This is a genomic window from Actinoplanes aureus (assembly GCF_015704865.1).
Taxonomy (GTDB): Bacteria; Actinomycetota; Actinomycetes; order Mycobacteriales; family Micromonosporaceae; genus Actinoplanes; species Actinoplanes aureus.
In genome coordinates this window covers 1-56,304 of sequence record NZ_JADQTO010000007.1, presented here as the reverse complement: position 1 = coordinate 56,304, position 56,304 = coordinate 1, and the positions used below count along the sequence as shown (strand labels likewise).

Annotated in this window: 50 protein-coding genes and 3 tRNA genes (1 of these 53 only partly in view); 28 read left to right on the top strand and 25 right to left on the bottom strand. The window is 69.8% G+C overall.

The window, feature by feature from the left end:
* The 4 genes in view from I4J89_RS16380 to I4J89_RS16365 are tightly spaced (at most 58 nt apart) and all read right to left on the bottom strand, a layout consistent with a single transcriptional unit that may run on beyond the window.
* Positions 1-91 carry the beginning of a hypothetical protein gene (locus I4J89_RS16380; RefSeq protein WP_196414841.1) on the bottom strand. The gene continues 881 nt to the left of window position 1, outside the view, so only the first 91 of its 972 coding nucleotides appear in the window; its start codon is at positions 89-91; the stop codon falls past the left edge of the window.
* Entirely contained in the window at positions 88-813 is a 726-nt protein-coding gene (locus tag I4J89_RS16375; protein WP_196414840.1) for a DsbA family protein, read from the bottom strand. Before I4J89_RS16375 ends, I4J89_RS16380 begins: the two co-directional genes overlap by 4 nt.
* Positions 810-1,304, bottom strand: a complete 495-nt coding sequence (locus I4J89_RS16370; RefSeq protein ID WP_196414839.1) for a MauE/DoxX family redox-associated membrane protein — start codon at positions 1,302-1,304, stop codon at positions 810-812. The genes I4J89_RS16375 and I4J89_RS16370 overlap by 4 nt, the downstream gene beginning before the upstream one ends.
* A 58-nt stretch (positions 1,305-1,362) precedes the next feature.
* On the bottom strand, positions 1,363-1,902 hold the full coding sequence (locus tag I4J89_RS16365; protein WP_309238348.1) for a sigma-70 family RNA polymerase sigma factor: 540 nt from the start codon (positions 1,900-1,902) through the stop codon (positions 1,363-1,365).
* 85 nt (positions 1,903-1,987) lie between these two features.
* Between I4J89_RS16365 and I4J89_RS16360 the strand changes: the two genes are divergently transcribed.
* The 7 genes from I4J89_RS16360 to I4J89_RS16330 all read left to right on the top strand — a co-directional run bounded on the left by I4J89_RS16360 (position 1,988) and on the right by I4J89_RS16330 (position 11,318).
* On the top strand, positions 1,988-3,649 hold the full coding sequence (locus I4J89_RS16360) for a copper resistance CopC/CopD family protein (RefSeq protein ID WP_196414838.1): 1,662 nt from the start codon (positions 1,988-1,990) through the stop codon (positions 3,647-3,649).
* A gap of 139 nt (positions 3,650-3,788) precedes the next feature.
* Positions 3,789-7,610, top strand: coding sequence for a hypothetical protein (locus I4J89_RS16355; RefSeq protein WP_196414837.1), 3,822 nt, complete (start codon positions 3,789-3,791; stop codon positions 7,608-7,610).
* A 111-nt stretch (positions 7,611-7,721) separates the two neighbouring features.
* Positions 7,722-8,840, top strand: a complete 1,119-nt coding sequence (locus tag I4J89_RS16350) for a winged helix DNA-binding domain-containing protein (RefSeq protein ID WP_196414836.1) — start codon at positions 7,722-7,724, stop codon at positions 8,838-8,840.
* 228 nt (positions 8,841-9,068) lie between these two features.
* Positions 9,069-9,665 carry an oligoribonuclease gene (gene orn, locus I4J89_RS16345; RefSeq protein ID WP_196414835.1) on the top strand — a complete coding sequence of 199 codons (597 nt, stop codon included), beginning with the start codon at positions 9,069-9,071 and terminating at the stop codon, positions 9,663-9,665.
* Positions 9,666-9,739: 74 nt separating this feature from the next.
* Positions 9,740-9,815: transfer RNA gene (locus I4J89_RS16340), tRNA-His, on the top strand.
* A gap of 236 nt (positions 9,816-10,051) precedes the next feature.
* Complete coding sequence (locus tag I4J89_RS16335) at positions 10,052-10,564, top strand: SigE family RNA polymerase sigma factor (RefSeq protein WP_196414834.1); 513 nt, start codon at positions 10,052-10,054, stop codon at positions 10,562-10,564.
* Positions 10,557-11,318 (top strand): hypothetical protein, encoded by a 762-nt coding sequence (locus I4J89_RS16330; protein WP_196414833.1) that lies wholly within the window; start codon positions 10,557-10,559, stop codon positions 11,316-11,318. The genes I4J89_RS16335 and I4J89_RS16330 overlap by 8 nt, the downstream gene beginning before the upstream one ends.
* Before the next feature lie 2 nt (positions 11,319-11,320).
* Here the strand turns inward: I4J89_RS16330 and I4J89_RS16325 are convergent, their stop codons facing one another.
* The 3 genes from I4J89_RS16325 to I4J89_RS16315 form a co-directional block, all read right to left on the bottom strand.
* Positions 11,321-11,707, bottom strand: a complete 387-nt coding sequence (locus I4J89_RS16325) for a hypothetical protein (RefSeq protein ID WP_196414832.1) — start codon at positions 11,705-11,707, stop codon at positions 11,321-11,323.
* Positions 11,708-11,776: 69 nt separating this feature from the next.
* Complete coding sequence (locus tag I4J89_RS16320) at positions 11,777-13,030, bottom strand: L,D-transpeptidase (protein WP_196414831.1); 1,254 nt, start codon at positions 13,028-13,030, stop codon at positions 11,777-11,779.
* 152 nt (positions 13,031-13,182) lie between these two features.
* Positions 13,183-14,439 (bottom strand): L,D-transpeptidase, encoded by a 1,257-nt coding sequence (locus I4J89_RS16315; protein WP_196414830.1) that lies wholly within the window; start codon positions 14,437-14,439, stop codon positions 13,183-13,185.
* A 139-nt stretch (positions 14,440-14,578) separates the two neighbouring features.
* Between I4J89_RS16315 and I4J89_RS16310 the strand changes: the two genes are divergently transcribed.
* Positions 14,579-14,651, top strand: a tRNA-Lys gene (locus tag I4J89_RS16310).
* A 47-nt stretch (positions 14,652-14,698) separates the two neighbouring features.
* Here I4J89_RS16310 and I4J89_RS16305 read toward each other — a convergent pair.
* From I4J89_RS16305 to I4J89_RS16290, 4 genes are read right to left on the bottom strand one after another with little or no spacing between them, the layout of a single operon-like run.
* Positions 14,699-15,283 carry a DUF6346 domain-containing protein gene (locus I4J89_RS16305; RefSeq protein WP_196414829.1) on the bottom strand — a complete coding sequence of 195 codons (585 nt, stop codon included), beginning with the start codon at positions 15,281-15,283 and terminating at the stop codon, positions 14,699-14,701.
* A 14-nt stretch (positions 15,284-15,297) separates the two neighbouring features.
* Complete coding sequence (locus I4J89_RS16300) at positions 15,298-16,308, bottom strand: hypothetical protein (protein WP_196414828.1); 1,011 nt, start codon at positions 16,306-16,308, stop codon at positions 15,298-15,300.
* Between the two features lie 2 nt (positions 16,309-16,310).
* Positions 16,311-16,616 (bottom strand): type VII secretion target, encoded by a 306-nt coding sequence (locus tag I4J89_RS16295; protein ID WP_196414827.1) that lies wholly within the window; start codon positions 16,614-16,616, stop codon positions 16,311-16,313.
* On the bottom strand, positions 16,613-16,990 hold the full coding sequence (locus I4J89_RS16290) for a YbaB/EbfC family nucleoid-associated protein (protein ID WP_196414826.1): 378 nt from the start codon (positions 16,988-16,990) through the stop codon (positions 16,613-16,615). Before I4J89_RS16290 ends, I4J89_RS16295 begins: the two co-directional genes overlap by 4 nt.
* Positions 16,991-17,241: 251 nt before the next feature.
* Here I4J89_RS16290 and I4J89_RS51950 point away from each other — a divergent pair, with 251 nt between their 5' ends.
* The 3 genes from I4J89_RS51950 to I4J89_RS16275 all read left to right on the top strand — a co-directional run bounded on the left by I4J89_RS51950 (position 17,242) and on the right by I4J89_RS16275 (position 20,390).
* Positions 17,242-19,161, top strand: a complete 1,920-nt coding sequence (locus tag I4J89_RS51950; RefSeq protein ID WP_196414825.1) for an endo-1,4-beta-xylanase — start codon at positions 17,242-17,244, stop codon at positions 19,159-19,161.
* A 110-nt stretch (positions 19,162-19,271) separates the two neighbouring features.
* On the top strand, positions 19,272-20,258 hold the full coding sequence (locus I4J89_RS16280) for an SEC-C metal-binding domain-containing protein (protein WP_196414824.1): 987 nt from the start codon (positions 19,272-19,274) through the stop codon (positions 20,256-20,258).
* A gap of 59 nt (positions 20,259-20,317) precedes the next feature.
* Positions 20,318-20,390, top strand: a tRNA-Lys gene (locus I4J89_RS16275).
* 366 nt (positions 20,391-20,756) lie between these two features.
* On the opposite strand, the gene I4J89_RS16270 is transcribed toward I4J89_RS16275, so the two are convergent.
* Complete coding sequence (locus tag I4J89_RS16270; protein WP_196414823.1) at positions 20,757-21,401, bottom strand: DUF4190 domain-containing protein; 645 nt, start codon at positions 21,399-21,401, stop codon at positions 20,757-20,759.
* Positions 21,402-21,615: 214 nt separating this feature from the next.
* Here I4J89_RS16270 and I4J89_RS16265 point away from each other — a divergent pair, with 214 nt between their 5' ends.
* Positions 21,616-22,230 carry an NADPH-dependent FMN reductase gene (locus I4J89_RS16265; protein WP_196414822.1) on the top strand — a complete coding sequence of 205 codons (615 nt, stop codon included), beginning with the start codon at positions 21,616-21,618 and terminating at the stop codon, positions 22,228-22,230.
* On the opposite strand, the gene I4J89_RS16260 is transcribed toward I4J89_RS16265, so the two are convergent.
* Positions 22,223-23,698 (bottom strand): sulfatase family protein, encoded by a 1,476-nt coding sequence (locus I4J89_RS16260; RefSeq protein WP_309238363.1) that lies wholly within the window; start codon positions 23,696-23,698, stop codon positions 22,223-22,225. The genes I4J89_RS16265 and I4J89_RS16260 overlap by 8 nt on opposite strands.
* Before the next feature lie 419 nt (positions 23,699-24,117).
* Between I4J89_RS16260 and I4J89_RS16255 the strand changes: the two genes are divergently transcribed.
* On the top strand, positions 24,118-25,317 hold the full coding sequence (locus tag I4J89_RS16255) for a cytochrome P450 family protein (RefSeq protein ID WP_196414820.1): 1,200 nt from the start codon (positions 24,118-24,120) through the stop codon (positions 25,315-25,317).
* A 50-nt stretch (positions 25,318-25,367) separates the two neighbouring features.
* On the opposite strand, the gene I4J89_RS16250 is transcribed toward I4J89_RS16255, so the two are convergent.
* The gene (locus I4J89_RS16250; RefSeq protein WP_230859045.1) at positions 25,368-26,099 is read right to left on the bottom strand and encodes a DUF305 domain-containing protein; all 732 of its coding nucleotides are present in this window, start codon (positions 26,097-26,099) and stop codon (positions 25,368-25,370) included.
* A gap of 70 nt (positions 26,100-26,169) precedes the next feature.
* On the opposite strand from I4J89_RS16250, the gene I4J89_RS16245 reads away from it, so the two are divergent.
* The 3 genes from I4J89_RS16245 (at position 26,170) to I4J89_RS16235 (ending at position 28,886) form a co-directional block, all read left to right on the top strand.
* Positions 26,170-27,600 (top strand): LVIVD repeat-containing protein, encoded by a 1,431-nt coding sequence (locus I4J89_RS16245; RefSeq protein WP_196414819.1) that lies wholly within the window; start codon positions 26,170-26,172, stop codon positions 27,598-27,600.
* 108 nt (positions 27,601-27,708) lie between these two features.
* Positions 27,709-28,014 (top strand): hypothetical protein, encoded by a 306-nt coding sequence (locus I4J89_RS16240; RefSeq protein ID WP_196414818.1) that lies wholly within the window; start codon positions 27,709-27,711, stop codon positions 28,012-28,014.
* 101 nt (positions 28,015-28,115) lie between these two features.
* A complete protein-coding gene (locus I4J89_RS16235) occupies positions 28,116-28,886 on the top strand; it encodes a hypothetical protein (protein WP_196414817.1) in 771 nt (256 codons plus the stop codon).
* A gap of 32 nt (positions 28,887-28,918) precedes the next feature.
* Here the strand turns inward: I4J89_RS16235 and I4J89_RS16230 are convergent, their stop codons facing one another.
* From I4J89_RS16230 to I4J89_RS16220, 3 genes are all read right to left on the bottom strand, one after another.
* The gene (locus tag I4J89_RS16230) at positions 28,919-29,197 is read right to left on the bottom strand and encodes a hypothetical protein (RefSeq protein WP_196414816.1); all 279 of its coding nucleotides are present in this window, start codon (positions 29,195-29,197) and stop codon (positions 28,919-28,921) included.
* A gap of 401 nt (positions 29,198-29,598) precedes the next feature.
* Positions 29,599-29,811, bottom strand: coding sequence for a DUF397 domain-containing protein (locus tag I4J89_RS16225; RefSeq protein WP_196415165.1), 213 nt, complete (start codon positions 29,809-29,811; stop codon positions 29,599-29,601).
* Between the two features lie 37 nt (positions 29,812-29,848).
* Positions 29,849-30,697 carry a helix-turn-helix domain-containing protein gene (locus tag I4J89_RS16220; RefSeq protein WP_196414815.1) on the bottom strand — a complete coding sequence of 283 codons (849 nt, stop codon included), beginning with the start codon at positions 30,695-30,697 and terminating at the stop codon, positions 29,849-29,851.
* 247 nt (positions 30,698-30,944) lie between these two features.
* On the opposite strand from I4J89_RS16220, the gene I4J89_RS16215 reads away from it, so the two are divergent.
* The 3 genes from I4J89_RS16215 to I4J89_RS16205 are packed head-to-tail and all read left to right on the top strand — an operon-like array spanning position 30,945 to position 33,823.
* Entirely contained in the window at positions 30,945-31,586 is a 642-nt protein-coding gene (locus I4J89_RS16215; protein ID WP_196414814.1) for a GOLPH3/VPS74 family protein, read from the top strand.
* A gap of 35 nt (positions 31,587-31,621) precedes the next feature.
* A complete protein-coding gene (locus tag I4J89_RS16210; RefSeq protein ID WP_230859044.1) occupies positions 31,622-33,184 on the top strand; it encodes an APC family permease in 1,563 nt (520 codons plus the stop codon).
* A gap of 24 nt (positions 33,185-33,208) precedes the next feature.
* Positions 33,209-33,823, top strand: a complete 615-nt coding sequence (locus tag I4J89_RS16205) for a GNAT family N-acetyltransferase (protein ID WP_196414812.1) — start codon at positions 33,209-33,211, stop codon at positions 33,821-33,823.
* 19 nt (positions 33,824-33,842) lie between these two features.
* Here the strand turns inward: I4J89_RS16205 and I4J89_RS16200 are convergent, their stop codons facing one another.
* Positions 33,843-34,397, bottom strand: a complete 555-nt coding sequence (locus I4J89_RS16200; RefSeq protein ID WP_196414811.1) for a hypothetical protein — start codon at positions 34,395-34,397, stop codon at positions 33,843-33,845.
* A 578-nt stretch (positions 34,398-34,975) separates the two neighbouring features.
* Here I4J89_RS16200 and I4J89_RS16195 point away from each other — a divergent pair.
* Positions 34,976-36,670 (top strand): cellulase family glycosylhydrolase, encoded by a 1,695-nt coding sequence (locus tag I4J89_RS16195; RefSeq protein ID WP_196414810.1) that lies wholly within the window; start codon positions 34,976-34,978, stop codon positions 36,668-36,670.
* 133 nt (positions 36,671-36,803) lie between these two features.
* Here I4J89_RS16195 and I4J89_RS16190 read toward each other — a convergent pair whose 3' ends face one another.
* The 3 genes from I4J89_RS16190 to I4J89_RS16180 all read right to left on the bottom strand — a co-directional run bounded on the left by I4J89_RS16190 (position 36,804) and on the right by I4J89_RS16180 (position 41,714).
* Positions 36,804-37,436 carry a LysE family translocator gene (locus tag I4J89_RS16190; RefSeq protein ID WP_309238347.1) on the bottom strand — a complete coding sequence of 211 codons (633 nt, stop codon included), beginning with the start codon at positions 37,434-37,436 and terminating at the stop codon, positions 36,804-36,806.
* A gap of 83 nt (positions 37,437-37,519) precedes the next feature.
* Positions 37,520-40,354 carry a glycoside hydrolase family 3 C-terminal domain-containing protein gene (locus I4J89_RS16185; RefSeq protein WP_309238346.1) on the bottom strand — a complete coding sequence of 945 codons (2,835 nt, stop codon included), beginning with the start codon at positions 40,352-40,354 and terminating at the stop codon, positions 37,520-37,522.
* A gap of 190 nt (positions 40,355-40,544) precedes the next feature.
* On the bottom strand, positions 40,545-41,714 hold the full coding sequence (locus I4J89_RS16180) for an ROK family protein (protein WP_309238345.1): 1,170 nt from the start codon (positions 41,712-41,714) through the stop codon (positions 40,545-40,547).
* Between the two features lie 172 nt (positions 41,715-41,886).
* Here I4J89_RS16180 and I4J89_RS16175 point away from each other — a divergent pair, with 172 nt between their 5' ends.
* The 3 genes from I4J89_RS16175 to I4J89_RS16165 are packed head-to-tail and all read left to right on the top strand — an operon-like array spanning position 41,887 to position 45,472.
* The gene (locus I4J89_RS16175) at positions 41,887-43,545 is read left to right on the top strand and encodes an extracellular solute-binding protein (RefSeq protein WP_196414807.1); all 1,659 of its coding nucleotides are present in this window, start codon (positions 41,887-41,889) and stop codon (positions 43,543-43,545) included.
* Complete coding sequence (locus I4J89_RS16170; RefSeq protein WP_196414806.1) at positions 43,542-44,540, top strand: ABC transporter permease; 999 nt, start codon at positions 43,542-43,544, stop codon at positions 44,538-44,540. Before I4J89_RS16175 ends, I4J89_RS16170 begins: the two co-directional genes overlap by 4 nt.
* Entirely contained in the window at positions 44,537-45,472 is a 936-nt protein-coding gene (locus tag I4J89_RS16165) for a carbohydrate ABC transporter permease (protein ID WP_196414805.1), read from the top strand. The genes I4J89_RS16170 and I4J89_RS16165 overlap by 4 nt, the downstream gene beginning before the upstream one ends.
* Positions 45,473-45,621: 149 nt before the next feature.
* Here I4J89_RS16165 and I4J89_RS16160 read toward each other — a convergent pair whose 3' ends face one another.
* Positions 45,622-47,736 (bottom strand): glycosyl hydrolase family 95 catalytic domain-containing protein, encoded by a 2,115-nt coding sequence (locus tag I4J89_RS16160; RefSeq protein ID WP_196414804.1) that lies wholly within the window; start codon positions 47,734-47,736, stop codon positions 45,622-45,624.
* Positions 47,737-47,781: 45 nt separating this feature from the next.
* Between I4J89_RS16160 and I4J89_RS16155 the strand changes: the two genes are divergently transcribed.
* On the top strand, positions 47,782-49,767 hold the full coding sequence (locus I4J89_RS16155) for a beta-galactosidase (protein WP_196414803.1): 1,986 nt from the start codon (positions 47,782-47,784) through the stop codon (positions 49,765-49,767).
* Here I4J89_RS16155 and ftrA read toward each other — a convergent pair.
* Positions 49,759-50,730: a transcriptional regulator FtrA gene (gene ftrA, locus I4J89_RS16150; protein WP_196414802.1), complete on the bottom strand. Its 972-nt coding sequence runs from the start codon at positions 50,728-50,730 to the stop codon at positions 49,759-49,761. The genes I4J89_RS16155 and ftrA overlap by 9 nt on opposite strands.
* A 70-nt stretch (positions 50,731-50,800) precedes the next feature.
* Here ftrA and I4J89_RS16145 point away from each other — a divergent pair, with 70 nt between their 5' ends.
* Complete coding sequence (locus I4J89_RS16145; protein ID WP_196414801.1) at positions 50,801-51,232, top strand: rhodanese-like domain-containing protein; 432 nt, start codon at positions 50,801-50,803, stop codon at positions 51,230-51,232.
* Here the strand turns inward: I4J89_RS16145 and I4J89_RS16140 are convergent.
* Positions 51,229-52,470 carry a D-arabinono-1,4-lactone oxidase gene (locus I4J89_RS16140; RefSeq protein ID WP_196414800.1) on the bottom strand — a complete coding sequence of 414 codons (1,242 nt, stop codon included), beginning with the start codon at positions 52,468-52,470 and terminating at the stop codon, positions 51,229-51,231. The two genes, I4J89_RS16145 and I4J89_RS16140, sit on opposite strands and share 4 nt — an antisense overlap.
* Before the next feature lie 386 nt (positions 52,471-52,856).
* On the opposite strand from I4J89_RS16140, the gene I4J89_RS16135 reads away from it, so the two are divergent.
* Both I4J89_RS16135 and I4J89_RS16130 read left to right on the top strand, forming a co-directional pair.
* Complete coding sequence (locus tag I4J89_RS16135) at positions 52,857-53,813, top strand: MHYT domain-containing protein (RefSeq protein WP_196414799.1); 957 nt, start codon at positions 52,857-52,859, stop codon at positions 53,811-53,813.
* A gap of 160 nt (positions 53,814-53,973) precedes the next feature.
* Complete coding sequence (locus I4J89_RS16130) at positions 53,974-54,960, top strand: 3-oxoacyl-ACP synthase III family protein (protein WP_196414798.1); 987 nt, start codon at positions 53,974-53,976, stop codon at positions 54,958-54,960.
* A gap of 50 nt (positions 54,961-55,010) precedes the next feature.
* Here the strand turns inward: I4J89_RS16130 and I4J89_RS16125 are convergent, their stop codons facing one another.
* On the bottom strand, positions 55,011-55,361 hold the full coding sequence (locus tag I4J89_RS16125; protein WP_196414797.1) for a PRC-barrel domain-containing protein: 351 nt from the start codon (positions 55,359-55,361) through the stop codon (positions 55,011-55,013).
* A gap of 221 nt (positions 55,362-55,582) precedes the next feature.
* On the opposite strand from I4J89_RS16125, the gene I4J89_RS16120 reads away from it, so the two are divergent.
* Positions 55,583-56,275 (top strand): hypothetical protein, encoded by a 693-nt coding sequence (locus I4J89_RS16120; protein ID WP_196414796.1) that lies wholly within the window; start codon positions 55,583-55,585, stop codon positions 56,273-56,275.
* Positions 56,276-56,304: the final 29 nt, after the last annotated feature.

The window sequence follows — 56,304 nt, the reverse complement described above, 5'->3', positions numbered from 1 at the left end:
CCCCCTCGGTGTCACCGGCGTGCGCGAACGCGGGAGTGGCCGGTGCGAGAACCGCACCGGCCACTGCCAGGAGCAGGGCGAGTCGCCTCACCCGGCCGCCTTCTCGACCGCCTGGGTGAGTTGCTCCGGGCTGGGTGTCTCGAGCTGCTCGCCGTTGACCGTGATCGTCGGCGTGCCGGTGAAGTTTCGTTCGGAGAACTTCTCGGTGGCCTGGGCCGCCCATGACCGGTAGCTGCCGTTGTTCACCGCGTCGGCGAAAGTGTCGCTGGTCAGGCCGACGGACTTGCCGAGTTCGATCAGCTTCTCGTCGCTGAGGCCATCGCTGCCCTCGGCGGGCTGGTTGGCGAAGAGCACCTCGTGGTACTCGGTGAACTTGCCCTCCTGGGCGGCGGCGGCCGACGCCGCGGCGGAGCGGGTGGAGTACTCGGTGCCGTTGGAGAACCGGTCGAGGATCGCCACCGGGTGGTATCGCACGGTGACCTTGCCGGCGTCGACGAGCTGCTTCAGCGTCGCGCTCGAGGCCTGCTCGAAGCTGTTGCAGGCCGGGCACATGAAGTCCTCGTAGATGTCCACGGTGACCGGGCCCGACCCGACCGCGAAGGCGGTGCCGTCGTCGACCGCCGCGGTGGGCGTGGTGACCTTGCCATCGTCCTGGTCGGCCATCATGTTCCAGCCGACCAGTCCGGCGATGAACAGAACCACGACCACGGCGACCGAGGTCCAGATCGTCACGGTGCGGCGCCGCTCGGCGGCCCGCTGATGCTCGACGATCTGCCGTGCTTTCGTGGACCGGTCTCGTTTCCCCTTGCTCATCGCGCATCCCCCATGAGTAGACCGTCGAGTGAGAACCGGGTGTGCGGTCGCCACACCAGGATCCCGGCTAGTGCCAGAAACCCGAGATCACGAAGGATGTCCAAGCCGTACGCCGCCTCTTTGCCCTCGGCCAGCGCGCCGCCGGCGCTGAAACAGCCGCAGTCGATCTGCAGGCCGCGGGCCCACGCCGAGACGATCCCGGCGATGAAGACCACCATCAGCAGCGCGGAGATCGCGGCGGTGAGGCGGGTCGCCAGGCCGATCAGCAGGAGCAGACCGAGAGCGATCTCCAGAAAGGGCTGGATCGCACCGACCACCTTGGCCGCGTCGTACGACATCAGCTGGTAGGCGTTCACCGCGCGGGCGGAGGCGGCGAGATCGCCGACCTTGAGCCCACCGGCGATCAACCAGACGGCGGCCAGGCCGAGCCGGGCCACAGTGGAGATCCACGGCCAGGCGGCCGCCGAGCGGACACTCCGCAGGGTTTCCATGGTCACGCCCCGTTAGACGGTTCTCCCCGCTTTCGAGTTCCCGGCGATTCTGTCCTCGTCAGCTGGCCTGTGCGCGGGACACCGCCGTGATCAGCTCGTCGCGGGCCCGGGCCACCCGGGAGCGGATGGTGCCGACCGGGACGTCCTCGACCTCGGCGGCCTCCGCGTACGAGAGGCCGAGCACCTGGGTCAGCGTGAAGGCGGTGCGACGCTCGTCACTGAGCCGGCTCAACAGGTCGGCGCTGGTCAGCCGGTGCGCGGGATCGGGAGCGGGCAGCTCGGTGACGGCCTGAGCGGCGAGCCGGGCGTCGAGGCGGCGCCGGCGCACCACGGAGCGCAGGTGGTCGGCGCAGGTCCGGCGGGCGATGCCGAGCAGCCACGTCCGTACGCTGGACCGGGCGGCGAAGCTGTGCAGTGCCCGGAACGCCCGCAGGTAGGTCTCCTGAGTGAGGTCGTCCGCGGCGCCCGGATCCACCAGTGCGGCCGTGAACCGCCAGACCTCCGCCTGGGTGGCTCGCACGAACGCCGCCTGCGCCGCCGGATCGCCCGCACGGGCGGCCAGAGCCAGCGCGGTGGTCTCGTCCGTCTCTTCGGTCACGGGCGGAATGGTACGCGCATCGGCGACGCCGGACGCGATCTGGAACCATGCAAGGACTCCGGGCGACTACCGTCCATGACCGGAAATGGAGCGACTGGTGACTGACCGACGCCGAGTCCTGGCTGTCCTGGCCGGGTTGCTGCTCGGGCTCTTCGGCACGCTGCTGGCCGCCGCGCCGGCCAGTGCCCACGCCGCCCTGGTCGGCAGCGACCCGGGTAACGGCACGATCGTCCCGGACGCCCCGAACAAGGTGACCCTCACGTTCAGCGAGTCGGTCCAGCTGCTCTCCGACAAGATCCGGGTGATCAGTCCCGACGGTTCCCGCGCCGACCAGGGCGAACCCTCGGTCACCGGCACGCAGGTGACGATTCCGCTGCGTACCGGCGCGGGCCGCGGCACGTACCTGGTCAGCTACCGGGTGATCTCCGCGGACAGCCACCCGGTGGCCGGCACGATCACCTTCTCGGTGGGCGCGGCCTCGACGCCGCCTTCGGCGGCCGAGGAAGAGGTGCGGGTCGATCCAGTGGTCCGCACACTCATTCCGATCGCCAAATACCTGGGGTACGCCGGACTGGTGCTCCTGGTCGGCCCGGTGCTGGTCCTCGCCCTGCTCTGGCCGCAGCGGCTGGACCGGCGCGGGCCGGGCCGGCTGATCTGGACCGGTATCGGGCTGGTGGCCGGCAGCACCCTGCTCGGTCTCTGGTTGCAGGCCCCGTACACGCTCGGCACCGGCCTCTTCGACGTCGGGCTGGGCGACGTGCGCGACGTGCTGGGCAGCACGTTCGGCGCGGTGATGCTGGTCCGGCTCGGCGTGGTGATCGCGGCCGCGTTCCTGTTGCGACCGCTGCTGGTCGGTACCGGCGGCGGCGAGTCGAAACTCGACCTGGCCCTGCTCGGCGTGCTCGGCGTGGCGGCGCTGGCCACCTGGCCGCTGACCGGGCACCCGACCGCCTCCCCGGTGGCCGGGGTCTCGGTGGTGATCGACGCGCTGCACCTGGCCGCCGTCGCGGTGTGGCTCGGCGGTCTGGTCATGTTGTTCGGCTTCCTGCTGCCCCGGGCGAACGGCCGGGAACTCGGCGCGATCCTGCCGATCTGGTCCCGCTGGGCGGCGGCCGCGGTCGGCGCCCTGATCTTCGCCGGTGTGGTGCAGGCGCTGATCGAGGTGTCGACGCTGGACGGCCTGATCAACACCACCTACGGCCGGCTGATCCTGGTCAAGGTCGGGCTGGCCGCCGTGGTGCTCGGGGTGGCGGCGTACTCGCGCAAGCTGGTCAAGTCCCGCGCCGCCGAGGAGTCGCCCGGGCCACTGCGCCGGATCGTGCTCGCCGAGCTGGCGATCACCGCGGTGGTGCTCGGCGTCACGTCGGTGCTGGTGCAGATCGCGCCGCCGCGTACCGCCGAGGCGGCCGAGACCGCGGCCACCACCACGACCGTCACCCAGACGTTGACCTCGAACAAGATGTCGCTGCAGGTGGACATCTTCCCGGCCAAGGTGGGCAACAACTCGATCCACCTGTACGCGTACACCCCGGACAACAAGCCGTTGCCGGTCATCGAGTGGAAGGCGACCGCGACGCTGGCCGCGAAGGGGATCGAGCCGATCGAGATCCCGCTGCTGCGGATCACCGATTTCCACGCCATCGGTGACATCGCGCTGCCGGCCGCCGGCGAGTGGACCTTCAAGTTCACCGCCCGGACCACCGAGATCGACCAATCGACGTTGACCATGACGGCGAACATCTCCTGACCCTCCCCGTGAACGGCCCGGCCCCGGTGGGCCGGGCCGTTGCCATATCTATCGGGGGCCGCCGTGCCTGTTTGACCACTTTGGGGTTATTTGAATCTGTATGGTCCCCGCAGTACGGCCCGGGAAGGGGGAGAGACAGATGCGGGTGTTCCGCACGATCCTCGGCATGCTGTTACTGACCATCGGACTGCCCGCGCTGCTGGCCGGTGGCGGACTGTGGGCGCTCATGCAGCACCGCGACCCCGGTGGCGCGTTCAGCGGCCAGATCCGCCAGCTCGCGGTCCCGGGGTACGCCCTCGTGGTCCCCGACGTCGACCGGCTGCTGCGCGACGACGCGCCGTTCACCCGGGTCGGCGCCACCCGGCTGCGGCTCTCCGCGGTCACCCTGAACGGCCCCGCATTCGTCGGTCTGGCACCCGCCCGTGACATCGAGCGCTACCTGGCCGGCGTCCCGCACACCCGGGTCAACGCCGTCGACATCGGCACCGGGGCACTCCCGCTGACCGTCGGCCGCGTCGACGGGCGTACCCGGCCGGCCGGCATGCCCGGCCGGCAGCCGTTCTGGACGACGGCCGGGCAGGGCCAGCTCAGCTGGACACCCGGTGAGCTCACCGGCGGCCCGTACAGCCTGGTCGTGATGAACCCGGCCGCCCAGCCGATCAACAAGGTCGCCTCGGCCGCCGAGGTGTGGCCCAGCTGGCTCAACTCCAGCACCTGGGGCCTGCTCACCCTCGGCACCCTGCTGGTGATGGCCAGCGTGACCGTGCTGGCCTGGCCGGGTCGCCGGCGCGAGGTGGTCTACGTCGTCGAACCCAGCCAGGTGCCCGACTTGATGCAGGCCATCGGGGCGCCGCTGCCGCTGTCCGGCGGCGGGCGGCAGGGTGGGGCACACCGGCCGCGTACGCTCGCCGACTCCCGCCCCAGCCGCCCGCCCGCGCTGCCGCAGTTCTCCTGGCCGCCCCAGCCCGCCGGCAAGAACACGCCCGAGCTGCCGCCCGGCGGAGGCGCCGCCCCGGCAGCCGCACCGATCGCCCTCACCTCCGCGCCCGCCGGCACAACCGTGACCCTAGCCGACGCCCCCGCTGCGGCACCGCCCGCCGAAGTGGCGCCGCCGATCGCCCACGTCCTCCCGGCCGGAGCGTTCACCCCCGCACCCGGCCAACCGCTGAACCTGCTCGGCGACACACCCGCCCTCGCCGGCATGCACCCCGGCCCGCTGCCGGCCAGCCGCAACGAACGGCGGCGCAGCCCGGCCCCCACCGACCTGCCGGAATTCCGCGCCACCGCGGTCGGCGCCTGGGTCGCGGCAACCGCCCCGGAACGGGCCCGCCAGACCGAGGCCCGAGCAGCGGCCCGGCTCGCCGAGGCGGCCGCCCGTAAGTCGGCGGCGAACACGCCGCCGGTCCAGGGCGGCGGCCGCGACACCAAGCCGGCCGGGATGCCGATCGCGGGCCCGAGGAAGCGGGTCACCGGCGAGCAGCGCACGGGCGAGGCCACACCCACCGAGCCCACTCCCGCCGCCACGTCGGCGGATGCCGCGAGCGACCGGGCCGGCAAGGCCGGGCCTCAATCCGCGAAGCCGGCCTCCGTTGCCGGGTCGGTGGATGCGGCGAGCGTCCAGGCCGGGAAGCCCGGGCCTCAGTCTGCGAAGCCAGGCTCCACTGTTGCGTCGGCGGATGCGGCGAATGACCGGACCGGGAAGCCCAAGCCTCAATCCACTTCTGATGGCGCGTCGGCGGATGCCGCCGATGGCCAGGCCGGGGAGCTTGCGGGCGGGAATGCGGATGAGGCTGCGGGCCCTCAGGCTGGGAAGCCCGAGACCAGGTCCATAAAGCCCGCGTCCGGTGGCATGTCCGCGGATGCCGCTGATGGCGAGGCCGCAAAGCCTGCGACCGGGACTCCGGGTGAGGCTGCGGGCGCTGGCGGAAAGCTTGCGGGTGAGGCCGCAGATTCTCGGCCAGGTAAGTCGGCGGCTGCCGGAGGCGGCCGACCGGAGAAGTCAGTCGGCGCGGCCAAGGGCCAGGCCGGCAAGCCGGCGGCTGCTGAACACGTGGCCGGTCCGGTGAGCGGGCCGGTTGAAAAGCCCGCGCAGGGGGCGGCCCAAAAGGCGGGCGGCCAGGCAGGAAAGGCCGCGCGGCTCACGGAGGGCCAGCTTGAGCCGGCTGTCGCTGGCTCGCCGGTGGGCTCCGAAGCCGATGGGCGGCGAGACGTTGCTGGTGAGAGCCGTCCCGAGTCCTCGGGGCCGGCGGGAAAGCAGCGTGGGCCAGCCGATGAGAGCGGGGCAATGCCGGACGGACGACCTAAGCCCGGCGACGTCGTTGCTGAGCTCCGCCCGGAGGGTCGCGGGGGCGCGGGCGCGCCGACCGGGGCCCGGCCGAGCCCGCGTCCGCAGGTGACGACCCAGCCGAGCGCGGGCGTGTCGCGCATTGCGATGCACACCGGTCCGGCGGCCACCGATTGGACCGCTACCGGCTTGACCCGGCTCGGCACCGGCCGGACCGGATCGGCGAAACCGCAGCCGCAGAACCCGCCCGCAGTACCGCGACCCGTGGCAGGCCCGACCCAGCCGTCAACAGCTTCCGCGCGGCCGGCGGCGCCAGCCGCCCAGCCCCCGGCTGCTTCCCCCCAGCCGGGGGCCGTCGCCGAGCGATCCAACACAGCCACCAAGTCCGCGGTGACTACCGATCAGCCGACGGCATCCGCTGCTCCCGCCGCCGTGAACGTCCGGCCGGAGGAGTCCGGGCCGCAGACCGAGCAAGCGGGCACTCCAACCGATGCCGCTGTCGAGACCGCCGCTTCCGGCGTCGAGCAGCCGCCGGTCTGGCCGCCGGTCAACCCGGCCGGACGCACCGGACAGGACGCCGTCTCGGCCGGCGAACCCACGTCCACCGACAAGACGGCCGGGCAGCCAAGCTCGGACGGCAGGGATCCGGCGAAGCCCGCCTCAATGGCCAGGCCGAGGTCCGCCGACCTGGGCGCCGCGCCGGCGGGTTCGAAGGGCGGGGATTCAGCAAAGTCGGTGGCGGCGAAGTCGGCCGCCGAATCCGTGTCCGCGGGCAAAGCGGGCGCGCAGGGGCGGGCCTCGATGCACGCCGCGGAGTCCGGGCGTCCGCCTGCTGGTAACCCGGCATCCGGGGACGCTGCCGCCCAGCCGGCGTCGGCAGGTTCCGACGCGCATCCCGCCGGGATGACGGCTACGAGCGCGCAGCCTCCGCGCGCGTCGATGCACTCGGTGGAGTTGGACGGGCCGGCACGGACGGTGCCGGGCCAGAGCAAGCCCGGCGATGCCGGCCGCTCGGGGAACGGCCGAAAGGCGACCGGGCGTGCCGATCAGGCCGATCACCCGCTGTCCCGTGCTCAGAACCGGATCGCTGGGAAGACGTCGCGGCCGAGTCCGATGGCCCGGCGGGCCCCTGCGGCCTGGATCAAAGCGGCCGAGACCATGGCCGCACGGGCAGCTCAGACAACCGACGAGCCGACTGACGCGCAGCTGGCCGCGAAGCCGGTGGATGCGCCGTTGGCCGCGATGCCTGTGGACGTGCGGGTGGGCGCGGACGGGCAGTCGGCCGCGCGGGTTGCCGCAGACGGGCAGACCACCGCGCAACTCGCCGGGAAGCCAGCGAACGCTCAGGTAGCGGCAGACGCACAGCCAGCCACGCAACCGGCGGAAACGCCGGCACCGATCGCGGCCACGCCGGACTCCCTGCGAGCGGCCCGGGGCAGCGTGCCGCGCCCCAAGGCGCCGGCGTCCGAGGTGCCGCCGCGGGTCACAAAGGAGAACAGGGCGGCAGGCCGGAAGGACAGGGCGGCCGAATCGGGGGCGACGGCCAACCGGGCGCTCAGCTACCGGGAGGAGGCGGCGGAACTGCTGGCAGGCACCAATGAGCGCCGCCGCCGGCGTACCGTTGCGGGCCGTCCGGCCGAGCGTGACCGCCCGCAGGGCGAGCCTGACGGCAATTGACCGAGCATCGCGCAGCGGCCCACCCGATTTCGGGTGGGCCGCTCTCGTTTCTCCGCCGCGAGCGGGGATTGTGGACGGAAACTGACCGCTATCCCGCCTAGCGTGGTCGCCATGAGAGTCCTCACGACGCGCCAGCTGAACCGGACCTACCTGCACCGGCAACTGCTCTCCGAACGGGTGCCGCGCCGGGCCGCGGACGTGGTCGGGCATCTGGTCGCGTTGCAGGGGCAGGAGGCCGACTCGCCCTACCTGAGCCTCTGGTCGCGGATGGCCGGGTTCCGGCACGACGATCTGACCTCGCTGCTGCACGACGGGGGAGTGGTGCGCAGCGCGCTGCTGCGAGGCACCCAGCACCTGAGCACCGGTGACGACTACCTGTGGCTCCGGCCCACCCTCCAGCCGGCCCTGGAGCGGCTCGCCGGGCGCGGCGGGCGGCTGAACGGCGTGGACCCGGCCGAGTTCGAGGCTGTCGCCCGGGGGATCCTGGCGGACGGGCCGATGACCCGGCCGGAGCTGTCCCGGCGGTTGATCGAGCGGTTTCCCGGTCACGACGCGCAGTCGCTGACGTACGTCGTACACCTGCGGTTGTCTCTGCTGCACCCACCGCCGGCCGGAACGTGGCGGCATCGCGGCCGTGTGCTCTGCGTGCCGGCCGAGGCCCGGCTCGGGCGGCCGATGGCCGCCGCGAGCCCGGAGGCGCTGGTGATGCGCTACCTGGCGGCGTTCGGCCCGGCGTCGGTCAAGGATCTTCAGGTCTTTGCGGGCATGACCCGCCTGGGCGCGCTCTTCGCGGAAATGCGCCCGCTGCTGCGGGTCTTCCGCGACGAGAACGGGACCGATCTGTACGACCTACCGGACGCCCCTATCGCCGACGCCGACGACCCGGCACCGGTGGTGTTCCTGCCCGAGTTCGACAACGCCGTCCTCGGGCACGCCGACCGGGCCCGGATCATCCATCCGGGCGACCGCCCGATCGTCATGCCGGGCTGGTCGATCGTGCGTCCGACCGTCCTGGTCGACGGTTTCGTGGCGGCGACCTGGTCGATGAAGGGCGCGACGCTGACCGTGGCACCGTTCCGGCCGCTCGGTGCGGCGGCGCGCGCGGCGGTCGAGGAGGAAGGTGCCCGGTTGGTCGAGTTCGTGGCGCCGGATGCCGCCGGGGAGGCCGAGATCCGCTGGACCGACGGCTCGACCGTGGGCGCCGACTTCGACCGATCTTGGCGGCCGTGAAGCCGGGAGTTCCGGGTGCGGACGTTGAAAGGGCCCTCCGTGCTGCCGACACGGAGGGCCCTTTACCGGGGGGAACGGAGTAACCGAAGGGGGGCTTCGTCCGTTAAGTACACTTTACCCCGCAACCGGCCAAGTGGGAAGACCCGGCCACAAAGCGGACAAACGGCTCGAAGGCGGGCCGTGACCGGCCGTACGCGTCAAACAGCGGCCCGCCACCCGGCGTAGGCTGTGCCCGTGGCGGATCTTCTGGTGTGGATCGACTGTGAGATGACCGGTCTCGACCTGGGCAAGGACAAGCTCATCGAGGTCGCGGCCCTGGTCACCGATCCGGAACTCAACGTGCTCGGCGAGGGCATCGACCTGGTCATTCACGCCGACGACGCGGCGCTCGACGCGATGCCGCCGGTGGTGCGCGACATGCACGGCAAGTCCGGCCTGACCGACGAGGTCCGCCGCTCGACCGTCACCATGGCCGAGGCGGAGGAGGCCGTCCTGGCCTACATCCGGGAGTACGTGCCGAACCCGCGCACCGCTCCGCTCTGCGGTAACTCGATCGCGACCGACCGCGGCTTCCTCGCCCGGGACATGCCGGCGCTCGACGCCCACCTGCACTACCGGATGATCGACGTGTCCTCGATCAAGGAGCTGTGCCGCCGGTGGTACCCGCGGGTCTACTTCGGCCAGCCGGCCAAGGGCCTGTCGCACCGGGCGCTCGCCGACATCCGGGAGAGCATCCGCGAGCTGGAGTACTACCGGCGCACGGTCTTCGTGCCGCTGCCCGGGCCGGACGTCGAGGCGGCCCGAGCGGTCGCCGCCGAGTTGTAGGTAACCCGCTCGACGGGCTACCCGGGGCTGTCGCTATGATTGTCCGGCACCGTGGGAACGGCTCCGCGGTCATGGTGGTCGTAGCTCAGTTGGTAGAGCACCGGGTTGTGGTCCCGGGGGTCGCGGGTTCGAGTCCCGTCGATCACCCCATGTGAGAGGCTCCGTCATCCGGCGGGGCCTTTTCTCGTGGTATCGCTCCCAAATTTCTCGCAAGTGGGCAACCTTTCCGGCTCGCCGGGCCACTGGGGTGTGGATCAACCTTCGTCCCCCGGGAGACCCTGATGCTCGCGAAGCGCATTGTCGTGCCGTTCTCGGCGCTGCCAGCCGATGCCACGGAGACCACCGCAGACTCCGTGCGGCTCTCCTGACGGTCGGGACCAGCCGCGTTGTCCGAAGCCGAATACGCCTTCCAGCGGTTCTTCGACGACCATCACGCCGACCTGTCCCGGCTCGCCTACCTGGTGACCGGCGACTCGCAGGCTGCCGACGACCTGGCGGCGGACGCGTTCGTGGAGGTGTGGCGGTACTGGGAACGAGTGCAGGCGGCACAGAGCCCGGTCGCGTACGCCCGCGGCATCGTGACCAACCTGGCCCGTCAATGGATCAAGCGGCAGAGCCGGGAACGGGCCGGTCTGCTGCGACTGGGTCTGCTACGCCGCGAGCGCGGCGAGAGCGACACCCCCGCGATCCTCGACGTGCGTGCGGCGCTGCGGCGACTTCCGCTGCGGCGTCGCGAGTGCGTCATTCTCCGGTACGCGTTCGACGTGCCGGAACGAGAGGTCGCCACGATCCTCGGCATCTCGGTCGGTGCCGTGAAGAGCCACACCTCACGCGGTGCCACCCAGTTGAGTGAGTACCTGCGCGGCATGCCGCTGACGACGGGAGGTCACCATGGCTGAGCGTCACTACCCCGAGCTGGGTGCGGTGCTGCGTGAGGAGGCCGAGCGGCACGTCCCGGACCGGGCGGCGATGCTCACCCGTATCGCGCACCGGCGCAGTCGACGGGCGTTCGCCGCACTGCGCCCGGTCGCCGCCGCGGCCTCGGTCGTGGCGACCGTGGTGGCGGGCTTCGCCGGGATCAGGCTGACCGGCGACCGCTCCGGCGGGGCGGAGCCGCCTGCCGCCGCCTCGATGGCTCCCACCACGGAGGCCCTCTCACCGGCACCGACCGTCGCCCCTTCGAGCACACCGGACGACGTCACAGCGCCCACCCGGCCCAATCGGACCACGTCCACCACCACCACGCCGCCGATTCGGTGGCAACCGGTCTCCGGCTTCCTCCGCTCGGCCGCGGTCCTCGACAGCCACTCGAACGACACCTGGGCGCAGGGCAACCTCACCCTGACCACCGCCGAGACCATCACGACGCTCGACCTGGTGATCAGCGTGGCGCGTACCGCGGGGGTCAGGGACACCGGGAAGTGGACCTCGGTACCGACCGAGATGATCACCATGACGGTCGCCGAGGAGAAGGGTGCGCTGATCTACCGGTACACGCTGAACGAGGGACGCACCCTGGCCCCGGGCGAGTACGTCTTCGCGGCGCAGTACCAGCACGCCGCCGGAAAGCGCGACCCCGGCGGCGACACCTACGGTGCGATCGCCCGGGCCGGCGAGAAGAGAGCCGAGGTCATCGGGGTCTTCCAGGGCTGAGGTCAGGGCACCGACTCCAGGCCGCTGTCGCCGCACGTCCGGGACATGTCCGCGGCGGCGATGCTCACCGCGGCGATGGCGTCCGGCTCCGCGGCGCTGCCGCGGGCGGCAACCGCTTGGGCGTACGCGTCCGCCAGTGCCGTCGCCGCGTCGGCCACCGGAGCGTCGGCGGTGGCCGAGGAAGCGGCGATCCGGTCCACGACGCCGGGATCCATCAGGGTCGCGTCGCGCAGGGCCGCCGCCACCTCGAGGCAGGTGATCAGCCCGGGCGGATCGTCGACAGGCGACGGGCCGGTGCTCCCGCTCGAACTCGACTCCGGGGTGGCCGGGGATGAGCAGCCGCCCAGCACGAGAGCCAGGACAGCAGCAATGCGAACGAATCGCGCCATACCAGTCAGGCTACGGAAAAGACAGCGGGCCCGGTCGCCAGACCGAGCCCGCGTCGTGCCGGGTGGAGATCAGTGCAGCGCGCTGCCCTTCTTGTACTCCGCCCAGCTCATGTTCCAGTCGGTCCAGCCGTTACCGTTCTTCAACTTCTCCTCGGTACCGGTGACCGTGATCACGTCGCCCATCAGCGTGCGGTCGAAGAGCCACTTGCCCATCGCCATCGACACGTTGACGCAGCCGTGCGAGACGTTGCTCCGGCCCTGCACACCCTCGGACCACGGAGCCGCGTGGATGAACTGCCCGCTCCAGGTGATCCGCTGCGCGTAGTCGATCTCGGTGCGGTAGCCCTCCTCGGGGCCCAGCTCATCCAGCGTGTCGAAGACGGTGTGTTCCTTCTTCTCGATCACGACCATGGTGCCGCTGGAGGACGGGGTCTTCGGCTTGCCCAGGCTCACCGGGATGGTCTTGATGACCTTGCCGTCCTGCTTGACCGTCATCTTCTTGGTCTTGTTCGAGACGGTCATGATCATCGAGCGGCCGATCTTCATGTCGACGGTCAGATCGGACCTGCCGTACCACCCGTCGCCCATCTTCACGCCCTTGAGCTGCACCTTGTAGAAGACCTTGGAGCCGGCCTTCCAGTACGTCTGCGGCCGGTAGTGCACCTCGGTCGGGCTGGTCCAGTGCCAGACGCCCTCCTGTGCCGGAGTGGCGGTGACCACCATCTTGCGCTCGACGTCGGCCCGGTACTTCTCCGGGATGGCCCGCCCGAACCGCATGATCAGCGGCATACCCACGCCGACGGTCTGCCCGTCGGCGAGGAAGCTCGTCACCCGTACCAGGTTCGCCGGCTTCTTCATCACGGTGAACGAGCTGGTGGTGGTGTTGTTCTTGCCCTCGGCCTCGGGCGTGGTGACGGTGACCGTGTACTTCTTGCCCCACTCCATCGACTCGGTCGGACGCCAGAGGTTCTCGTCCTTGTCGACGGCGCCCTTGACCTCGTCGCCCTTGGCGTCGGTCACCTTGACGGTGGTGTTCTCCGGGTCTTCGCTGTTGAACTTCACGTCGGACCAGGCCTCGACGCCGGTCGCGTCGGCCGCGGGGGAGGTCACCGCGACCGTGCTCAGCGTCGGCTCCGGCGACGGCGCCTCGGAGGCGGCGGCACCGTTTCCGCCACCCTGCCACGACGGCGAGTCGTCACCGCCGCTGCACGCGGCGGTCAGCAGAAGAGTGCCCGCCAGCAGTGTGACCACGGCCGCGCGCCATCCGCGGCGTCCGGCACGGCCGGCCGGAGCGGCCAGCTCCACCGACCGAATTCCATCCATCTCCATGGTCTCCTCACGGCTTCGTACTACCCGGCGCCCAATAGTGCTCCAAAAACGCGTGTTGACCAATCCCGGATTTGTGCCGTACCGAATCTCGTGCCATCGATGTACCCCGGGAGGGTCATCGAACCACCCGGAGGTGACGTCCGTCCTCAGCCCAGGCCGTCAGGAACCTTCAGAGCGCTGCCCTCGGCGAACTTTTCCCAGCTCACGTCCCATGGCGTCCACCCGTTGCCGTAGTCGAGCTTGTCCTCCGTCCCCTTCACGGTGACCGGGTCACCGATCAGGGTGTTGTCGAACAGCCATCGCGCGTTGGACGGCGAGACATTGACACATCCATGCGAGACGTTGCGGCGACCTTGATCACCCGTCGACCACGGGGCCGAGTGAATGTACTGTCCGCTCCACGTCAGTCGCTGTGCGTACTGGATGCGGGTGCGATAACCCTCGGCGCCGTCGGTGTCGGTGGTGTCGAAGACGGTGTCCGCCTTCTTCTCCATGATCACCATCCGGCCGCTCGACGACGGGGTGCTCTTCTTGCCGAGGCTCACCGGCATGGTCTTGACCGTCTTGCCGTCCTTGAGCACGGTCATCTTTTTGCCGGCGTTGTCGACCTGCATCTCGAAGCTACGACCGATCTTGGCGGTCGCTGAGCGGTCCCGGTCGCCGTAGATGTTGTTGCCGGTGGGCAGCCCGCCGACCGCGATGCGCACCTTCAGCGTCGTGCCCGGCTGCCAGAATTCCGGCGCCCGGTAGAAGGCCTGCGTGCCGCTCGCCGTCCACGACCAGGTGCCCGGCTGCGACGGGGTGCTCTGCACGAACATCCGGTTCTGCACCGCGGCGCGGTCCGCCTTCTTGATGCCGGGGTTGAACTCGACCACCACCGGCATCGCCACGCCGTACGTGTGGTCGTCGAACAGGTAGAGGCCGGTCCCGGTCCGCCGTCCCGGCTCGCCCATCGTGGTGAACGACGTGGTCGCGGTGGTCGTGGCACCGTCCTTGCCGGTGGCGACGACCGTGGCCGCGTACGTCTGCTTGGTCTTCAAAGGCTTGCTCGGCACCCAGGCCGAGCCGTCCTCGCGCATCTCGCCCGCGACCGTCGCGCCCTTGGCGTCCTTCAGTGTGACCGAGGTGACATCGCCGCCGCTCACCTTCAGCCCGATCTCCGAACTGACCGGCACGTTCTTCTTGTCCTTGGCCGGCGTGATCGTCAGCGCCACCGACCCGGCCCCCGTCGTGCTCTCCGTCACCGGCGCGCTCGATGCGCCACTCGATGCGCCGGCCGAGGCGGCCGGCTCGGCGGCCGCCGGATCGGCGAAGGTCGGCTTCGCGTCGTCGCCACACGCGGTCAAGGGGGCGATCATGGCAACTGCCAAGATCGCCACCAGGGAGCGGCGGAGGTCAACCATCGTCGGGCCCCGTTCTGCAGTTTCTCAGCGCAGACATACTGACTCATGGACGCAAATTGTGGGTCCCCCTTGAGGTGGGAAGTGGTCGATTTCAAGGATCTCCGCAGGCCGTGCTAACGTTCTTGTCGTTGCACGGCGAGCGTCGCTAGCTCAACTGGCAGAGCAGCGGACTCTTAATCCGCGGGTTGTAGGTTCGAGTCCTACGCGACGCACTCTCCAGCACAGGCCCGGCCATTCGGTCTGGGCCTTTTTGCTGTGGTCACCTCTTGCGCGAGCGCAGCATCGCACTCAGCAGCAGGGTCGTCAGAAGCCCGGGCGGGATCGCGATGATGAGGACCAGGTAACCGATCCATCGGAGCCAGGGCCGTTCGCCGGCGTCCGCTCTGGCGAGCACCGGTTCGGTGCGGTGCCTGCCGACTTCACCCACTCGGACGGGCGTGCCGATGTCGGCCGAGGTGAACATCTCAGTGCCGTAAACGTACTCATTGTCCCCGTCGTCCCAGAACACGCTGGCCGTGCAACTTTGCCATCGGCCGAAACCCTTGGTGCTGACCGGGCCGCGCTGCTCGCAGGAGGCCACCTCGGCCTGGCCCGTCCGTTCGGCTTCCGAGAAGTCCCGGCCGGACAGGCGGCTGAAAGTGATGGCCAGCATGATCAATGTGCCGGTGATCAGGATGAGGCCGAGCATGAACACCGTCGAGCGCAACGCGCCGCTCGTACGGTGTTCCACCGCGTCGTTGGCGGCACTGGCCGCGAGGCGCTCCTGCTCCTCTCGCTCGTCCGCCTCCACACGGGCGTTGAGTTCCGCGCGACGTCGAGCGATGCGCTCTTCCCAGGACTCCATGCCGGTGCCCTCCATCAGGACGGGAAATCGATAGGAGTGGGTTCCGGGTCGTCCTCGATGAGGGTAGTGCCTGACGACCCGCTGTTCTGCGAACTGTTGGTCTGACCGGCGGTACGGGCCGTCTCGACGATGAGGTGTTCGGTATTGCCGTGTGCCGCGATGTTGCCGTCGGACAGCGTCCGATAGGCCCGCGACCAGCCGGCCCACCCCTTCGGATCGACGATCGCCGTACCGGCCGCCTCGACCCGGAAGGCCTGCAGCCGCGTGACGTTCCGGCTCGCCTTGCCGACTTGTTCCAGGAGGAACCCGCACGGGCCGGCCAGTTGCCGCAGATTGTCGAGCCGCTTGAGCAGATCCTTCAAGACGGTGAGGATCCTGGTCGTCGTCGCGGCGACGAGAATGGCCACCTCGGCGACGACCTTGGGGATGAGGACCACCGTCACGGCTTGGACCGCCTTGGAGATGCACGCGCCCACCACCTCGGCCACGATGTCGCGGATCGTGTTCCGGAACACGCCGACCACGGCACCGGCGACCGTGGTGAGCTGGCTCATCAGCTCAGCGATCTTCCCCAGGGCCTGCACCGACTCGGCGTGGTCAAGGGCGCGCCGGCGGTAGGCGGCCAGCGATTCGGCAGCCCAGGCGTCGGTGCTGCGCCGTACCTCGGAAGCGAATGCGTCAGTGGCTTGATAGATCCGGCTCTCGATCTGGCGCCAGCTCTTGGCGTGGCCCTCGATGGCTTTCGGGTCGCCGGCGAGCCGGTCCAGCGGTTCGCGGAGCAGACTGACATGTTCCATCAGCCAGCCGACTCCGGCAGCGAACACCTCTTGCACCGGGTCCATCACCGCGCCGAGAAGCGACAGCCCGGTGGCTGCGACGTTTCCGCCGATCGCCAGCGGTTCGCCGTTTCGGAAGCCGTCGACTATGCCGCCGGCGGACTCGAAGATGGCGGCGCCCTCGTATGTCTTGGTCACACTCTCCGGGGCGATCACGCTGGAGCGCGCGAGGTACGCCTCAGCAGTCATGATCAGCCCTCTCGGATCTGCCGGGCAGCGAGGTCATCGGTGAGGCTGACGTTGTCGGCGAGCGTTCGCACCAGGTCGGCGAGGTTCAGCAGCGCGTCTCTTCCGCCGCGGATCTCGCGGAAGGCGTGGTCCTCGATCAGCGTCATGAAGCCGAACAGCAGATCACTGCAGAACTCGCCGTATACCTGCCCGTTGTCGGCTATGTAACGTGCCCCGGCCGCCGCCTCGTCGCACATCGCGGCCGCGTCGTCGACCATCCGGGCGTGCTCACGCAGCCCATCCGGATCCAGGTGCAGGGGCTGGGTCATCCCGCCTCACTCTCCTCATCGGACGATCGCGGGAACTGGGTCGCATAGGCGTCGGCGATGAACGCCGTGGTCGGCGAGTCCGAGCCGTACATCCCCCGCACCACCTCCGCCACCTGCTCGGCCAGCCGCGACTGCGCACGCCGGACCGTTTCCATGACGAGATCGGCGAGTTCGTCCGCTCGCAGCACCATGGCCCGGTCGTCGAGCCGCAGCGCGGCCAGGCCGCCCGAGTGGTCGACGGTCACCCGGACCTCGCCGCCGGGTGCTTCGGCGGTGGCCACGGTGTCCCGGATGCGCCGGCTCAGCTCCGCGCTCAGTTCGGCCTGCTGCCGGGCGCGGTGTTCCCAGTCGCCGAGGAGGTCGTCGGGCGGCATGCATGGGGATACGCCGGGGACGAGATCCAAGTTCACCTCGGCCGATGAGAGCTCCGATAGTTTCGCTCGCATTAGGCGTACCAGGAAGGTTGAATCGATACATCACACCCGGACAAGAAGCCGCTAGCGAGGGATCCGAAAGTTTCGGAACATTACCGGTAGATTGCCATTGACGTCAGCCGGTCATCTCTCAACAATGGGCAGCGACGGTCGTCGATTCGCCGCTCCCTCGTTGAAAAGGTGATCCACCCATGCGCATGAAACGAGCGCTGTCCGTCGGCGTCGCGGCCGTCCTCGCCGCAGCCGGCGCGGTTCTGCTCGCCCCGGCTGCCGAGGCCGCCACCACGCTCGGCGCCGCCGCGGCGCAGAGCAGCCGCTACTTCGGCACCGCGATAAGCGCCGGCAAGCTTTCCGACTCGGCCTACACGACCATCGCGAACCGTGAGTTCGACATGGTCACCGCTGAGAACGAGATGAAGCTCGACGCCACCGAGCCGAACCAGAACCAGTTCAACTACACCAGCGGTGACCGGGTGGCGAACTGGGCCACGAGCAACGGCAAGCGGCTGCGCGGGCACACCCTCGCCTGGCATTCACAGCAGCCGGGCTGGATGCAGAGCATGAGCGGCACCGCCCTGCGCAACGCCATGCTGAACCACGTCACCCAGGTCGCCACCCACTACCGGGGCAAGGTCTACGCCTGGGACGTGGTGAACGAGGCGTTCTCCGACAACGGCGACGGGTCCCGGCGCGACTCCAACCTGCAGCGCACCGGCAACGACTGGATCGAGGCGGCGTTCCGGGCCGCACGGGCTGCCGATCCGGGCGCCAAGCTCTGCTACAACGACTACAACATCGACAACTGGAGTCACGCCAAGACGCAGGCGGTGTACAACCTGGTCCGGGACTTCAAGGCCCGTCAGGTGCCGATCGACTGTGTCGGCCTGCAGGCACATTTCAACAGCGGCAACCCGGTGCCGAGCAACTTCTCGACGACCGTGTCGAGCTTCGCCGCGCTCGGCGTGGACGTGCAGATCACCGAGCTCGACATCCAGGGTTCCGGCACCGACCAGGCGAACAAGTACCGGACCGTGGTCAACGCCTGTCTGGCGGTCGCCCGCTGCACCGGCGTCACGGTCTGGGGCGTACGCGACAGCGACTCCTGGCGGGCGAGCGACACCCCGTTGCTCTTCGACGGCAGCGGTAACAAGAAGGCGGCGTACACCGCTGTCCTCGACGCCCTGAACGGGACCGGCACGCCGGTGCCGGGCGACTGCGCGAACGGGTACGTCGGCTTGACCTACGACGACGGGCCGAACCCGGGCAACACCACCAATCTCCTCAACGCGCTGCGGGCCAACGGTCTCCGCGCCACCATGTTCAACACCGGCCAGAACGCGGCCGCCAACCCGTCGCTGGTCGCGGCGCAGGTGTCGGCGGGCATGTGGGTGGCCAACCACAGCTACACCCATCCGCACATGCTCACTCTCAGCGCGGCACAGATGAGCTCCGAGCTGTCCCGCACGCAGAGCGCGATCCAGGCCGCCGGCGGTGGCACGCCGGTGCTCTTCCGTCCGCCGTACGGGGAGACGAACGCCACCCTCGAGTCCGCCGCGTCGGCCCTGGGCCTGCGGACGATCATCTGGGACGTCGACTCGCAGGACTGGAACGGCGCCACCACGGCCCAGATCGTGCAGCGGGCCGGCACGCTGACCAACGGCCAGATCATCCTGATGCACGACCAGTACGCGACGACCGTCGCGGCGATCCCGCAGATCGCGGCCGACCTGAAGAGCCGTGGCCTGTGCGCCGGCATGATCTCGCCGACGACCGGCCGGGCGGTGGCACCGGGCGGTACGACCACGCCGCCGAGCACGACGCCCACCACGCCGCCGGCCGGTGGCAACTGCACCGCGACGTACGCCGAGGGCCAGAAGTGGGCCGACCGGTTCAACGGCCAGGTCACGGTCTCCGGCAGCACCAACTGGCGGGTGACCGTCACGATCCGCTCTCCGCAGAAGATCATCGCGACCTGGAACGCCGCGGTCAGCTGGGACGGCAGCGGCAACGTGATGACCGCACGGCCGAACGGCAGCGGGAACACCTTCGGCTTCACCATCCAGCACGGCGGCAACTGGGCCTGGCCCACGCTGACGTGCACCACGACCTGACCCCGTTCCCCGATAGGCCGCGGGCGTGGGCCCCTCCCCACGCCCGCGGCCGCCTGCCCTGGTCGGGTGAGAACCGCGGGGGGTCGCGGCAGCCCGAGGTAGGGTGACGCGTGCCGTCGAACGAACTGCTCACCAGTGACGACCTGGACGCAATCGGGCATGACGCGTTCCGTGCGGAGGACCCGCGGGCGTGCGTGGCGGAGTTGGTCGAGGCGGTGGAGGGCGAGCGCCTCGCGGACCCGACGGACGCCGGCTACGCGTACTCGCTGGCTGCCGAGATCATCGAGCGGCAGGGTGATCTGGCCGCGGCGCTGGAGCTGGTCAGCCGGGCCGTCGCGGCGTACCCGAGCGACGAGGGCGGGTTCGCGCGGGCCTACCGGGGGGACCTGCTCGCCCGCCTCGGACACGAGGACGAGGCGATGACCGAGTTCGCCGCGCTGCGGCCGCGTCTGGTCCGGGATCCGGACGCCGCGTCGTACCTGTCCGAGGCGATGGAGGAGTGCGGCTTCGCGCCGATCGCCGAGCAGTGGCTGACCGCCGCGCTGGAGTCGGTGCTGGACCGGCCCGGTGACGGGCCGGACGACCTGAACCTGAAGCTGCTCTACCACCTGATCCAAGCCCGCAGCCGGATCCGGCGGGAGCTGGAACTGCCCGTCGACGAGCACGACGAGATGGCCGACCGGATGCGGGAGGCGGCGTACGGCGTCGAGCCGGACGTGGACGAGACGACCGGGCAGGGCCTGCTGTTCTGGCCGAAGGCGGAGTTCGACCGGGTGCTGCTGCGCTGGCCGGCGTTGGCCGACGCGTACGGGCGGACCTGGGACGAGCACCGGGCCCGGCTGGAGAAGGAGCTGGCCGGCCGGGGCGCGTCCGGGGAGACCGGGCTGGTGCTGTTCGCCGGGCTGGCCGACGGTCTGGCCGCGTTCGCGACCCGCATGGGCGGCGATCCGGCCGAGGCGGCGATCCAGCTGGGCTACGAGGATCAGCAGCTGTCCGGGTCCGCCTGGGCGGCCTGGCCGCCGGGTCGTAACGGACCGTGCTGGTGTGGTTCCGGAGGCAAATACAAGAAGTGCTGCCTGCCCCGGTCACGCGCCTGACCGGCCGGGTCCCGCTGAGAAGGCGCCGGCCGATGTGCTAACGTTCTGCCTCGTTGCAAGCGCTGCTAGCTCAACTGGCAGAGCAGCGGACTCTTAATCCGCGGGTTGTAGGTTCGAGTCCTACGCGGCGCACAACACGAGCAGACCCCGCCCATTCCGGGCGGGGTCTGTTGCTTTTCCTGTGCGGAAAACATGGGGTCGCGCTCCGCTTTTCACTCACGCCATTTTTGAGGTACGCGTCCACGCGATGCTCTCGCCGTTCCCCGCGATCCGGTCACCGTGCCGGGCCGCACCGCGGCCGCCGGGCCCATGCGGATGGGCACGCCGGCGACCAGGGTGCACCTCGGGCCGCGCAGCGCCGGTCGCGCTTTTCCCGGCGGCCGCGTTGCGGCCGCGCACGGCACCCGGCTCGCGCGGGAGAGCGGGAACGGCGTCGATTCGGCGGGACGGCGGAAACGCGTACCCCCGAAGAAGCGGAAGCGAAAAGCCGGCCCGGAGTTAAAGGACGGTGCTGAGGCCGCTGATTCCGCCGAGCACGGCGACGACGACCGCCGGTCCAATGAGGATGTAGCCGAGGACGAGGCCGGCGACCGCCATGCCCTGACCCGATTTCTCACCGCGCTTGGTCTCGGCGAGTCCGATGTGGCCGAAGATCACCGCAAGCAGCGACGGGATGCCCCAGGCGCAGAAGACGAGCAGCAGGCCGACGATGCCGAGCACCATCGAGGCCACCGCCCAGCCCGACGTGGGCGGGCCGAGGCGGCCCACGATCACCGGCTGGTACATCGGCGGCGCCGGGTAGCCAGCCTGCGGCGGGTAGCCGGCGGGGGAGTGCGGGTAGCCGGCCGGCGACTGCGGGAAACCCGACACCGGCGGCGAGTAGGGCTGCGGCGGGAACGGTGCCGCCGGCGGCGCGCTGTTCGGTGCCTGGTACGGCGGCTGCGGCGGGTACGCCTGGGTGGGCGGCGCGCTGTCCGGCGCGGGGTACGGAGGCTGCTGCTGGTACGGGTCGTGGCCCTGTTGCTGGTACGGGTCGTGGCCCTGCTGCTGGTACGGGTCGTAGCCCTGTTGCTGGTACGGGTCGTGTCCCGGCTGGCCGAACGGCTGGGTCGGATCGTACGGCGGCGGGCTGGGCTGAGACATCGTGCTCCGAGTTCCTTCAGCGGGAGGGCGGAACTTGGACCGGTCCCCACCCGTATGGACCGTTCGTTCATGCTGTCGAACCGGCATCGAGCTGGCTACCCGTCGAGACGCTTTCGGTACGAAAGTCGGTACCGATGCAACCGGTCGGCGGTAACTCGATCGGGCCCCGCGCGGACGGCTGGAGCGCCGCACACGGGGCCGTATCGTCGGCGGCATGACGCGCGTCCTGTTGATCTCGGGAAGCACTCGCAACGGATCCCTGCACACCGCCGCCCTGCGCACAGCGGCCCGGTACGCCCCACCGGAGCTCACCGCCGCTCTTTACGACGGCCTGTCCGATCTGCCGGCGTTCGTTCCCGGCGACCCGGCGCCGGCGTTGGTCGTCACGGCGTTACGGCGGCGGGTGACCGACGCCGACGCGCTGCTCTTCAGCACCCCCGAGTACGCGGGCTCCCTCCCCGGCAGCCTGAAGAACCTGCTCGACTGGCTGGTGGACGGCGGCGAGCTCGGTGGCAAGCCGGTCGCCTGGCTCTCCGTGGTGGCACCGGGTCAGGACGACGGGGCGCGGGCCGCCCTGGAGTCGGTGCTGGACCACGGCGGTGCCCGCCTGCTGCGGCCCGCCTGCATCCGGATCCCGCTGGACATGAGCGCGGTCGACGGCGCGGGAATCGTCACGGACACCCGCCTGCACGTGGCGTTGCAGGACATGCTCCAGGCCCTGGTGCGTGGCCTGGCCACGCCCGAGCAACGCCGGCCGTCCTGGCAGGCGTACTCGAGTGTCTACCCGGTGGTGCAGCAGCGGCAGTCCTGGCCGGGCCGGCTCAGCTGACCGCGCGCCCGGCCGTCCAGCACGCCTCCGGCCCGGCGCACGTGGTCAGCCCCTTCAGCGCCTTGTCGAGCTCGGCGATCCGGTCCGGGCTGAGCTTGCCGGCCAGGTTTCGCAGCTGAAGCGGGTCGGCCGTGCGGTCGTAGTACTCCCGGGAGCCGTCCACGTACTTGACGTAGGTGAACTGGGCCGTCCGCAGCGCGTCGTACGCCGGGGGGATGTTCGGGCTGTCGTAGGTGTAGTCCGGATCCAGCGGGTCGGTGGCGGGATCGCGGTGCTCGATCAGCGCCGCGGTACGCCAGTCCGCCGGGGTGTCCCCGGAGAGCAGCGGCTTCAGGCTGCGCCCGTCGGTCTCGCCGGGCTGCGGTGCACCGGCCAGCTCGGCGAAGGTGGGGCGCAGGTCGATGTTCGCCACCACGGCGTCGATCCCGCGCCCGGCGCCGATGCCCGGGCCGGCCATCACGAGCGGCACGTTGACGTCGGTGTCGAAGGCGGTCTGCTTGCCGGAGGGCAGCCGGTACTCGCCCATGTGATAGCCGTTGTCGGAGGCGAAGACCAGCACGGTCCGGTCGGCGACACCGGCCTTGGTCAGCGTGGCCCGCAGCGAGCCGATCATGCGGTCGATCGACTGGATGGACTGGACCCGCTTGCGGAACTCGGTGTCCATCCGGGTCTTCTGCGCCTTGGTGAGCGGCTTGACGTCCTTCAGCCACGGCGGCGCGTCCGCGGGCGGCTTGTCGTAGGCGGCGGAACGCGGCGCCTTCAGCCCCGGGAACGAGTCGGCGTCCTGCGGAGCGGGCGTGTACGGGCTGTGCGGCGCGTACGTCGACAGTTCCACCATGAACGGCTTGCCCTCCGCCGCCGACGTGGCGATGAAGTCGGACGCCTTGGCCGAGATCACATCGGTGAGGTAGTCCGTCGGCTTGTTGCCGTAGTCGCGGACCTGGTTGTTCTCGTTCAGCGAGTAGTTGAAGTTGTGGTACGCGTTGCCGCCGGCGAACCACTGGTCCCAGCCCGGCGGCATGTAGGGCTTCCCGGTGCCCAGCGGGTTCCTCGCGTTGTACTCGTTGAGGTACTTGCCGAGGAAGGCGGTGCGGTAACCGGCCCGCTGGAGATCGGTGGCGAACGTCGACTTCTCCGCGCCACGGCTGTAGAAGAGCCGGAAGCCGCCGTCCGACCCGTGGTTCTTGTAGATCCCGGTGTTGTGCGGGAACTGTCCTTTGAGCATGGACGCCCGGGACGGGCAGCAGAGCGAGTCGGTCACCGTGTAGTTCGTGAACGTGGTGCCCTCCCGCTGCAACGCGAGCAGGTTGGGCATGTACGGCACCAGGTTCTGCGACAGGTCGTCGGTGAGCACGAACACGATGTTCGGGCGTACGGACGTCGACTCGTTGCGGCCGGGACGGGCCACCGCGAAGGCGACGCCGCGTCCGTTCTGCGGTGCGCACGCAGCTGTGGCCAGCAACGACACGACTGCGAGAAGGAGACTGAGGGCGCGGCGAGGGGGAGAGGTCATGGTGGTGCGGCTGCTCCGTCCCGGAAGAGTTGACCTCCGGAGGGTAGTCGGCCGGATCGAGGACGGGCAGACGACCAGTCCGGTTCCCAACCCATCGGTTGCTTACCCCACACTGAGATGATCATTAAGAATGTCTGAACGGACGGGGTGACGGCCGATGATCGGCGGATAGTCGTACCCATGGACAGCAGTCAACCGCGTCCGCGCCGTCCCCGCCGCTTCGCGTACCGCCGCCCTCGTCTGCCGCTGCGCCCGCCCCGCTCGCCGCGCGGGGTGTGCGCCAGGCGCCCGCGCGGCGCCTGACCCGAAAAGTCCCGCACGCCCGCGCATCGACGGGTATCGTCGGAATCCGTTCCGGCGGCCCGGGAGGCGCGATGACGCAGGATCTCCAGATCGACTTCACCGACCCGGCGTTCCAGGCGGATCCGCACCCGGTGTACGCGCATTGGCGCCGCACCGGACCGGTCACCCGCACCCGGCTGCCCAGCGGCCTGACCGCCTGGCTGGTCACTCGCTACGAGGACGCGCGCCGGGCCCTGGCCGACCCGCGGCTGTCCAAGCAGTCCGCGTTCTCGGTCGGCTCGTCCGCGACGGCGAACCGGCCGTCCGGGCCCGCGGCGGTGCTGTCCCGGCACATGCTCGCGGTCGACCCGCCGGACCACACCCGCCTGCGCCGCCTGGTCTCGGCGGCCTTCACCGCCCGCCGGATCGAGGAGCTGCGCCCGCGCATCGAGGAGATCACCCACGACCTGCTGGACGCGGTCGAGGGCCGGGACCGGGCCGACCTGATCGACACCTTCGCGTTCCCCCTGCCGATCCAGGTGATCTGCGAGCTGCTCGGGGTCCCGGCCGACGATCGGGACGCGTTCCGGGCGTGGTCCAACGTGATCGTCGCTGGCTCGCAGTCCGGCGACCGGCTGGAGCCGGCGATCCGGGCCATGGTCAGCTACATCCTGGCCCTGCTCGCCGAGCGGCGCGCCCACCCCGGCGAGGACCTGCTGTCCGGCCTGATCCACGTGCGCGACGAGGGTGACCGGCTCTCCGAGGCGGAGCTCTCCTCGATGGTGTTCCTGCTGCTCATCGCCGGCCACGAGACCACCGTCAACCTCATCGGCAACGGGACCTTCCTGCTGCTCGCCGAACGCGAGCGGTGGGAGCGGCTGCGCGCGGAGCCGGCGCTGCTGCCCACCGCGATCGAGGAGTTCCTCCGGTACGAGGGGCCGGTCGAGACCTCCACCTTCCGGGTCGCCACCGAGGACCTGGAGATCGGCGGCGTCACGATCGCGGCCGGCGATCCGGTCGTGGTGGTCCTGCTGTCGGCCAACCGTGACGGCGACCGGTTCGCCGGTGCCGACGAGCTGCGCCTCGACCGTACGCAAAACGCGCACCTGGCCTTCGGGCACGGCATCCACTACTGCCTCGGCGCTCCGCTGGCCCGGCTGGAGGCGCAGGTGGCCTTCACCGCGCTGCTGAACCGCCACCCCGGCCTGCGCCTGGCGATCCCGCCGGAGGACCTGCGCTGGCGGCCGGGGCTGCTGTTGCGCGGACTCGAGACACTCCCGGTCCGGCTCTGAGGAGGGCTCTCGGTGCACCGTCCGAAATGGCAGGTTGCGACGACGACGGATCAACTCACATTGAGGTCGGCCATCCGACGGATCTCCACGCCCTGCTCAACGGCCGTCTCATTGGCCAGTTCGGACAGTCGTTGATCGGCTCCGCCGCGTAACACATCGCTGGTCATCTGCTGGGCGCCCCGGTGATGGGCGGTCATCATCGTGACGAACCGGCGGTCGAAGTCAGCGCCCTTGGCCGCCGCCAGTGCGGTGACCGCCTCCTCGGTCTGCATGCCCGGCATCGTGGCGTGATCGTGCGCGGGATTGGTTTCCGGTTGGCCCCGATCGCGCAGCCAGGACCGGAACACCTCGATCTCGGGCGCCTGCGCGGCACTGATCCGGCCGGCGATGCCCAGCACGCCCTTGTCCGCGGCGCGGCCGGGTGCCAGGTCGGCCATCCGGACGGCCTGCGAGTGGTGGACGATCATCATCTGTACGTAGGTGACGTCGATCGTGTTGTAAGCCGTTCCGTCGGGCAGCTGTACCTGATCGGAATCGGTCACCGTCGCTGGCTCGCCGGGGCGGCCAGGTATCAGCACCGGGATCGGGGAGGCCGAGGCGGAGGGCGCGGCAGCGGTTGGTCGCTCGTCGTCGGAAGCCCTGCTGAGCAGGGCAATCACGCCTGCCGCGAGGAGGGCCAGGGCCGCGGCGGCGAGGCTCTGGGCACGTCGGCGATTCATCGATTCCTCTCCGGCCGGAGTCACCCACGATCGGCCTTCGGCGACTATCGTAACGACCGACATCGTTGTCACCGGTGGTGCGAGCGACACAACTCGACGTGTCGCCGGTGGCTCCGTAGCCGGAAGGAGCTTCATGAAGCACCCTGCCCCACGAGGGCGACTAAGAAGTCTGGCCTCCATCGGTGCCGCGGCTGTTCTGCTGAGCTTCCTCGTCGCCGCGCCGGCCCAGGCCGCTACCGCCGACATCCCGGGCGTCGACGAGATCGTCAGCAGCCCGAACATCAAATTGATCGCCAACGAGCCCAAGCAAGGTGCGTTCGCGCCGGAGGGGGCGTACAACAGCGACATCGCCTTCCAGGGCAAGTACGCGTACGCCGGTAACTTCAACGGTTTCACCGTCTACGACATCCGGAATCCGAAGGACCCGGTGATGGCCAAGCAGGTCGTCTGCCCGGGCTCGCAGAACGACGTCTCGGTCTACGGCGATCTGCTCTTCCTCGCCACCGACTCGATCCGCAGTGACGACTCCTGCAACAGTGTCGCCGTGCCGAACACGGCGCCCGCCGAGACGCCGCGCTGGGAGGGCATCAAGGTCTTCGACATCAGCGACCCGCTCAACCCGCGGTACGTGGCCGCGGTGAAGACCGACTGCGGTTCGCACACGCTGACGCTGGTGCCGGGCAAGAAGCGCGACCGTTCGGTCTACGTCTACGTGTCCTCCTACAACCTGGACACCAAGGACCTGCCGAACTGCGCTCTGCCGCACGACAAGATCTCGATCGTCAAGGTTCCACTGCGGACACCCGAGGCGGCCGCTGTGGTGGCCACGCCGGTGCTCTTCCCGGACGGCGGCTTCCCCGGCAGCGAGACCGGCACCGCGACGACCGGTTGCCACGACATCACGGCGTACCCGCAGAGGGACATCGCGGCCGGTGCCTGCATGGGTGACGGCGTGCTCTTCGACATCTCGAACCCGGTGGCACCGAGGGTGATCACCACGGTCCGGGACACCGAGAACTTCGCGTTCTGGCACTCCGCGACCTTCAACAACAACGCCACCAAGGTCGTCTTCACCGACGAGCTGGGCGGCGGCGTGGGCGCGCAGTGCAACCCGGAGACCGGGCCGAACCGCGGCGCGGACGCCATCTACGACATCGTCGGCAAGGGCAAGAAGGCCAAGTTGGCGTTCCGCAGCTACTTCAAGATCCCGCGGGAGAACGCCGACACCGAGAACTGCGTGGCCCACAACGGCTCGCTGATCCCGGTCGCCGGGCGGGACATCATGGTCCAGGCGTGGTACCAGGGCGGCATCTCGATCTGGGACTTCACCAACTCCCGCAAGCCGGTCGAGATCGGTTTCTGGGAGCGGGGCCCGATCAGCCTGGAGCGGTCGGTCCTGGCCGGTTCCTGGTCGGCGTACTGGTACAACGGCCACATCTACTCCAATGACATCCAGAAGGGTCTGGACGTCTTCGAGGTCAGCGACCGCCGGATCGACCGGGCCGAGCGGGAGCGCACGTGGCAGTTCAACGCGCAGACCCAGGACGACTACCGTCGCTGGTGATCTGAGCTGAGCCGCAGGTGGATCCGGCCGGTCATCCGGCCGGATCCGCCTCGGTCATCACCGGCGCGGCGCCGGGTGTTTTTGGAGCTTATGTGTAGTTTGTGACTTATGAGGAAGATCGCGAAGCGCGGCACCGTGCTCCGGTCTTTCCTCGTTCTGCTGGCGCTCCTCCTCGCCCTGATGTCTCCGCTCGGCGCGAGCGCGGTCCCGGTCGCTGCGGGAGCGGCGCCGGCATCCTCCGGGCACTCGGCCCAGCACATCACCGCAGGCATCGCCGCCGACTCCGCGGCGGCTGAGAAGCCCGCGGACACGCGTACTCCGGCCGGCTACGGCACCGCGCATGCGGTGCGCGCCCTGCGCGCGCAGCTCACCGCCGGGGTCACCGCTTCCCGCGCCCCGCCCGCCACCGTCTGACCTCTGCGGACGGCGTACCCCGCCGGCCCGGGTCCCCGTGTGCCCGAGTGTGCGGAACCGAGACGAAGCGGACGACCTTTCCCATGAACATGCTTGCCGAAATGCTGCTGACCGAGCCCGCCCCGGTGGCGATCTGGGCCATCCTCATGCTGCTCACGCTGCCCGCGCTGATCGTGCTCGCCAGCCCCTACGGCGTGCGGGACCCGCGGCGCGCCCTGATCGATTCGGTGGCCGTCCTGCGCCTGCGCGAGGAGCGCCGGGAGGCGGAGCGTGCGCGGCGCTCCGAGGAGGCGGCGCAGACCGTGCGCTACGCCGGGGAGATCCGGGTCGCGGCCGACCAGGCGGGGTACGCGGCGGAGCGCTGGCAGGGTCACTGGGAGGCGGCCGCGGAGCGGGTCGACACGACCTGGCGGGCCTGGCAGGCAGCCGACGCGCGCTGGGCGCGCAGCCAGGCGGCGGCGGCCTTCGGCACGCCGTTCACGGCCCGAAACCCTGCGGAGTACGCGGCCCGCGAGCGCTTCCTGCACCAGGCGGTACGCGCCGCAGCCGAGCGTGGCGAGCTCCCGGCCGGCGCGGTCGCCGACGCGCTGAACGGGCGAGGCGGCTGGGATGCCCGCCTCCACCCGGTCCAGCAGGAGCTGGCCGTGCAGCGGGCCGTTGCGGCCCACCTGGCGTCGCTCCACCGCCGTGCCGTGGCGGCCGAGCAGGCCGCCTGGCACGACGCGCAGCTGGCCCGGCGCAACCGCGACAGCCTCCGCCGGGAGGCGGTTGTCGCCGAGGCGCGAGCCGCCGCGGTGGAATACCTGGTCCTGCCGGTCCCGGCGACCGAAGGCGAGGCCGCCCTGCGGAGGGCTCTCGCCCCCGTGGCCTGATCACCGGTTGGCCGGGTCGGGCCGCCCGATGATTACAACCGGCCAGATCCAGGACGGTCCTGCTTCATGACGAGGTAGACGAAGATCAGCGTCAGCGTCAGGATCATCCATCCGTTCACGACCGCGCAGACAATGATCGGAAGGTCCAGACCGAATTCGCCCCCGGCGGTGGCAACTGCGGCATTGCCACAGGCTAGGGCGCAGCCGGCCCTCAGCGCTGTCCGGGCGATCGAGGTCGGGTCACCCTTCGGTTGCTGGTCAGTGCGCCTGCGCTTCGATACGCTGGCGGTATTCGGCTTGTTACGTGGCATTTTGGGTTCCCATCGCCTGGAGACTTGGATGCTTCTGCCGAACGGATGGCGGCCCGCCTCGCACGCGGGTCGTCATTCGTGTTTGTGGGGCCGGGCGACTCAATGGGGTGTCGAGATCCAACACCGAACGGGTCATCCACAGTGTCCCGCACCGCCGATGGAAAAACCAATGCCTACATGGGTGTTCCCGGCGTCCTCAATAAGAGGGCTCGACAACGCATTCGGCATTTTTAGGAAACGGGTATAGGCCCTGCCGCGCATGGCGGCAGGGCTGTGAGTTGTATCGGCGAGGTGTCATGGCGTCCCCCGAACGGGGGACGCCACAACTCACTGGAGTTGCACATCGCGGAAGTAAACCTTGTCAGAGGCACTTCCATCGGTGCGTGCCTATCGGTAGGCTCTCACGTGATATCGAATTCGCCGTCCTTGGCAGAGTCCACGAAGGCGGTCCACTCCGCCGGCGTGAACATGAGAGCTGGGCCCGTCCGGTTCTTGCTGTCACGGACGGCGATTCCCTGGTCGAGCATTGCTACCTCGACACAGTTGCTACCGCCGTTGCCGTTACTGCGACTGCCCTTTTTCCAGACGGCACCGTCGAGTTGGTGCGCGAGCAACTCGAGCACCTCCCTTCGATATGAGTCCTTGGGAGTGCTACGCGACGAGCAGGTCTTCGATCATCGTCACGCTTGTCCGATGGTCGAGCGCCTTCGCGCTCATTCGCTCGAACTCCTGCCGGTACCGGGCAACCTCTTTTGGTTGCTCTTCGTAGTAGTCTCCCGCAATGCCTTCGAGATAGACAACATCCAAATGGGTGGTCTCGCGGAACTCCAAAAGCGCTGCTGGCCCGCCCAGGAACAAATGTTCGCCGGCGTCGAACGGCAGGATCTGTAGCGTTACGTTTGGTAACTTAGCCGCCTCGATCAAATGCTCCAACTGACCCCGCATGACGTCCTCGCCGCCGATCACCCGGCGCACCACGGACTCGTCGATGATCGCGGAGAGATCGAGCGGCCGGTCACCGCCCAGCCGGCTCTGCCTGGTCAGGCGAAGGGCGACCCGGCGGTCGATGTGATGCTCAGGATCGGTGGAGCGTCCGGTCTTGATCAGTGCGCGCATGTACGCCTCGGTCTGTAGCAGCCCCGGCACCAGGATCGGTTCCCACGCCCGCATCGACGACGCGGCGGCCTCCAGCCCGACGAAGTTTCCCGGCCGCAGGATGTCGCGGTAGTCGGTCCACCAGGTGCGTTCCCGCGACAGCCGCGCCAATTCCACCATGGCCTCGCGATATCCCTGATCCCGCACGTTGTAGAGGGTGAGCAGGTCGCGGACGTCGCGAGGCGTCACGGCGACCCGTGCGGTCTCGATGCGGGTGACCTTGGCGGCGTGCCATTCGAAATGCCGGGACACGTCCTGCTGGGTCAGTCCGGCAGCCTCACGGCATCGTTTGAGCTCCGCCCCCAGCCGGCGGCGTCGGAGCGTCGGACCCTCGATATCGGACACCTGGACTCCCTACGGTCCTGATGCAGTCGATATTACGACCGATTCCTCACGATCCACCGACCCATTCATGATCGCGTTTTCCCATGATCGCGAATGTGGCTTGGTCTGCGGGGCATGAATAAGAAGTCTAGTACTTCTTGTATTGACCTTGCTGTTGGGTACATGATGCTGCGGACATCGAGTTCTGTCTTGTTTCCAACATTTGGAAAAATGATCATTGAACTGGCGTCTAAGGGGCGTGGGCGGAGTGTTGGCTGACCAGTACTACCTGATCGCACACGAGGACCGCACCGGTCGGTCCCGGCTACATCCCCGTGCGACCGGCCTGGGCCTGGCCGCCGCGCTATTGGCCGAACTAGTCCTCGAAGGCCGTATCGGCGTCACCGACGGCGATCTTTTCGTTCTCGATCGACACCCCACCAGAGATGCGTTGGAACACGACATCCTGGATCTGTTGATCGCACAGCCCCAACACCGTGACGTGCGTACCTGGCTGGCCTTTCTCTCGCAGGACGCGGCCTTGCGCGTGGGAGAGCGGTTGATGCGCCTCGGCGCTGTCGAGCCGGTCACCCGCCGCCGGATGCTGGGCACCACGCACACCCTTTACATGCCGAACAGCGCGCAGCAGCGCAACGCCGCCGCCTGGGCATCGACCCGCCTCGCCAACCTGCTGATCCGTGGCATGGAGCTGAGCGTCACCGACCGGGTGCTGGTCAGCCTGGTCTCCGCCACCGGACTCACCCGCCACGTGCTGTACGGCTTCGAGATGTACCCGCAGGCCTTCCAGTACCTGCCGAACGCCGCCGCCTCGTTGCCAAGCGATCTGCGCGAGATCGTCGACTACACCGAAGCCTCGATCGGCTCGGTGCTGACCGCCGGCCGCCGATGACCTCCGTCGGGCGCCACCATCTCCACCAGCACAACATGGACCAGTGGGCCGGGCGGCTGTTGGTGGACCGCAAGCGACCCAGCGAGCCGGACATCATCACCCGGGCGCTGGCCAGCAACCGCATGGGTGTCGCCTCCGTGGTGTTCTTCGGAGTCGCGGGCGCCGCCCCACTGACCGTCATCATCGGTTCGATCTCGGCCATCTACGCGATCCAGGGCAGCACCGCGGTCCCGGTCGCCTATCTGGTCGTGGCCGGCATCCTGTCGCTGTTCACCGTCGGCTTCGTCGCGATGAGCCGGCACATCGTCAACTCGGGGGCCTTCTACTCGTACATCAGTCACGGTCTCGGCCGGGTGGTCGGCGTCGGCGCGGCGTTCGTGGCTCTCCCCGCGTACTCGCTGATGCAGATCGGTCTCTTCGGCCTGTTCGGGGTGGTCGCCTCCGGGATTCTCGCCGAGTTCGGCCTGCAGGCGTCGTGGTACGCGTGCGCCCTGGTGGCCTGGGCACTGGTCACCGTGCTCGGTGTGCTCTGGGTCGACCTGAGCGGGCGGGTCCTGGCCGTCCTCCTGGTCGCCGAGATCAGCATTGTGCTGATCTACGACCTGGTCATGGTCTCGAACCCGGCGGGCGGCTCGATCAGCTTCGCCACGTTGTCCCCGGCGCCGATGCTCACCCCGGTGGTGGGCACGCTCCTGGTGCTCGCCATCGCGGGATTCGTCGGTTTCGAGGCCACCGTCGTCCTCTCCGAGGAGGCTCGCGACCCCAAGCGCACCATCGCCCGTGCGACCCACCTCGCGGTGCTGCTCGCCGGCGTGCTGTGCGGCATCTCGGCCTGGGCGATGTCGGTGACCACCGGGCCGGACCAGATTCTCGCGGTCGCCGCCGAGCATCAGACCGATCTGGTCTTCACCCTGGTCGGTCCGCACCTGCCGGCCGTGCTCGTCGACGTCGGCTACGTCCTCTTCATGACGAGCGTGTTCGCGGCGCTGCTCGCCTTCCACGCCGCGGTGGCGCGGTACCAGTTCGCGCTCGGCCGGGAAGGGGTGCTTCCGTCGGCCTGGGGTTACACGCATCCGCGTACCGGTGCGCCGTTGCTCGGTTCGATCACGCAGAGCGTGCTGGCCCTGGCTGTGATCAGCGCGTACGCCGCGGCGGGGGCGGAGCCGCTGCTCTACCTCTTCGCCTGGCTGACGACCATCGGTGGTCTCGGCGTGCTGATCCTGATGTGGTCGGCGTCCGCCTCGGTGATCGCCTTCTTCCAGCACCATCGCCGCGGTGAGAACGTCTGGCGGGCCTATGTCGCACCGTTCCTGGCGTTCCTGCTGCTGTCCATCGTGCTGGCCGCCACGATCATCGGATTCGGTGATCTGTTGCAGGTGCCGGCCGGCTCACCGTTCCGCTGGCTGTTCCCGGTGGCCTACCTCGGCGTGGCGGCGATCGGGTTCGTCTGGGCGCTGGTCATGCGTGCCGTTCGCCCGGAGGTGTACGCGGCGATCGGGCGTGGCGCCGACGTACGGGTGATCGCGCCGGCCGAGAGCGAGTTCCCAGATGTGCTACCCCCGGCGGCACCGGTGGGATCGCGCGGCTATCACTACTGAAGTCTTGACCGAGAAAGGAAACCGATGACGTACGCCATCCAGGAACTGGTCATCCGGGATGTCACCCCGGTCGACACCGACGAGATAACCGATCTCGTCGCCGAGGCGATGCGTGATGGTCCGGTCGCCCGGTGGCTACATGCCGATCCTGATGTACGCCGCCGGGAAGCACCCCACTACTTCGCGATCTTCGTCGATCACGCCACGCGGTACGGCGAGGTCTACGCCACCGCTGACGGCGAGAGCGGTCGCCTGACCGGTGTCGCCCTGTGGTTCCCGTTCACGTCGCTGATTCCGCCGCCGGTCGACTATGAGCGCCGGCTGAAGGAGGCCGCCGGGGACGCATTCGATCGGGCCTGTCAGCTGGACGCCGCGATCGAAGCGCACCACCCGTTCGAGCCGCACCACTACTTGGCGTTCCTTGCCGTGCATCCGAGGAGCCAGAACCGTGGCATCGGGAGCGCTCTGCTCGACCGTCATCACGCCCGGCTCGACCACGCCGGCCTCCCGGCTTACCTGGAGGCCAACGATCCCCGTAACCGTGACCTGTACCTGCGGCACGGTTATCAGATCCGCTCCGTGATCGAGCTACCCGACGGGCCTCCGCTCTGGACGATGTGGAGGTCGCCTATGGCATGAGACGAGAATGCGTCCCGTCCTATGCGGCGGAGGGAAACTCGTACAGCCAGAACGACTGCTGGTCGATGCGGTTGAAGCGCATGTTGTTGTTGCACAGCCGGCCGACCATGAGCCGGAAGATGCGGGACATGTGTCGCACCTCGTCGTTGTAGGTGCAGATGTCCAGACCGACCAGGCCGTTCTGGGTGGCCGCCACCAGGTACATCTGCTCGACCATTTGCGCGAACGCCTCCCGGCCCTGGGCATGGGGGCTGACCGCGACGAACACGATGTACCAGATTCTCCCGGCCGCGTAGTGCTCCGGGTAATGCCGCTCGAAGTACTGCGGCGCGATCAATGGGATGGCATCGAGGTTGTTGGTGTAGCAGGCGATGCCGGAGAGACTGCCGTCCTCTTCCAAGGCGAGGTACTTGTCGATCCGGGTGTCGTGCATGACCTCGTCGAACTCGGAGCGGTACATGAGGTGCCGCTGCGCGGCGAGGGTGTTCAACTCCTCGAACGCTTCCTGGTAGAGGTTCCAGGCGGCCTCGTGCAACTGTCCGTCGGTGATCTGGTCGATGACTTTGACAAGCATGAGCTGCCTCCCCGCGGGCCCCGTGCAGAGCTGCCCGCTTCATCGCACTGATGTAGATCGATGACAGGTGACCATCACTGTACGAAGCGCAATAGCTCCACGACAATCCGTGGCGAAGAAATTAACGTGCCAATTCCAGTTAGGAGGGATGCCGTTCGCAAGATTCGCATGCAACTTGCAAAGTTGCAGGTAGAAGCGGCACCATACCCGCCGATACCGCCGGCGGTAATTCGAGATGGAGGGCCTGAATCGGTTTCGGAAAGAGTGCAGTATTCCGTGAGTCAGCCTTTCTGTGGAATGCACCGAGTACTGGCCTTCGTGTGTTGAACATCGTGCGCGTTGCCGCGGCGGTTCACCTTCGACGGCACGGCGGGTCCCTGGTGTGCGGTCAGATGGGCACGGGTCGTCCCGGCGAGGAGCGCATCCCCCGCTCGCCCGGGCGGCCCGTCGCCGTGTCCGGCGACAGCAGCGTCCATCGATTGACATAGTTTGACCTCCAAACATAATCTGCCGAGATCAGAGCGGGAGCGCTCCCAAGTTCCGTACTCCCGCATCCGCGCGTCCTCGTCAGGAGCGTCATGTCGCGTTCACTCGGCAGGTGGCGGGGCGTCGGCCTCGTCCTCGCCTTGATCACCGGAATCGGCCTCACCGCCGGCGGAGCCCAGGCCGCCCCCGCGCGCGAGCCGGTACGCACCCCCGCCCAGGCGGTGGCCGCCATGCAGCCCGGCTGGAATCTGGGCAACACCTTCGACTCGACCGGGGCCGACGAGACGTCGTGGGGTAACCCGCGCGTCACCCCGGAACTGCTGGACGGCATCCGTGCCCAGGGCTTCAAGAGCATCCGCATCCCGGTCACCTGGGGACAGCACCAGGGGCCGGCGCCCGACTACACCATCGACCCGGCGTATCTGGAGCGGGTCAAGGAGGTCGTGGGCTGGGCCCTCGACGACGGCTTCTACGTGATGCTCAACATCCATCACGACTCGTGGCAGTGGATCAACAGCATGCCCAGCGACCACGACACCGTGCTGGCCCGCTACAACGCGATCTGGACCCAGGTCGCCGCGGCCTTCCGCGACGCGTCGCCGCGGCTGGTCCTGGAGAGCGTCAACGAGCCGCAGTTCAACGGTGGTGACGCTGCCGCGCTCCTGGCCGAGCTGAACACGTCCTTCCACCGGATCGTGCGCGGCACCGGCGGCGGCAACGCCACGCGCCTGCTCGTGTTGCCCACCCTGCACACCTCGTCCGACCAGGTCCACCTGGACAACCTCACCGCGACGTTCACCGCATTGAACGACCCGAACCTGATCGCGACCGTGCACTTCTACGGGTACTGGCCATTCAGCGTCAACGTGGCCGGCGGCTACCGGTTCGACGCCACCGCGCAGCAGGACCTGCTCGACATGTTCACGCGGACCCACACGTCCTTCGTCGCGAAGGGCATCCCGGTGGTCATCGGTGAGTACGGCCTGCTCGGCTTCGACCGGCACACCGGCACCATCGAACAGGGTGAGAAGCTCAAGTTCTTCGAGCTCTTCGGGGCGCAGGCGCGGGCTCGCAACGTCGCCACCATGCTGTGGGACAACGGCCAGCACTTCGACCGTACCGCCGGGGTCTGGCGCGACCCGGAGCTGTTCGCCCAGATCAGCTCCAGCTGGCGGACCCGCTCCGGCACCGCCGCCAGCGACCTGGTCTTCGTCCGGCGCTCCGCGCCGGTGACCGCGCAGACCATCACGCTGAACCTGAACACCACCGGCTTCACCCACGTCCGGCTCGGCAACGTCACGCTGCGGCGTGGCCCCGACTACACGGTCTCCGGCGATCAGCTCACGCTCACCGCCGGGTTGCTCTCGCGACTGACGAAGACCGCGGGGTACGGCGTACGCGCGTCGCTGTCACTCCGGTTCTCCCGGGGCGTCCCGTGGCGGCTCGACGTGGTCAGTTACGACACCCCGGTGGTCACCGCCGCCACCGGGACGACCGCGTCGTTCGCCGTGCCGACCGCCTTCAACGGTGACCGTCTCGCCACCATGACGGCCACCTACGCGGACGGCGGCAACGCCGGCCCGCACGGCTGGACGCCGTACAAGGAGTTCGACCGGGCGTTCGCCCCGGACTACGCCGCGGGCACCATCAAGCTGACGCCCGAGTTCTTCGCCGAGGTCACCGATGGGGCCCCGGTCACGCTGAAGTTCTACTTCTGGAGTGGCGAGATCGTGACCTACCAGGTCACCCGCTCCGGCACCGAGGTGACCGGCACGCTCGCCGGCTGACCACGCGATGCCGGCGGCCACTCCGGCCGCCGGCATCGCATCGCTCAGCGCGACGGCAAAGCCGTGCCGGGCCGGGGTGCAAACGCGACAGCCGGCCGGCGGGATCCGGGCCAGATGGTCCGGAGAGGGGGTGTCAGGCGGTGGAGGCCGCCAGGCGGATGCCTAGAGCGATCATCACGGCGCCGGTGAGTGCGTCCAGCGACCGGCGCACCGCCGGCCGGGCCAGGAGCCGCCGTAGGGCCGCGACGAGGTTGGCCACCACGGTGAACCAGGCGACCGTGACGGCCACCGCGACCAGCGAAAACAGGAGAACGTCAGCGGTCGCCCCGTCCATCGGGACGAACTGCGGCAGCACGGCGATGAAGAAGACGCCGGCCTTGGGATTGAGCACATTGCACAGCAGCCCGTCGCGGAACGAGACCCAGGCCCGCGCCTCGGCTCGCGGCCGGCCGTCCGGGTCGAGGCCGCCGCCACCGCGCCGCGCGGCGAGCAGGGCGCTGACGCCGAGCCAGAGAAGGTATGCGGCGCCGGCCATCTTCACCACCGTGAAGGCCACCGCGGAGGCGGCGAGCAGCGCGGCCACCCCCATCGCCGCGGCGACCGACCAGACGAACACGCCGGTCGCGATCCCGGCGGCCGCGAGCATCCCGTGCCCCCGGCCGGCCACCACCGACCGCCGCACCACCACGGCGAAGTCCGGCCCGGGCGACGCCGCCGCCAAGCCGATCACACCCGCGAACGCCAATGCCTGCCCGACCGTCGTCACATCGCCTCCCGTAGGTCCGACAGCCACTCTGCCACGGCACACCGACATTTCCGCGGCCCCGGCGTGCGACATACATGGGCTGGTCAGGGCAGGAACGAGAGCTCGGCGACCGTTATGCCGGCCTGGGCGTACTGGACGAACAGGTCGTGGGTGCCGGTGACCGGCGGAATCGCGGCGACGACCTCGGTCAGTGCTTCCCGGCCGGAGACGACCGGGACCGGCAGGACGGCCAGCACTGGGCCGGCGAGCGGGTCGTCCAGCCGCAGGGTGACCGAACCACCCGCAGCACCGGCCGCGACGGCGGCCCGCACCTGGGCGTGGCCGCCGTTGAAGTCGACCTCGTCGAAGACCGCCCAGGCGTCGGGGGAGACGCTGCGCAGTGCCTCGCCGGGCTCGTCCGTGGCCGGGACGGGAGTCGTCGCGTCGTACCCGTCGTTGTCGATCAATCGCAGGCCGGTGCGCGGGGAGCGTGGTGGGATGACTTCGCCGCGCACGCGCAGCGTCGCGATGAGCGCCCAGTCGGTGCTGGACCGGCCCACCGCGATGGTGTGGCCGGCGTCCTCGATCACCCAGCGGGACCGGGTGACGTCCCAGAAGGCGAGGTCGGCGACGGACAGCCGCATCATCACCGTGGTGCGCTCGCCGGGTGCCAGCCGGATCCGCCGGAAGCCGCGCAGCCGGCGAATCGGCTGCTTGACACGGGAGCGCTGCTGCCGGGTGTAGAGCTGCACCACCTCGTCGCCGGTGCGGTCGCCGGTGTTGAGCACGTCGACGGTGACCGTCACCCGGTCCGCGGGGCCGGCGCGTCCGGTGCTCAGGCGCAGGTTCTCGTAGCGGAACGTGGTGTAGCTCAGGCCGTGCCCGAACGGGAAGAGCGGGGTGCCGCGGTAGTAGAGGTAGGTGGAGTCGGTGGCGATGATGTCGTAGTCGAGCAGGTCGGGAAGGTCGGCGGCGCTCGTGTACCAGGTCTGGGTGAGCCGGCCGGCCGGCTCGTCGCCGAACAGGACGTCGGCGAGGGCGTCGCCGTGCTCCTGGCCGCCGTGCGAGGACCAGAGCAGCGCGGGCAGATTCTCCCGGGCCCAGCCGACCGCGTACGGATAGCTGCTAGTCAACACCAGCACAGTACGCGGATTGGCGGCCGCCACCGCCCGCATGAGGTCGTCCTGTGTCCCGGGCAGGGCGAGGTCACGCCGATCCTCGGTCTCCCGGCCGGCCACCAGCGGGTGGTTGCCGAGGGCGAGCAGCACCACGTCCGCCTCGGCGGCCACGGCGGCGGCCGCGGCCACCCCGTCGATCAGCAGGTCCACAGTGAACACGGTCCCGTCGCCGGGGCCCGGTGCCGAGGTGCGGACCAGCCCGTCCGCGTCCACGGCGAGGTACTGCCCGCTCTGCACGTGCCGCAGCACCACCCCGTCGTCCGCGGGCTCGAACTGGAACGTCTCGCGGACCTCCCAGCCGTTCGGTCCGGGGCGGTCGCAGACCAGCTCGTGCGGCCGCGGGCCGAGGCCGTCGGCGCCCAGAAAGAGCCGGGTGGAGACCACCCGCAGCGAGAACGTCTCCTGGCCCCAGTCGATCACGTCGAAGAGGGCTTCCTCGGGTACGCCGTCGTTCTCGCGTACGCGCAAGGGTTGTGAAGGGTCGGCGATGAGCAAGCCGGAAGCGCAGCGCAAGGCGATGCGGTCCAGGCCCTCGTGGTGCAGCACCGAGCCGGCGCCGAGCCGCCGCGCGACACCGTCGCGCAGGGTCTTGCGGTACGGCGGCGTCCCGCTGTACCAGTCGTCGAAGATCGCGTCGGCGAGCGGGCCGATCACCGCGACCCGGCCGGCCCGGGCCGGATCGAGGGGGAGGATGCCGTCGTTGCTGAGCAGCACCACCGAGGCGCGGGCGGCCTCCCGGGCCAGCGCGCGGTGCTCGGCGCAGTCGATCACCGCGGGCCCGATGTCCCGGTACGGGTCGTCCTCCGGGTTGAACTCGCCCAGCCGGATCCGCACCGCGAGGATGTGCCGCACCGCTTCGTCCACATCCGATTCGCTTAGCAGGCCGGTCGCGGCCGCGGTGGTGAGGCGCTCGATGGTGGCGTCGCGGTCCTCGGTGAGGCAGTCGATGCCGGCCCGGATCGCGGCGGCGAACCCGGCCACGTGGTCGTCGTGCCAGTGCTGGTCGCCCGCGATGTTGTGCACCGCCCAGGCGTCACCGACGACCATGACGTCGTCCTCGGTCCACGACCGCAACGTCTCGTTGATCAGCGGGCTGAGGTGCGCGGGACAGCCGTTGACCAGGTTGTACGACGCCATCACGGCGACCGCGGCACCCTCGGCGAGCGCGGCCTGGAAGGCGGGCAGCTCGTACTCGTGCAGCACCCGGGGCGGCAGGTTGCTCGAGGTGAGGCAGCGGTCGGTCTCGTTGTTGTAGCCCAGGAAGTGCTTGAGGGTGGGCGCGGTACGCAGCCAGAACGGGTGATCGCCGCGCAGCCCGCCCGCGTACGCGGTACTGAGCACCCCGGTCAGCCAGGGGTCCTCGGCGTAGCCCTCCTCGTTGCGCCCCCACCGGGGATCACGCAGCAGGTTGACCACCGGTGCCCAGACGTTGAGTCCCACGTTCTCCGGGTCACGGTGATGCATGGCACGTACTTCGCTGCCCACGGCCGTGCCGACACGGCGCAGCAGGTCCGGGTCCCAGGTGCTGGCGAGGCCGACCGCCTGGGGGAAAGCGGTGGCGGTGCCGAGCCAGGCGACGCCGTGCAGGGCCTCGGTGCCGGTACGGAAGCCGGCGATGCCGAGCCGCGGTACCGGCGCCTGATGCTGGTGGAGCAGGGCGATCTTCTCCGCCAGGCTGAGCCGGCCCAGAAGGTCGGAGACCCGCGTGGCGAGCTTCTGCTGCGGGTCGCGAAAGACGATGCGAGTGGGGGAATCGATCACAACGTATTCCTTCGGGCCGAGCACTTGTCGAAGCGCTTCGACAATGGGGCGAGCGAGTGGGTTACGTGAATGTTTCGGTCGGAGTTCCCTGAGGCTCGCACCCCGTCCCGAGTTGGTCAAGGCGCGCGAGCCATGTTTGGCCATCGATTGTTACGGCGCCGGGCGGCCCCCGGGTAAGCGCTTACCCGGGTCAGGCGTGCGCCAGGCGGGAAAGGTCGCCGGTGTCCACCCGGTCCAGATGCGTGACCGCGCCGCCGAGCGCCGCGGCGTGCAGCCCGAGCCGGGACGCGATCAGGCGGGCCCCGCCGGCCTCGGGCGCCAGCGTGTGCCGCGCCAGCTCGGTCTCGGCCGCCGGGATGAGCCACTCGGCGAGGGCGGCGTAGTGGTCGCCGAGCACGATCAGCTCGGGGTTCACCAGGTTCGCCAGCAGGGCGAGTCCCTGGCCGAGGTGGCAGCCGGTGTCGCGCAGCGCCTGCAGGGTCGCGGCGTCACCGGCCCGGGCCTGCACCGCTACCTGCTCGACCGCCGGGCTCAGATCGCCGAGCGACTCCGGGTCGAAGTCGGGCAGGGCGCGGCGGACCAGCGGTTCGACGCCGGCCAGGTCCTGCAGCGTCGGCGCGCCGGCCGGGCCCAGGGTGAACCGTCCGATCTGGCCGGTGAAGCCGTGCGCGCCCGCCAGCGGGCGGCCGTCCACGACCAGGCCCGCCTCGACGCCGGCGGCTCCGGTCACGTACGTGAGGTTCGCGCCGCCCGGGTGGCCGCCGTGCCGTTGCTCGGCGACCGCCGCGAGCACCGCGTGGTTCGCCACCGCCACGGTCAGGCCGGACTGCCGCAGCGAACCGGAGAGTAGGCCGCGCAGGTCGAGGTCGGCCCAGCCGAGCGGCGGGGAGAGGCGCACCGTGCCGCCGTCGGCGACCAGGCCGGGAACGGCGACGGTCAGGCCGAGGACGTGCCGGCCCTGCTGGCGGACCCGGGAGGCGGCGCGCTGGGCGAGCGCGGTGATCGCGGTGCCCGCGCGGTCCGCCCGGACAGCTCGGTGCCACAGCAGCAGTTGCTCGCCGGCGAAGTCGACGGCGAGCGCGGTGAGGCGGTCAGCGGCGACCTGGAGGCCGATCGCCGCGTACGCCGAGCCGTCGAGTGCCAGCTCGGTCGCCGGCCGCCCGATCCGGTTGCCGGTCAAGCCCGTCTCGCGGAGCAGCCGCTGTCCGATGAGGTCGCTGGTCAGGCTGGAGACGGTGGCTTTGTTGAGCCCGGTCGACGCGGCGATCGCGGCACGTGAGCTCGGGCCGTTGGCACGCAGATGACGCAGCACCACAGCGAGGTTGGTGGCGCGCACGTCGGTGAAGTCGGCCGTCTTCACATCATCATCTTGCCGCATCACAGCGGTTCGTCGTCTCCCTGATCCGGTGCAGCGCAGATGGGTGCGCTCCCAAATGCTTCTTGTCGGGGTTCACCGCGTCGGTTAGCTTGTGCTCGATGTACTTAGTTTAGACGCTAGCCAAACTAAACCGATAACGGAAGGGCGGTGCGCCGTGCGCGCGTCGACGAACAGGCGGAACTTCCTGGGGCTGGTCGGCCTCGGTGCGGCCTCACTCGCGAGCGGCGGAGTGCTGGCCGGTTGCAGCAAGGACCCGAGCGCGAAGGGTTCGGCGACCACCGCCGAGCAGGCCGCCGGTGTGGTCCCCAACTTCAAGGACTCCACCCTGGTGTCGCCGGACGTCAAGGGCATCCGGCCGATGGCGGACGGCTACGTCAAGTACCCGACGTCGCTCGCCGACGCCGTCACCGAGAAGGCCGTGAGCAGCGGCAAGCCGGTCACCGCGAGCACGCCGTGGTGGGGTCCGGCGCCGCCCACCGACAACAAGCTGGTCCAGGCGGTGGGCACCGACATGGGTGCCGTGATCAACTTCAGCATCCAGGACGGCAACACCTACGGCCAGAAGCTCAACACCATGCTCGGCGCCCGGGACGTGCCCGAGCTGACCTGCATCCCGGGCTGGGAGGTCGACAAGCTGGCCCGGTTCTCCGAGGGTGTGCACGCCCTCTTCGAGGATCTGACGCCGTACCTGGCCGGGGACAAGGTCAACGCGTACCCGCTGCTCGCCGGCCTGGACACCAAGGCCTGGCAGGAGTCGGTATGGGGCGGCAAGCTGATGGCCGTTCCGTTCCCCACCGACGCGCCCTACCCGTCGGTGCTGTTCTACCGCAAGGACGTCGCCGACGAGCGTGGCATCGCGGCGCCGACCACGCTGGACGAGCTGTACGAGTTCGGCAAGAAGTTCACCAACCCCGCCAAGGGTGAGTGGGCCTTCGGCGACATCTGGCTGGAGGTGCAGCAGATCTGCGGCGCCGGCGGCTCGGAGAACGGCTGGATGAAGGCGGCCGACGGCAAGGTCGTGCACCGCATGGAGACGCCGGAGTACAAGCGGGCCGTCGAGTTCATGGCCAAGCTCTACGCCGAGAAGCTGATCCACCCCGACGTAGCGGGCAGCAAGGGCGGCGACACCGGCGCCCTGTTCAAGGGCGGCAAGATCTTCATGTACGGCACCGGCGGCGGCTCCTGGAAGGAGACCTGGCGTCCGGCCGTCCAGATCAACCCCAAGTTCAACATGCAGGCCGTCAAGGTCTTCGGCGCGGACAAGGGCCAGGCGCCGGTCCGCTGGCAGACCCGTTCGGCGATCCTCTGGACCTTCATCAAGAAGGGCGTCGGCCAGGAGCGGGTCCAGGAGCTGCTGCGCGTCCTCAACTACACCGCGGCGCCGTTCGGCACCAAGGAGTACGAGCTGCAGAACTTCGGCGTCGAGGGCACCCACTTCAAGCGGGACGCCAGCGGCGCGCCGGTCACCAACGACCTGTGGGTCAAGGAGTTCGCGAACCAGTTCATCTTCCTCGGCGGCCGTCCGCCGGTCGTCGTCGGTGGCCCGGACATCCCCACCTACGCCGAGGACTTCGTGAACTGGGGCAACGACGCCGCGAAGTACCTGGAGAAGAACCCCTGGGAGGGCATCAAGGTGGAGACGCCGACCCAGCAGGCGGCCCTCGCGCAGCCCACCGAGGACAAGATCACCGACATCATGCGCGGCCGGACCCCGGTCAGCGACCTGGAGAAGGTCGTCTCGGAGTGGCGGGCCGCCGGCGGAGACGCCGGCCGTGACTTCTACGCCAAGGTCCTGGCTGACAACGGGCGATGAGCGCCCCACCGATCGTCGCGGAGAAGAGGACCGCGGCGAAGAAGGCCACGGCGGTTCCGCGGCAGCAGCTGTCCTTCGGGCAGCGGCTGCGGCGGGACTGGCCGCTGCTCCTGATGTGCGTCCCGGCGATGCTGTTGCTGCTGGTCTTCCACTACATCCCGGCGCTCGGCAACGTCATCGCCTTCCAGGACTACAACCCGTTCGTCGGGGACAATCCGCTCGAAGCGTTCCTCTACAGCGAGTGGATCGGGTTCGGCAACTTCGAGTATCTGTTCGAGAATCCGGCGTTCTGGGACTCGGTGCTCACCACCCTCTCGATCACCGCTTTCCAGCTGGTGTTCTACTTCCCGATTCCGATCCTGCTGGCGATCCTGCTGAACAGCATCATGTCGCCACGCGTCCGATCACTGGTGCAGAGCGTCGTCTACCTGCCGCACTTCTTCAGCTGGGTGCTGGTGGTCTCGCTGTTCCAGATGATGCTCGGCGGCGCCGGCCTGATCGCGCAGACCGCGCGGGAGGCCGGGTACACCGCGCCGGACATCATGACGAACCCGGACACGTTCATGTTCCTGATCACCTCGCAGGCGGTCTGGAAGGACGCCGGCTGGGGCATGATCGTCTTCCTGGCGGCGCTGGCGGCCATCGACCCCGCGCTGTATGAGGCGTCCGCCGCGGACGGCGCCGGCCGATGGCGGCGGATGTGGCACATCACCCTGCCCGGCCTGCGGTCGGTCATCGTGCTGCTGCTGATCCTGCGCCTGGGCGACGCGCTCAACGTCGGGTTCGAGCAGTTCGTGCTGCAACGGGAGATGGTCGGCCGGGAGGCGGCCGAGGTGCTCGACACCTACGTCTACTACCAGGGCATCGCGGTCCAGCAGTGGGGTGTCGGCGCGGCCGCCGGCCTGTTCAAGGCGGTGGTCGGCATCCTCCTGATCGTGGGTGCCAACAAGCTGGCGCACCGGTTCGGCGAGCAAGGGATCTATTCGAAGTCATGAGCGCAGAAACCGTGGTCCGGCCCCGCCGCAAGACGCTCCGCCCGCCGTGGGAGGAGCAGCCCAGCCTGCTCGGCCAGTTCGGTAAGGGCACGATCATCACGGTCGTGCTGGCGGTCGTGCTCGTGCCGCTCTGGGTGGTCGTGGTCACCAGCCTCTCGTCCGAGAAGACGATCAACGAGGCCGGTGGCTACGTCTTCCTCCCGCGCGAACTCGACCCCCGTGCGTACGTGGTGATCTTCTCGGGTGGGCAGGTCACCGACGCGATCCTGGTCAGCACCGTGGTCACGATCGCCGGAACCGCCCTCAGCCTGATCGTGACGGTCCTCGCCGCCTACGGCCTGTCCCGGCCCGGCACCCTCGGGCACAAGCCGATCCTGTTCTACTTCCTGCTCACGTTCCTGATCTACCCCGGCATGATCCCGAGCTATCTGGTGGTCACCGGCCTGGGCCTGAAGGACAACCTGCTCGCGCTGATCCTGCCGACCGCGATCAGCGCGTTCAACCTGGTGGTGCTGCGGGCGTTCTTCATGAGCATCCCCGGCGAGCTCTATGACAGCGCCCGCATGGACGGCGCCGGTGAGCTGCGCATCCTCACCCGGATCGTGCTGCCGCTCTCCAAGGCGGTGACCGCGGTGGTCGGCCTGTTCTACGCGGTCGGGTACTGGAACGCGTTCTTCAACGCGATCCTCTACATCGACCGCAACGACCTCCAGCCGGTCCAGCGGGTGCTCCAGCAGTTCATCCTGGCCGGGCAGTCGCCGGCCACGTCGGGGGCGGCGGTCGCCATCCCGGGCCTCGGCTCGTCGGTTCCGCCCAGCCTGGCGATCAAGATGGCCGTCGTGGTGGTGACCATCGTGCCCGCGCTGATCATCTACCCGTTCGTCCAGCGCCACTTCACCAAGGGCGTGATCATTGGCGCGGTCAAGGGCTGAACCATGCTGCCGGTCCCGGCCTCACCTGGCCGGGCCGGCATCCTTTTCGGTACGCGCGGACCCGTCCCGCCGGAGCCGCCACGTCCCCGCCTGCCCGGCGCGCGCCGAGTGCCGCGCGAGGCCCCAGCGCGACCGCCGGGAAAGGGTCCCTACACGGTCGACGGCCGCCCAGCGGTCAGGGGGAGCGTCGTCGTGCCGCGCGGATGAGTCACCTCGACCGTGCGATCGACCGGGGAGACGAGCGTGGCCTCGAAGTCCCCGGGGGACCAGGACAGGTCGACGGTGACCGGCCCACGGGCCACCAGGCCGCGGACCCGGCCGGACGGCCACGCCGAGGGCAGGGCGGGAAGCAGGCGGAGCCGGGCGACACCGTCGGCATCGAGGTCGCGACTCTGCAACAGCATCGCCACGACCAGCGCCGGGAGACCACCGGCCAGGTCCACGTTGAACATGTGGTCCCGGTTGTGGGTGGGCACCAGGTTGGGCCGCCAGTAGGCGCCGGCGATCCGGTCCAGCGCCGCGTACGCCTCCGCGGCCAGCCCCAGATGTGCCGCCGCCACGCCGAGCAGCGCCAGCCCGTACCCCATCTCGTCGGACTCCTCGCTCAGCCACCACCGTAGGCGCGACCGCACGGCCCGCACCGCCGCGGCACGCAGTGCCGGATCCGTTTCGAAAGCCGGGTCACCGGCGTAGAAGAACGGGTAGAGGTGGCTGGCGTGCCGGTGCTCATGGTTGTCCGGGAAGCGCGGGTCGATCCACTCGGCCAGCTCACCGGCGTCGTTGATCCGGTACGGCGGCAGCGCGTCCAGCAACGCCCGCCAGCGCGGCGCGTCGGCGTCGCGGGGTGCAAGCGTCAGCAGGGCGCGCAGCATGTCCCCGACCGCCTGCACGTCCAGAGCGGCGTCGACGGTGGCCTGGTCACGGCATCCGCCCGGATCGTTCTCGGGGGAGTAGGACGGGCTGAACCGCGCGCGACCGCCCGCGATCTCGGCGAAGCCCAGGTGGAACTCGGCGACCTCGCGCAGGTAGGGCAGGGCACGCGAGTCCAGGAAGGACCGATCGCCGGTGTGCTGCCAGTGGTCGACGTAGAGGCGGCCGAGCCAGGCGGCGCCCGCGGTCCAGAAGGTCAGGCACCAGATCGGGCCGAAATGGTTCTGCCTGCCGTGGGTACCGAGGTGCGCGGGCACGTAGAGGCCGGGTAGGCCGTACAGGCGGCGCGCGTTCTCCCGGAAGTCGTCGCGGAGGGCGTCGAGCAGGTCGAACAGCGGCGGCATCAGCTCGGGCGTACCGGTCGGGTGCACCGCGAGCAGTGCAGCCTGGAGGTTGCCGTCGATGGTCCAGCCGCTGCGCCAGGGCGGCGCAAAGGTGCCGCTCCAGACGCCCTGGAGGGTGGGCGGCCGGGTGCCGGTGCTGCTGATGATCGCGTACCGGCCGGCGTCGAAGAGGGTCTGCTCGCGCCGGCCGCCGAGGTCCAGGATGACCCGTTCGAAGAGGTCGCGATGCTCGGCGGCGTGCTCCTCGAGGAGCTCCTGGAAACCGCCGGACGGCAGCTCGGCCAGGGCCGATGCGGGCGGGCGCAGGCCGGGTGCGGTGCGGGCCACGATCAGGACCGATTTCCCGGTACGCCGTACGCGCACCGCCACGGTCCAGCCGTCCAGCGCACCCGCCCAGAGCGGGCCGGTGAACCGTCCGGTGAGGACCAGATCGTCACCGAGCCGGTCGACGGAGAACCCGATCGGTCGTTCCGGGGTGCCGTCGATCGGCCCGATCCGGACCGTCCCACCGGTGCCGGTGATCCGCACCACCAGCGCGTCCGCCGTCCGGGAGACGAAGGCGTCGCAGGTCACGCCGGACCACTGCTGGCGGACGACGCCGGTGGCGAAGTCGGTGCCGCGCAGGTAGCCGTCGCCGGGGGAGTCCGGCGTGAAGGTGAGGGTGGCGGCTGCGATCAGCGGGTCTATCCAGCGCGTTTCGGCGTACCCCGGATGCTCTTGAACGGCGAGGTCGCAGACGGCTCGCGCCGCGTCGCCGAAGCGGTCGGCGGCGAGAAGCTCGCGCAGACGCGGCAGGGCCGCGGCGGTGGCCGGGGCCGGCAGCGGCTCGGTGACCGGCTGGAAGAGGTCCTCGTGGGCCAGGGTGAACCGCAGCGCGCGGGGTGAGCCGTAGCAGAGCGCGCCTTGGCGGCCGTTGCCGGTGATCAGCGCGCGTTCCCAGTCCTCGGTGCTCTCGGCGTCACGGAAGGACAGATTGACTTGGCTCTGCACGGCTCATACTTTGTTTAGAGGTCAAACTAAAGTCAAGGCGGTGGGATGCTCTTCTTCGGCGGCGACTACAACCCGGAGCAGTGGCCGGAGGAGGTCTGGGAGGACGACGTCAGGCTGATGCGGCAGGCCGGCGTCACCATCGCCACGGTCGGCGTCTTCGCCTGGTCGAACCTCGAACCCGAGGAGGGCCGGTACGAGTTCGGCTGGCTCGACCGGGTGCTGGACCGGCTGCACGACGGCGGCATCCAGGTCGCGCTCGCCACCCCGACCGCCTCACCGCCGCCCTGGTTCACCCTCGCTCACCCGGACGCCATGCCGGTCGGTGCCAACGGGGTGCGGCTCACCCACGGCAGCCGGGACACCTACTGCGTCTCCGCTCCGGCCTATCGAGCCGCGGCCCGCAACATCGCCGTCAAGCTGGCCGAACGCTATGCGCGGCACCCGGCGCTGGCGATGTGGCACGTGCACAACGAGTACGGGACCGACTGCCGGTGCGACTTCACCGCCGCGTCGTTCCGGAGCTGGCTGCAGAAGAGACACGGCGATCTGGACACCCTGAACGAGGCCTGGACCACGGCGTTCTGGAGCCAGCGCTACTCGGACTGGGCGCAGATCATGCCGCCGCGCGCGACGCAGTACCTGCCGAACCCGGCACACGTGCTGGACTTTCGCCGGTTCCTCTCGGACGAGCTGCTCGGTGCCTACGTCGAGCAGCGCGACCTGCTGCGCGCCGCCGGCCCGGACGTGCCGGTCACCACGAACTTCGTGCAGGGCGGCTGGGTGAGCGTGGATCACGCGCGCTGGGCCGCCGAGGTCGATGTGGTGGCGGTCGATCATTACCCGTCCTCGGCGGACGGCGGCGCGGAGGAGGAGACCGCGTTCGCCGGGGACCTGGCGCGCGGCTGGGGCGGCGGGTCGTGGTTGCTGATGGAGACCGCGCCGAACCTGATCTACACGCGGGGGCGGATGCACGCCAAGGAGCCGGGGCGGCTCACCCGGCACAGTCTCGGCTACGTGGCCCGGGGCTCCGGCGGGGCGATGTACTTCCAGTGGCGGCAGCCGCGCGGCGGGGCGGAGCTGTTCCACTCGGCGCTGGTCCCGCACGCGGGGCCGGACAGCCCGGTCTTCCGCGAGGCGGTGGGCCTCGGGCGTACGCTCAAAGCCCTCTCGCCGCACGTCGCCGAGGCTCCGCCGCCGGCCGCCAAGATCGCGATCACCTGGGACGCGCCGTCCTGGTGGGCGTTGCAGGGCGGCGGGCTGCCGGCCTCGGACATCGACTATCTGGCCGCGGTCCAGCAGGCTCACCGCGCGCTGTTCCGGGCCAAGCTGCCGACCGATTTCGTCTTTCCGGGCAGCGCAACCGACTTCTCCGCCTACCGCGTGATCGTAGTGCCGCATCTCTACCTGGTCTCGGACGAGACGGCCGTGGCGTTCCGCGACTTCGTCGCGAGCGGTGGGCACCTCGTGGTGGGTTACCTGAGCGGGATCGCGGATCCGGCTGGCCGCATCCGGCTGGGTGGTTACCCGGGAGCTTTCCGCGAGGTTCTCGGGGTGCGGGTGGTCGAGTGGCATCCGCAGCCGCCGGGTGTCGAGGTGCTTCTGGACGGCAGCTTTTCCTCCGCGATCGACGGTCGGGAGTTGGCTGGGCGGTGGAGTGAGCGGGTGGAGACGGCCGGCGCCGAAACGCTGGCCCGGTACTCGGCCGGGGTGCTGGCGGGCGCCCCGGCCGTCACCCGTAACCGCTACGGCGCCGGCACCGCCTGGTACGTCTCCACCGGCCTGACCGACGACGGCCTGGGCCGGTTGCTGAGCCGGGTGGCGGACGAGGCCGGGGTGCCGCCGGTACTGCCCGGCCTGCCGGCGCCGGTGGAGGCGGTGCGGCGCGGAGACCTGCTCTTCCTCTTCAACCACGGGATCGCCGCGGCCACCGTGACGCTGCCCGCTCCCGGTGTCAACGCGGTGACCGGCCGCGAACTGGACGGCGTGGCGACGGTGCAGGGCGGTGGCGTGGTGACGGTCCGCCTACGCTGAGACCTGGAACGCCCGGCGGTACGCCGACGGCGACGTCTTCATCGCCTGGCCGAAGTGATGCCGGTAGGTGACCGCGGTCTCGAAACCGACCGCGGTCGCGATCGCCTCGATCGGCGCCCGGGTGGACTCCAGCAGCGCCAGGCTCGCCTGCACCCGCCGATCGATCAGCCAGCGGATCGGCGTCGTCCCGGTCGCCCGGGCGAAGTGCCGCAGATAGGTACGCGTGGACATGTGCGCCCGCCGGGCCAGCGCGTCCACAGTGATCGGTTCGCCGAGGTTGGCCAGCGCCCACTCCATGCTGCCGGCCACCCGGGCGTCCTCCGGATCGGCCGCGACCGGCGCCTCGACGAACTGCGCCTGCCCGCCCTCCCGGTGCGGCTGCACGACCAGCCGGCGGGCCACCGCGTTGGCGACGCTCGGGCCGTGGTCGCGGCGCACCACGTGCAGGCAGAGGTCCAGGCCGGCGGCGCTGCCGGCGCTGGTCAGCACGGTGCCGTCGTCGATGTAGAGCACGTCCGCGTCGACCTCGACGGCCGGATGGCGGCGGCGCAGGGCATCCGCGTACCGCCAGTGGGTGGTGGCCCGGCGGCCGTCCAGCAGACCGGCGCCGGCCAGCGCGAACGCACCCGAGCAGATGGACATGATGCGGGCGCCGCGAGCGTGGGCCTGCCGCAGGGCGGCGACCAGCTCCGGCGAGGTGTCGGCGTCGACGTCCGGCACGCCCGGGACGATCAACGTGTCGGCGGCGGCGAACGTGTCCAGGCCGTGCTCGGTGTGCAGGGTCGCGCCGCCGACCACGCGGACCGGGCCGGGCGTCTCGGCGCAGATGGTCAACTCGTACCACCGGCCGAACTCGGGACGGGGCAGACCGAACACCTCGGTGACGATGCCCATCTCGAAGACCGACATCCCCTCGAAGGCCAGCACCGACACGGCCGGCCCGCGGCGTCCGATCGTCAGCATGGCGAAATCTTAGCGGTCGGTGTCCTGCACGCCACTTGGCCGGTATCCGTCCGGTCGGCACGATCGGGGCATGACTTCTTCCGCTGTCGCCTTCTTCGCCGCCCGCCTGGAGTTCGAGACCGACGTGAGCGACGTGCACGCCGACCTGGAGGCCGGCCGGTCCGGCGTGGTGGTCGTCGACTCCCGCAGCGCCGAGGCGTGGCACCAGGGCCACCTCCCGCACGCCGTCCACCTGCCCACCCGGGAGATCGCCGCCCGCGCGGCCGAGGTCATCCCGCCCGGCAGCCAGGTCGTCACCTACTGCTGGGGCCCGGGCTGCAACGGCGCGACCCGGGCGGCGCTGGAGTTCGCCAAGCTCGGATATCCGGTCCAGGAGATGATCGGCGGGTACGAGTACTGGGTGCGCGAGGGCTTCCCGATCCGCGACGACCAGGGGGTCAGCAGCCGCCCGGTGGACGACCTGACCGCCCCGGTCACCGCCGGTGCCGCCTGCGGCTGCTAACCGAGCAGGTTCTCCAGCCACTCGTTGCGGAACGTGCCGGACGGGTCGAAGCGCTGGACCAGCTCGGCGAAGTCGCCGAAGCGGGGGTACGCCTCGCGCAGCGCGGCCGGATCCGTCGTGAAGATCTTGCCCCAGTGCGGGCGGGCGTTCAGCGGTGCCAGGGCCTCGTCGAGCTCGGCGACCACTGGCAGCACCGCCTCGGTGTCGGCGATCCAGGTGAAGTGCAGGGCCAGGCTGTCGCGCTGGTAGTTCGGGCTCAGCCAGAGGTCGTCCGCGGCGATCGTACGGATCTCGCAGACCTGGAGCACGGCGGCGACCCGCTCGCGGAGCGCGCCCACCGCCTCGATCGCGGCCCGGCCCTGCTCGCGCGGCACATGCCACTCGGACTGGAGCTCCTCCCCGCTGCTCGGGGTGAACTCCATCCGGAAGTGCGGTAGCCGGGCGTGCCAGGGACCGGGCACGCCGCCCTGCTCGGTGCAGTTGACGGTGGGCATGCCCGGCACCGGATGGCGGGGGCCGTCGGCGGGGCGCGCGCCGAACCAGTCGCCGGCCGGCATCGGGTCGTGGCGCTTCAACCAGACCATGTCGACGCCGGGGCCGGTCCAGCCGGTGAAGAGGCTGACGCTGTATCCGTCGGCGAGGATGTCGTCGAGGTGATCGCGGACGGCGGAGCCGGGCAGGTCGTCGTAGACGTACTGACGCAACTCGAAGGCCGGCACCACGTCCAGGGTGAGGGCGGTGACCACGCCCAGCGCGCCGAGCCCGACCACGGCACCCGGGAAGTCCGCGTCGCCCCGGGTCAGGGTGACCAGCTCGCCGTCGGCGCGGACCACCTCGAGGCCGGAGACCGCGGTGGCCAGGTTGCCGTTGCGCTCGCCGGAACCGTGGGTGGCCGTGGCGACCGCACCGACCACCGAGATGTGTGGCAGCGAGGCCAGGTTGTGCACCGCCAGGCCCTCGGTCGCCAGCCGGGCGGCCAGCTCGCCGTAGCGGATGCCGCCGTCGACGCGGGCCGAGGTGCGATCCGGTCCGATCTCGACGGTGCGCGGCAGATCGGCGAGGGAGAGCAGGTCGCCGTCGGTGTCGGCGAGCCGGTTGAACGAGTGGCCGCTGCCGAGCACACGGAGCCGGCCGGCCGCGGCGACGATCTCCTGCACCTCGCCGGCCGAGCGCGGGCGATGCAACCGCTCCGCCCCGAAGACGATGTTGCCGGCCCAGTTCGTCAGTCGTTCCCGCATTGCTCTCCCAGGTCGCCGAAGCATTCGCGTCCTACCCTACGACCGGTCAGCGGGCCGGTCCGGGGCATTTCGGACGTGCAGGGCGGGTCGAGCTACCGACCGGCGGTGCAACGCCTGCCGTAACCCAAAGTTATATTAGTCGCCGCGAGTATCTTTTCTAGTCGATTTGTCACCGTCTGCTCACTCAGCATCCAATCAAGCCTGCTATGTGCCCAAACGTGGCGACTGGGTGGCCCTCCCGGGACATAAAATCGGCCGACGATCCAAATCGAGATCAGCTGCACGTTCTCTCGTAACGAAAGCTGCGTCACAATCAGTCACGGCCATGGCGGTGGTGCGGGCAGGATGCAGCCCGGCGGAATCGCGAGCGAGAGGAAAAGCGCGAAATGGCGGAGATCCATCACTTTGACTACGGATGGGTTACCCCGGCGGTCAGCTACGTTCTGTCGGTCCTCGGTTCCCTCCTCGGTCTCACCTCCGCGGTCCGGCTGCGCTCCGCCAAGTCCGGCGGCGAGCGGACCTGGTGGCTGATCCTGGCGGCCATCGCGATCGGGGCGACCGGCATCTGGAGCATGCACTTCGTCGCCATGATGGGCTTCAAGGTCGAGGGCACGCCGATCCGGTACAACGTCGGCCTCACCGTGGCCAGCGCGGTGATCGCGTTCGTGGCCGTCGGCGTCGGCCTGGCCATCGCGCTGCTCGGCAGCGCCGCCCCACGCACCCGCATCCTGATCGGCGGCACGCTGGCCGGCCTCGGTGTGGCGGCGATGCACTACACCGGCATGGCGGCGATGGAGTTGCACGGCGAGATCCACTACGCCGGCCGTGAGGTCGCGCTCTCCATCGCGATCGCCGTCGTCGCGGCGTGCGTCGCGCTCTGGCTGACCCTGGTCGTTCGCAAGCCGATCATCATCTTCGTCTCGGCGCTGGTCATGGGCGTCGCGGTCAACGGCATGCACTTCACCGGCATGTTCGCCATGTCCGTGCTGTCCGAGCCCTCGTTCGGATCGGTCAACGGCGCGACCGCCAGCGGCCTGCTCGTCCCGATCGGCGGCGCTGTGCTCTTCGCCATCATCGGCATGGTCTACTCGCTCGCCGCGGCGCCGACCGAGGAGGACCGGGTGGCCGCGGCCTACCTCGCGCAGCGCCTGGACTCGCGGCCCGCGCCGGCCGCCGGTACGCAGCCCGGTCAGCTGTGGGGTCAGCGTCCGCAGGGCCAGCAGCCCGGTCAGCAGGGCCAGTACCAGGGACAACAGCCGGGCCAGCAGCAGGCTCCGGGTCAGGGCCCGGGTCGCTCGACCCTCGGTGGTTCCTGGACGTATCGGGACCGTTCCTCACAGTAGACGAAAGCCGGAGATCCGACCGAGGCTCGCCTACCGGACTGTCCGGCTTTTATCAGCCGAACCGGCAGTGGATCGATCCGCATGTCGTTGCCCTCGATCGATAAAGTTCGGGTGGCGAAAAACGTGAAAGTTGAACGTCCGAGCACAACGGGGGAGACGCGTGGCGGTCGGCATTCTCGGGACGGGTTCCTACCTCCCGGCGCGGGTCGTGAGCAATGTGGACCTGCTGGAACTGGTGCCGGACGCGGATCCGGAGTGGGTGTCGCGCAAGACGCTGATCGAGCAGCGGCGGTTCGCGGCACCGCACGAGGCGGCGTCCGACCTGGCCGCGAACGCGGCGCGGGCGGCGATGGAGCGGGCCGGCGTCACGGCGGCGGAGATCGACTACATCATCGTCTCCACCTCGACCGGTGACTCGCCCCAGCCGCCCACGTCCAACCTCGTGCAGCACGTCATCGGAGCGACCCGGGCCGCCTGCTTCGACGTCAACGCGGTGTGCGCCGGCTTCGTCTTCGCGCTCAACGTGGCGAACGGTCTGGTCGCCACGAACCCGGGCGCGCTGGTCCTGGTGATCGCCTCGGACATCTACTCGCGGATCCTCGACTTCGGCGACCGGCGTACGGCCGTGCTCTTCGGCGACGGTGCCGGTGCCGCGGTGGTCGGTGCGGTGCCCGAGGGCTACGGGATCATCGACATGGAGCTGGCGTCCCGGGGCGAGGCCAGCGACCTGATCTACGTGAAGGGTGGCGGCAGCCGCCTGCCGGCCTCCCCGGAGACGGTCGCCGACGGCGACCACTACTTCCGGATGAACGGCCGGGGCGTCCGCGACTTCGTCGCCACGGCGGTCCCGCCGGCGCTGGACTCGCTGCTGCGCCGGGCCGACCTGAAGGCCGAGGACGTCGATCACTTCGTCCCGCACCAGGCCAACGGCATCATGCTCCAGGAGCTGGTGGAAGCGGCCGGCTTCCAGAACGCGCACACCCATCTGACCCTGCCGTGGTACGGCAACGTCGGCAGCGCGTCTCTCCCGGTCACCCTGGACGACGCGGCCCGGAACGGCTCGCTCCGCGACGGCGAGCTGGTGCTGCTGGCCGGTTTCGGCGGCGGCATGTCCCTCGGCGCGTGCCTGCTCCGCTGGGGCTGCTGAGCCTCGCTGTTCTTGAACGAGCCCGGGCCTCGGCCCGGGCTCGTTTCGTTCTACTTGGGCTGGATCAGCCAGTCCCAGGCCCGCTTCAAGCCGGTGCTGCGACTCCCGGCCAGGCCGGCCGGTGAGTCCGCGCTCGGCGTCGCCAGCTTGTCGGCCGGCTCGCTGACGATCACGCCGTGCTCGAAGAGGCCGTCGACCTGATCGCCACCGGCGAACCGGTGCCCGTCACTCGTCTTGATCAGAAGGCCGTGGAACACGTCCTGCGGCTCGTCGGCCAGGACGTGCTCGATCGTGCCCACCGACTCGCCGGAGCGGTCGTACACGGGCGTGCCGTCCTTGACGACCAGATATGCCACCGGGGCGCCGAGGTCCTCCGGTGCGGTTTCCCTCTTCTGCGTCATGCCCGGTGGTTTACCCGGTTTCCCGCGGGTTCACTCGACCGGCCGGCGCGGGTCAACATCATCTTTTCGGTCGAGCCGTTCTAAACATTTTGTACAGAAAAGGGTTTTTGTCCCGAAACGCGCATGAAAACCTGACGATTCGCACCGAATTGTCCTACTGTCCGTTTTGTCGGAGGCGTCATCGCGACGACGAACACATCAGGCGACTGGAGGGATTCCCCATGCAGAAGAGTCGGCGAATCGGAGCGATCGTTGCCATGGCCACGGTGGCCGCGGGCATCGGGGCGGCTACCGCGGCCGCTCCTGCCGCGGCGGTCGTTCGCGGCCCCCAGCCGGTCTCCAACTGGCTCCAGCAGGTGCGGGCCAACACCAGCAGCTGGATCACCATCCACTGGCGTACCGACCGGCGCGTCTGCGACGTCGAGGTGCGTGTGCGCGGCGACCGGGTGAAGGTCGACTACCCGGGCTTCCGGCGCTCCACGTCGCTCTCCCGCGGCGACACGCTGCGGCCGGGACGCGGCGATTTCTCGAGGATTCGCGTTACCCCGTACGCGCAGCGCACCGGGGTGACGCGGCTGTGGGCGACCATCTCGTACGACGAGTGCGGCTGGCGGTCGCGCACCATGACGCGCACGGCGGTGCTTTCACTGCCGGTGCTGCGGAACACCTGGCCGGGTGGCAACGGCGGTCCGGGCGGTCCCGGACACGGTCACCCGGGCGGGCCCGGCCAGGGCGGTCCCGGCGGTCCGGGACAGGGCGGTCCGGGCACTCCGGGACAGCACAGCGGTCCGGGCGGGGGCCACAGCGGTCCCGGGCAGGGCGGTCCTGGCCACACCCACTCCGGTGGTGGCCAGGGCCTGCCCAGCGGTGCGGGCAACAATGCTGGTCCGGGCAACAATGACCAGTGGCCGTAATGCGGTCGGGTAGCTCATAAAACGACGCG

What these genes read in the sequence shown, in the direction of transcription:
- I4J89_RS16370 (WP_196414839.1), bottom strand. Translation starts at nt 1,304, where the DNA reads ATGGAAACCCTGCGGAGTGTCCGCTCGGCGGCCGCCTGGCCGTGGATC.
- I4J89_RS16155 (WP_196414803.1), top strand. Translation starts at nt 47,782, where the DNA reads ATGCTCTTCTTCGGCGGCGACTACAACCCGGAGCAGTGGCCGGAGGAG.
- I4J89_RS16125 (WP_196414797.1), bottom strand. Translation starts at nt 55,361, where the DNA reads ATGACGCAGAAGAGGGAAACCGCACCGGAGGACCTCGGCGCCCCGGTG.
- I4J89_RS16245 (WP_196414819.1), top strand. Translation starts at nt 26,170, where the DNA reads ATGAAGCACCCTGCCCCACGAGGGCGACTAAGAAGTCTGGCCTCCATC.
- I4J89_RS16330 (WP_196414833.1), top strand. Translation starts at nt 10,557, where the DNA reads ATGGCTGAGCGTCACTACCCCGAGCTGGGTGCGGTGCTGCGTGAGGAG.
- I4J89_RS16320 (WP_196414831.1), bottom strand. Translation starts at nt 13,030, where the DNA reads ATGGATGGAATTCGGTCGGTGGAGCTGGCCGCTCCGGCCGGCCGTGCC.
- I4J89_RS16145 (WP_196414801.1), top strand. Translation starts at nt 50,801, where the DNA reads ATGACTTCTTCCGCTGTCGCCTTCTTCGCCGCCCGCCTGGAGTTCGAG.
- I4J89_RS16315 (WP_196414830.1), bottom strand. Translation starts at nt 14,439, where the DNA reads ATGGTTGACCTCCGCCGCTCCCTGGTGGCGATCTTGGCAGTTGCCATG.
- I4J89_RS16265 (WP_196414822.1), top strand. Translation starts at nt 21,616, where the DNA reads ATGACGCGCGTCCTGTTGATCTCGGGAAGCACTCGCAACGGATCCCTG.
- I4J89_RS16295 (WP_196414827.1), bottom strand. Translation starts at nt 16,616, where the DNA reads ATGACCCAGCCCCTGCACCTGGATCCGGATGGGCTGCGTGAGCACGCC.
- I4J89_RS16355 (WP_196414837.1), top strand. Translation starts at nt 3,789, where the DNA reads ATGCGGGTGTTCCGCACGATCCTCGGCATGCTGTTACTGACCATCGGA.
- I4J89_RS16170 (WP_196414806.1), top strand. Translation starts at nt 43,542, where the DNA reads ATGAGCGCCCCACCGATCGTCGCGGAGAAGAGGACCGCGGCGAAGAAG.
- I4J89_RS16195 (WP_196414810.1), top strand. Translation starts at nt 34,976, where the DNA reads ATGTCGCGTTCACTCGGCAGGTGGCGGGGCGTCGGCCTCGTCCTCGCC.
- I4J89_RS16325 (WP_196414832.1), bottom strand. Translation starts at nt 11,707, where the DNA reads ATGGCGCGATTCGTTCGCATTGCTGCTGTCCTGGCTCTCGTGCTGGGC.
- I4J89_RS16240 (WP_196414818.1), top strand. Translation starts at nt 27,709, where the DNA reads ATGAGGAAGATCGCGAAGCGCGGCACCGTGCTCCGGTCTTTCCTCGTT.
- I4J89_RS16290 (WP_196414826.1), bottom strand. Translation starts at nt 16,990, where the DNA reads ATGCCGCCCGACGACCTCCTCGGCGACTGGGAACACCGCGCCCGGCAG.
- I4J89_RS16120 (WP_196414796.1), top strand. Translation starts at nt 55,583, where the DNA reads ATGCAGAAGAGTCGGCGAATCGGAGCGATCGTTGCCATGGCCACGGTG.
- I4J89_RS16375 (WP_196414840.1), bottom strand. Translation starts at nt 813, where the DNA reads ATGAGCAAGGGGAAACGAGACCGGTCCACGAAAGCACGGCAGATCGTC.
- I4J89_RS16200 (WP_196414811.1), bottom strand. Translation starts at nt 34,397, where the DNA reads ATGCTTGTCAAAGTCATCGACCAGATCACCGACGGACAGTTGCACGAG.
- I4J89_RS16230 (WP_196414816.1), bottom strand. Translation starts at nt 29,197, where the DNA reads ATGCCACGTAACAAGCCGAATACCGCCAGCGTATCGAAGCGCAGGCGC.
- I4J89_RS16135 (WP_196414799.1), top strand. Translation starts at nt 52,857, where the DNA reads ATGGCGGAGATCCATCACTTTGACTACGGATGGGTTACCCCGGCGGTC.
- I4J89_RS16270 (WP_196414823.1), bottom strand. Translation starts at nt 21,401, where the DNA reads ATGTCTCAGCCCAGCCCGCCGCCGTACGATCCGACCCAGCCGTTCGGC.
- ftrA (WP_196414802.1), bottom strand. Translation starts at nt 50,730, where the DNA reads ATGCTGACGATCGGACGCCGCGGGCCGGCCGTGTCGGTGCTGGCCTTC.
- I4J89_RS51950 (WP_196414825.1), top strand. Translation starts at nt 17,242, where the DNA reads ATGCGCATGAAACGAGCGCTGTCCGTCGGCGTCGCGGCCGTCCTCGCC.
- I4J89_RS16235 (WP_196414817.1), top strand. Translation starts at nt 28,116, where the DNA reads ATGCTGCTGACCGAGCCCGCCCCGGTGGCGATCTGGGCCATCCTCATG.
- I4J89_RS16300 (WP_196414828.1), bottom strand. Translation starts at nt 16,308, where the DNA reads ATGACTGCTGAGGCGTACCTCGCGCGCTCCAGCGTGATCGCCCCGGAG.
- I4J89_RS16360 (WP_196414838.1), top strand. Translation starts at nt 1,988, where the DNA reads ATGGAGCGACTGGTGACTGACCGACGCCGAGTCCTGGCTGTCCTGGCC.
- I4J89_RS16250 (WP_230859045.1), bottom strand. Translation starts at nt 26,099, where the DNA reads ATGTCGGTCGTTACGATAGTCGCCGAAGGCCGATCGTGGGTGACTCCG.
- I4J89_RS16305 (WP_196414829.1), bottom strand. Translation starts at nt 15,283, where the DNA reads ATGGAGTCCTGGGAAGAGCGCATCGCTCGACGTCGCGCGGAACTCAAC.
- I4J89_RS16140 (WP_196414800.1), bottom strand. Translation starts at nt 52,470, where the DNA reads ATGCGGGAACGACTGACGAACTGGGCCGGCAACATCGTCTTCGGGGCG.
- I4J89_RS16165 (WP_196414805.1), top strand. Translation starts at nt 44,537, where the DNA reads ATGAGCGCAGAAACCGTGGTCCGGCCCCGCCGCAAGACGCTCCGCCCG.
- I4J89_RS16210 (WP_230859044.1), top strand. Translation starts at nt 31,622, where the DNA reads ATGGACCAGTGGGCCGGGCGGCTGTTGGTGGACCGCAAGCGACCCAGC.
- I4J89_RS16350 (WP_196414836.1), top strand. Translation starts at nt 7,722, where the DNA reads ATGAGAGTCCTCACGACGCGCCAGCTGAACCGGACCTACCTGCACCGG.
- I4J89_RS16255 (WP_196414820.1), top strand. Translation starts at nt 24,118, where the DNA reads ATGACGCAGGATCTCCAGATCGACTTCACCGACCCGGCGTTCCAGGCG.
- I4J89_RS16205 (WP_196414812.1), top strand. Translation starts at nt 33,209, where the DNA reads ATGACGTACGCCATCCAGGAACTGGTCATCCGGGATGTCACCCCGGTC.